The organism is Streptomyces sp. NPDC001594 (assembly GCF_042893675.1).
GTDB lineage: Bacteria > Actinomycetota > Actinomycetes > Streptomycetales > Streptomycetaceae > Streptomyces.
Map to the genome: position 1 here is coordinate 1 of NZ_JBIAVB010000032.1, position 43,323 is coordinate 43,323.

The 43,323-nt window shown below is 74.1% G+C and carries 27 protein-coding genes and 2 pseudogenes; 5 read left to right on the top strand and 24 right to left on the bottom strand.

The window, feature by feature from the left end:
- Positions 1-91: 91 nt before the first annotated feature.
- The 4 genes from ACFY0O_RS37060 to ACFY0O_RS37075 all read right to left on the bottom strand — a co-directional run bounded on the left by ACFY0O_RS37060 (position 92) and on the right by ACFY0O_RS37075 (position 5,055).
- Positions 92-478 carry a hypothetical protein gene (locus ACFY0O_RS37060; protein ID WP_358892589.1) on the bottom strand — a complete coding sequence of 129 codons (387 nt, stop codon included), beginning with the start codon at positions 476-478 and terminating at the stop codon, positions 92-94.
- 27 nt (positions 479-505) lie between these two features.
- Complete coding sequence (locus ACFY0O_RS37065) at positions 506-1,366, bottom strand: Fpg/Nei family DNA glycosylase (RefSeq protein WP_388955348.1); 861 nt, start codon at positions 1,364-1,366, stop codon at positions 506-508.
- 76 nt (positions 1,367-1,442) lie between these two features.
- Entirely contained in the window at positions 1,443-3,506 is a 2,064-nt protein-coding gene (locus ACFY0O_RS37070) for a SpoIIE family protein phosphatase (protein WP_388955403.1), read from the bottom strand.
- Between the two features lie 7 nt (positions 3,507-3,513).
- Positions 3,514-5,055 carry a DUF6777 domain-containing protein gene (locus ACFY0O_RS37075; RefSeq protein WP_388955351.1) on the bottom strand — a complete coding sequence of 514 codons (1,542 nt, stop codon included), beginning with the start codon at positions 5,053-5,055 and terminating at the stop codon, positions 3,514-3,516.
- A gap of 165 nt (positions 5,056-5,220) precedes the next feature.
- Here ACFY0O_RS37075 and ACFY0O_RS37080 point away from each other — a divergent pair, with 165 nt between their 5' ends.
- The 3 genes from ACFY0O_RS37080 (at position 5,221) to ACFY0O_RS37090 (ending at position 8,162) form a co-directional block, all read left to right on the top strand.
- Positions 5,221-6,090, top strand: a complete 870-nt coding sequence (locus ACFY0O_RS37080; protein ID WP_388955354.1) for a YndJ family protein — start codon at positions 5,221-5,223, stop codon at positions 6,088-6,090.
- An 87-nt stretch (positions 6,091-6,177) separates the two neighbouring features.
- On the top strand, positions 6,178-6,711 hold the full coding sequence (locus tag ACFY0O_RS37085; RefSeq protein WP_388955355.1) for a DUF1990 family protein: 534 nt from the start codon (positions 6,178-6,180) through the stop codon (positions 6,709-6,711).
- 11 nt (positions 6,712-6,722) lie between these two features.
- Positions 6,723-8,162, top strand: coding sequence for a lipase maturation factor family protein (locus ACFY0O_RS37090; protein WP_388955358.1), 1,440 nt, complete (start codon positions 6,723-6,725; stop codon positions 8,160-8,162).
- Here ACFY0O_RS37090 and ACFY0O_RS37095 read toward each other — a convergent pair.
- Both ACFY0O_RS37095 and ACFY0O_RS37100 read right to left on the bottom strand, forming a co-directional pair.
- Positions 8,142-9,134: an NAD-dependent epimerase/dehydratase family protein gene (locus ACFY0O_RS37095; protein WP_388955361.1), complete on the bottom strand. Its 993-nt coding sequence runs from the start codon at positions 9,132-9,134 to the stop codon at positions 8,142-8,144. The genes ACFY0O_RS37090 and ACFY0O_RS37095 overlap by 21 nt on opposite strands.
- 194 nt (positions 9,135-9,328) lie before the next feature.
- Positions 9,329-9,496 (bottom strand): hypothetical protein, encoded by a 168-nt coding sequence (locus ACFY0O_RS37100; protein ID WP_388955412.1) that lies wholly within the window; start codon positions 9,494-9,496, stop codon positions 9,329-9,331.
- Positions 9,497-9,787: 291 nt separating this feature from the next.
- Here ACFY0O_RS37100 and ACFY0O_RS37105 point away from each other — a divergent pair, with 291 nt between their 5' ends.
- Positions 9,788-10,195 (top strand): hypothetical protein, encoded by a 408-nt coding sequence (locus tag ACFY0O_RS37105; protein ID WP_388955363.1) that lies wholly within the window; start codon positions 9,788-9,790, stop codon positions 10,193-10,195.
- A 101-nt stretch (positions 10,196-10,296) separates the two neighbouring features.
- Here the strand turns inward: ACFY0O_RS37105 and ACFY0O_RS37110 are convergent, their stop codons facing one another.
- Complete coding sequence (locus ACFY0O_RS37110) at positions 10,297-11,790, bottom strand: SDR family NAD(P)-dependent oxidoreductase (RefSeq protein WP_388955365.1); 1,494 nt, start codon at positions 11,788-11,790, stop codon at positions 10,297-10,299.
- 280 nt (positions 11,791-12,070) lie between these two features.
- On the opposite strand from ACFY0O_RS37110, the pseudogene ACFY0O_RS37115 reads away from it, so the two are divergent.
- Positions 12,071-12,808: pseudogene (locus tag ACFY0O_RS37115) on the top strand (DMT family transporter); the annotation flags it as partial.
- Positions 12,809-12,928: 120 nt separating this feature from the next.
- On the opposite strand, the gene ACFY0O_RS37120 reads toward ACFY0O_RS37115, so the two are convergent.
- The 17 genes and pseudogenes from ACFY0O_RS37120 to ACFY0O_RS37200 all read right to left on the bottom strand — a co-directional run bounded on the left by ACFY0O_RS37120 (position 12,929) and on the right by ACFY0O_RS37200 (position 43,298).
- Positions 12,929-14,299 carry a transglycosylase family protein gene (locus ACFY0O_RS37120; RefSeq protein ID WP_388955367.1) on the bottom strand — a complete coding sequence of 457 codons (1,371 nt, stop codon included), beginning with the start codon at positions 14,297-14,299 and terminating at the stop codon, positions 12,929-12,931.
- Positions 14,300-14,617: 318 nt separating this feature from the next.
- Positions 14,618-15,250 carry an aspartate/glutamate racemase family protein gene (locus ACFY0O_RS37125; RefSeq protein WP_388955370.1) on the bottom strand — a complete coding sequence of 211 codons (633 nt, stop codon included), beginning with the start codon at positions 15,248-15,250 and terminating at the stop codon, positions 14,618-14,620.
- Entirely contained in the window at positions 15,247-15,588 is a 342-nt protein-coding gene (locus tag ACFY0O_RS37130) for a GNAT family N-acetyltransferase (RefSeq protein ID WP_388955372.1), read from the bottom strand. Before ACFY0O_RS37130 ends, ACFY0O_RS37125 begins: the two co-directional genes overlap by 4 nt.
- 15 nt (positions 15,589-15,603) lie before the next feature.
- Entirely contained in the window at positions 15,604-16,023 is a 420-nt protein-coding gene (panD, locus tag ACFY0O_RS37135) for an aspartate 1-decarboxylase (protein WP_358892600.1), read from the bottom strand.
- A gap of 105 nt (positions 16,024-16,128) precedes the next feature.
- Complete coding sequence (locus tag ACFY0O_RS37140; protein WP_388955375.1) at positions 16,129-16,635, bottom strand: flavin reductase family protein; 507 nt, start codon at positions 16,633-16,635, stop codon at positions 16,129-16,131.
- A 39-nt stretch (positions 16,636-16,674) separates the two neighbouring features.
- The gene (locus tag ACFY0O_RS37145; RefSeq protein ID WP_388955377.1) at positions 16,675-17,346 is read right to left on the bottom strand and encodes a 4'-phosphopantetheinyl transferase; all 672 of its coding nucleotides are present in this window, start codon (positions 17,344-17,346) and stop codon (positions 16,675-16,677) included.
- Positions 17,347-17,389: 43 nt separating this feature from the next.
- Complete coding sequence (locus ACFY0O_RS37150; protein WP_388955406.1) at positions 17,390-18,238, bottom strand: BTAD domain-containing putative transcriptional regulator; 849 nt, start codon at positions 18,236-18,238, stop codon at positions 17,390-17,392.
- A gap of 183 nt (positions 18,239-18,421) precedes the next feature.
- A complete protein-coding gene (locus ACFY0O_RS37155; protein ID WP_388955380.1) occupies positions 18,422-19,528 on the bottom strand; it encodes a serine hydrolase domain-containing protein in 1,107 nt (368 codons plus the stop codon).
- 20 nt (positions 19,529-19,548) lie between these two features.
- Positions 19,549-20,781 carry a cytochrome P450 gene (locus ACFY0O_RS37160; protein WP_388955383.1) on the bottom strand — a complete coding sequence of 411 codons (1,233 nt, stop codon included), beginning with the start codon at positions 20,779-20,781 and terminating at the stop codon, positions 19,549-19,551.
- Positions 20,778-22,001 carry a cytochrome P450 gene (locus ACFY0O_RS37165; RefSeq protein ID WP_388955386.1) on the bottom strand — a complete coding sequence of 408 codons (1,224 nt, stop codon included), beginning with the start codon at positions 21,999-22,001 and terminating at the stop codon, positions 20,778-20,780. The genes ACFY0O_RS37160 and ACFY0O_RS37165 overlap by 4 nt, the downstream gene beginning before the upstream one ends.
- 46 nt (positions 22,002-22,047) lie before the next feature.
- Positions 22,048-22,578 (bottom strand): nuclear transport factor 2 family protein, encoded by a 531-nt coding sequence (locus ACFY0O_RS37170; protein ID WP_388955389.1) that lies wholly within the window; start codon positions 22,576-22,578, stop codon positions 22,048-22,050.
- 66 nt (positions 22,579-22,644) lie between these two features.
- Positions 22,645-23,889, bottom strand: a complete 1,245-nt coding sequence (gene ccrA / locus ACFY0O_RS37175) for a crotonyl-CoA carboxylase/reductase (protein ID WP_388955392.1) — start codon at positions 23,887-23,889, stop codon at positions 22,645-22,647.
- Positions 23,890-24,020: 131 nt separating this feature from the next.
- The gene (locus ACFY0O_RS37180; RefSeq protein ID WP_388955395.1) at positions 24,021-24,764 is read right to left on the bottom strand and encodes a thioesterase II family protein; all 744 of its coding nucleotides are present in this window, start codon (positions 24,762-24,764) and stop codon (positions 24,021-24,023) included.
- A 6-nt stretch (positions 24,765-24,770) separates the two neighbouring features.
- Positions 24,771-28,787: pseudogene (locus ACFY0O_RS37185) on the bottom strand (type I polyketide synthase); the annotation flags it as partial.
- 19 nt (positions 28,788-28,806) lie between these two features.
- A complete protein-coding gene (locus ACFY0O_RS37190; RefSeq protein ID WP_388955409.1) occupies positions 28,807-32,238 on the bottom strand; it encodes a type I polyketide synthase in 3,432 nt (1,143 codons plus the stop codon).
- Positions 32,223-35,648, bottom strand: coding sequence for a type I polyketide synthase (locus ACFY0O_RS37195; protein WP_388955397.1), 3,426 nt, complete (start codon positions 35,646-35,648; stop codon positions 32,223-32,225). The genes ACFY0O_RS37190 and ACFY0O_RS37195 overlap by 16 nt, the downstream gene beginning before the upstream one ends.
- 18 nt (positions 35,649-35,666) lie before the next feature.
- Positions 35,667-43,298 (bottom strand): SDR family NAD(P)-dependent oxidoreductase, encoded by a 7,632-nt coding sequence (locus ACFY0O_RS37200; protein ID WP_388955400.1) that lies wholly within the window; start codon positions 43,296-43,298, stop codon positions 35,667-35,669.
- Positions 43,299-43,323 lie beyond the last annotated feature (25 nt).

Below are 43,323 nucleotides of genomic sequence, written 5' to 3' on the forward strand. Positions count from 1 at the left end.
CTCGTCCGACAACGTCAATTCGGCCTTCGGCCGTCCCGTCCGTACCACAGGGCAAGCTTATACATCTGAACAGAATTCCCGACTCAGAAGACTAGCGCGCGGGGTCGGCGGGGTCGGTCACCAGGCCCGTGAAATCCGCCTCGTTGCGCTCGGCCCGGGCCACGTACCAGCGGGCGATCAGCCACATGACCGGGTACGCCACCAGCCCGAGCGCCACCCACACCACCGTGCCTGCGGCCGCCCGGGGCAGCAGGAACCCCAGCGGGAGCAGCCCGAGCACCAGGACCAGCAGGGCCACCGCGCCCAGTGCCGCGCGCAGCTGGCTGCGCATCAGGGCGCGGACGTAGGTGGCGCCGAGGGTGGTCTGCTCGGAGATCTCGGAACGGGCCGGGGCGTGCGCGGGCGGCCTGCGGCGGACGGCGCGCGGGACTCCGGTGACGACCTCCCGCCGGGGCGGTGGCTGCTGCTGCTCGGCCATGGTGCCGGAGTCTACGCAGCGGGCCCGCTACTTGAGGAGGCGGGAGAGCCTGCGGTCGGCGAGCGGCTCGCCCCCCGTCTGGCAGGTGGGGCAGTACTGGAGCGAGGAGTCCGCGAACGACACCGAACGGACGGTGTCCCCGCAGACCGGGCAGGGCTCCCCGTCCCGGCCGTGCACGCGCAGCCCGCTCTTCTTCTCGGCCTTCAGCTGCCCGGCGCCCAGGCCGCGGGCCCGTTCGACGGCCTCCCGCAGGGTCTCGCGCACCGCCTCGTAGAGGTGGGTGACCTGCTCCTCGTCGAAGGAGGAGGCCAGCTTGAAGGGGGAGACGCGGGCGGCGTGCAGGATCTCGTCGCTGTAGGCGTTGCCGATGCCGGCGATCACGGACTGGTCCCGCAGGACGCCCTTGATCTGGCGCCGCTCACCGGCGAGGAGGGCGGCGAAGGCCTCCCGGTCGAAGCCGTCGGCGAGGGGGTCGGGGCCGAGGCGGGCGATCCCGGGGACCTCCTGGGGGTCGCGGACCACGTACACCGCGAGGCGTTTTTGCGTGCCGGCCTCGGTGAGGTCGAAGCCGGAGCCGTCGTCCAGGGCCAGGCGCAGGGCGAGCGGGCCCTTGCCGGGGCGCGGGGGCTGGGCGGGGAGGGAGTCCTGCCAGCGGAGCCAGCCGGCGCGGGCGAGGTGGGTGACGAGGTGGAGGGTGCCGATGGGGAGGTCGAGGAACTTGCCGTGGCGGGCCACCGGGCCGGTGGGCTGTCCCTCCAGGGCGGTGAGCGGGGGGTCGTAGGTCTTGAGCACGCTGACGGCGAGCGGGAGGACGCGGTCGACCGCCCGTCCGGTGAGGTGGTGGTCGAGGAACTCCCTGAGCGCCTCGACCTCCGGTAGCTCCGGCATCCTCCCAGGGTGCCGCCCCCGGCCGGCCGGCGCGACCCGGGCGCCGGGGGCGGGTCCTGCTGCGGGCGGGGGCCGACTACATCACGAACTCGCACCAGACGCACTTGCCGCTGCCCCTCGGCTCCACCCCCCACACGTCCGCCAGCCGGTCCACCAGCATCAGGCCGCGCCCCGACACCCCCGCCTCGCCCGCCTCCCGCCGCCGCGGAAGGGCGCTGGAGCGGTCCTCCACCTCCACCCGCAGCCGCCGCTGCGGTCCGCTCAGGACGCGGAGGGTCACGATCGCCGGGCCGTCGGTGTGCATCAGGGCGTTGACGATCAGTTCGTCCGCGACCAGTTCGATCTCGTCGGCCCGGCCGCGCGCGCCCCAGGCCCGTACCGCCGTCCCGATCATGTGGCGGGCCGCCACGAGGGCCTCGGGGTCCCCCGGGGCCACGTGCTGCCGGAGCCGGCCGCCGCCAGGGCGTGCCGTGTCGTCGCCCTCGCGGCGCAGCAGCAGGAGGGCCATGTCGTCGTTCCCGCCCCGCTCGTCGGCCACCTCGCACAGCCGGTCGGCGAGCAGCTGGAGGTCTTCCGGGCCCTCGCGGACCAGGCCGGTCAGCAGGCGGACGCCGTCGTCCAGGTCGGCTCCGGGCTGTTCCACCAGCCCGTCGGTGCACAGCAGGAGCGTTTCCCCGTGGTCCAGTTCGACCGTCGTGACCGGGTACTCCAGGCGGCCGAACTCCGCCGACAGCCCCAGCGGCATCCCGCCCTCCACCGGCAGCCGCCGGCACTCCCCGTCCCGGGTGCGCAGCAGCGGGTCGATGTGCCCGGCGCGGACCACCTGGAGCACCCCGGTGGAGAGGTCGGCCTCGGCGTAGGTGCAGGTGGCGAAGCGGTCGGTGTCGAGTTCGTGCAGGAAGACCGAGGCCCTGGCCATCACCGTGCCGGGCGAGTGCCCCTCGGCGGCGTACGCGCGCAGCACGATGCGCAGCTGTCCCATGACGGCCGCCGCGTGCGTGTCGTGGCCCTGGACGTCCCCTATGACGGCCCCGACGCGCCCGCCCGGCAGCGGGATGACGTCGTACCAGTCGCCGCCGATGTCCTGGCCCATCCGGGCGGACCGGTAGCGGACCGCGATCCGGGCGCCGGGGACGTCCGGTATCCGGCGGGGCAGCATGGCCTGCTGGAGGCCTTCGGCGAGGTCGTGCTCCTGCTCCAGGAGCATGGCCCGCTGGAGGCTCTGGGCGATGCTGCTGCCGAGGGCGACCAGCAGGTTGCGTTCCTCCTGGGTGAAGCCCTCCTTGTCCTCGTACAGCAGGCCGAGGGCGCCGATGGGGCGGGCCTGGGCGATCAGCGGCAGGTAGGCGGCGGCCGAGATCCGCATGTACGAGATCTTCGACCAGAGCGCCGGGTAGCCCGCGGCGAACTCCTCGGCGGACTCCAGGAACCGGGGCTGGAGCGAGCGGACGACCTCGCTCATCGGGTAGTCCTCGTCGATGCGCGTGTAGCGCGTGCCGGGGACGAAACTGCCCTCCGGCCCTTCCGCCACCAGGTGGATCCGGCCCGCCTCGACCAGGCCCATCACCATGCCCATCGAGCCGAGCCGCTCCAGCCCGTGGGCGTCGCCGATGACGTCGATGACGTCCTTGACGGTCCGGGCGTGGGCGAGGGCCGCGGTGGTGGATTCGACCACGGAGGTCTGGCGTCGGCGTTCCTCGTCCAGGCCGAGGCGTTCGGCGGAGTGGCTCAGCTCCTCGGTGGCGTCGCGGACGATGCCGATGATGCGGAACGGGCGGCCGTCGGGGTCGCGCATGACGCGGCCCTGGGTGTGGGTCCAGCGGAGCCGTCCGTCCCGGCAGCGGATGCGGAAGTAGGCGCCGTAGCTGTCGGAGCCGCTCTTGAGGGCGCTGGAGACCAGCGCGTCCAGCCGGGCCGCCTCGGCGGCGGGGACGCGCCCGTTGAGCGTCTCCGGCCGCCCGTCGTAGTCGTCGGGCGGCGTGTCGAAGACGTCGAGCGCCGCCGTGTCCAGGTGCATGAGCCCGGTGACCAGGTCCCAGTCGAAACTGCCCATCCGGTTCAGTGACAGGGACCGGTCCGGGTGTGCGGGCCAGTCCTCCGGCAGCGATACGGTGCTCGGCACCGATCCACCATGACACAGCGCAGGGTCAGGCGCTCTCCAGGTAGGGGGGCTGGTCGGCGCCCTGGTCGGAGCCCTGGTGCTGGTCGGGGAAGCCGAAGGGGTCGGCGGGTGCGGACGGGCCGGGGGTCGGTACGTCCTCCGGGTCGGGGGTCAGGCCCGGTTCGACCGGGACGGGGGCGACGGGGGCGGCGGGGGCGTCCGAGAAGGGGTCGGCGGGGGTGGCCGTGCCGCTCGGGACGTCGCCGGGGGGCGGGGTGGTGGGCACCTGCGGAGGGGTCTGCCGGCCGGGGGCGGTGGTGGCGGAGTCGGACGGGCAGGGGGCGGAGGGCGTGGGGCCGGTGGCGGAGGGCGGTCCGGGCACGCCCGCCGCGCCCGGGGCACCGGGTTCGGCCGGGATGGGCAGCTGCTCGTCCAGGGGCCCGGGCTGCGCGGGGGCTCCCGGCGGGCCGGACAGGTCCAGCGGCGGGGCCGTCTCGGCCAGGTGCCGGCCGTCGGCGGACGGGGCGTCGAGCGGCGGGGCGGTTTCCGGGAGGCTCTGCGGGGCGGTCGGCGGGGCGGTCTCGGGCAGGTTCTGCGGGCCGGTCGGGGGGCCGGTCGGCGGGGCGGTCTCGGGCAGGTTCTGCGGGCCCGTCGGGGGGCCGGCGGGGGGCGTTGGCTTGGCGGTCCGGGGCGGGCCGGAGGTGCCGGGCGTGGCGCAGGGGTCGGCGGGGTCGTCCGGCGGGGTCGGGGGGCTGTCGGGGATCCCCTCGGCCGGGTCGTAGGGGGGTGGAACCCTCGGCGCCTTGTCCTGGGCGCCGTCGTCCCCGGCCTTCCGCTCGATCCAGGTGTTGTCGGCGAGGTTGACGATGACCAGCCTCTTGACCGGCTGGATGGTGGGCTCGATGACGATGACCTGGTTGGGGCGGTAGCCGTTCCACTGGTCCCCCTTGAGGACCGGGTTCCCCTTGGCCGAGCGGGGGGCGGCCAGCGGGTTGCCGCAGCCGCAGCGCACCCTGGGCATGCCGTGGTCGTCGACGAGGACGGCCGTACCGGCCTGGAGCACCGCCTGGTAGCCGTCGGCTCGGCCGGCGCGGAAGCCGTGGTTGGTGATCCGGGTGTCGGCGCGCAGCACCACGGGGGTGAGGCCCCGCAGGAACTCGGGGATCTTCTCCTGTTCGATCCCGGTGGCCTGGGCGAAGGCCCGGGCCTTGGCGTCGTCGGCGGTGAGGTAGGCCGCCTGGCGTTCGACGTCGCAGCTGCCGAGCCGGTTGGTTCCGCCGTACAGGCCGGGGGTGGCGGCGCCGACCGTGCGGATGCCCTGGCCGGACTTGTTCGGCACGGGGGGCTGTGCGGGGGCCGACTCGGCCGTTGAGGTGGAGGCGGTGAAGGGGTCGGGGCCGGCGGCGCCCACCGGCTGGAGGGTGAGCTCCTGGCTCTCGCCCACGGCGCCCTTGGTCTGCTCCGGCTCCTGTGCGCCGCATCCGGCGGCGATCAGGCCGAGGAGCGCCAAGACGGCCGCGCCGGCCGGTACATGACGGCGCGGCGCCTGACGGGGTGTCGGTGCGGGCACATCGTTCACGTCGTTCACGCTGGCTCTCCCTGTTCGCCCCGGTTGCTCCCCTCTTGTCTGCCGTATCCGCCCCGGGGCCGCAACCGGAGTTCCGGCAGATGCGCACCGAGCACGCATTGAACACGTTCAAGAAAAGCCCTACAGTGGCGACGTTGCGGTTGAACGCGTTCAAGGGGGTGGGTCGTGACCGTACTCGTGAACCTGGTCGTCGCGCTGGGGATGCTCTACGCAGTCCCCGCCGGCCTGCGCCTGATCGACCCGGCCGGGCTGGGCACGGCGGCCCGGCTGTGGCCCTGGGCGGCGGTCCCCGGGGCGCTCTCGCCGTGGCTGCCGCGCGGCGCCGCGGCCACCGTACTCGCCGCCGTGTACGCGGCCGCCGCCCTGGCCCTGCTCGGCGCGGCGGGGGCCAGGCTGCGCCGCCGTCCCGGCCGGTCCGGCGGCCGCCGCCCCGACCCCTCCGAGGTGGCGGTGCTGACCGCCCTGGTCTCGCCCTCGGTCGCCGGGACCGCCCTGGTCGCCGAGCGGGCCGGCTACCGGCTCTTCGGCTTCGACCTGGACGTCCTGGCCCTGACCGTCCCGCACTTCCACTTCGCCGGGTTCACGGCCGCCCTCGTCGCCGGCCTGGTGTGCCGTTCGGCGGCCACCGGGCACCGGGCGCGCTGGGCGGCGTACAGCGTGCCGGCGGGGACCCTGCTCGTGCTCGCCGGGTACTTCGTGGACGACTGGGCCGAGCTGCTGGGCGCGGTCGTGCTGACCGGGGGCATGTGGACGGTGGCGCTGGTGACCTGGCGCGAGCTGCGGCCCGCTGCCCGCGACCGGGCGACGGGTGCGCTGCTGGCGGCGTCGGCGGTGGTCCTGGTGGCCACCATGCTGCTCGCCCTGTGGTGGGCGGCCGGGGAGGCCACCGGGATCACCCACCCGACCCTGACCTGGATGGCCGCCACCCACGGCCTCGGCAACGCGCTCGGCTTCGCCCTGTGCTCCCTGCTGGCGTGGCGGCGGCTGGCGGCCGGCCGGGCCCCCGGCAACCACCCGACACCCGTGCCCGCCTGACCCCGCCCGACCCGGCCACCCCTGGCTGACCCCGGCCGACCCCGCCCGACCACGACCCCGGCCCCACCCGCCCGAACGGAGATCCCCGTGACCCGCCTCAGCAGCACCGGCCGCAGCGTCCTCAGCTACCCCGACCGGGGCGCCACCCGCTTCCGGCCGCTCCCCGAGGGCTACCACCACCTGCACCACCGCGCCCGCATCGGGTACGGCCGGGCGGCCTTCGAGGCGGCCGGCGCGGCCGTCTCCTCCTTCCGGATGCACCGGGCGACCGGGGCGAGCGTCCGGGCCGACGGCCCGGCCGTCCCGGGGACCCGGGTGGAGATCGGCCTGGGCGTCGGCCGGCTGCGGATCACCGTGCCCTGCGAGGTGGTCTGGACCCCGGACTCCCCCGGCCGCCTGGCCGGCTTCGCCTACGGGACCCTCGCCGGGCACCCCGAGAGCGGGGAGGAGTCCTTCCTCGTGGAACTGGCCGCCGACGGCAACGTGTGGTTCGAGGTGACCGCCTTCAGCCGCCCCGCCGTCTGGTACACGCGCCTGGCGGGACCGCTCGTCCCCGTCCTCCAGCGGTCGTACGCCCGCCTCCTCGGCCGCCGCCTGCGCGCCCTGGCCGCCGCCGCCTGATACTGGAGGCGATGGACTGGTTCACCGCGCCCGGGTACTGGCTGGGCCGGCTGGTCTTCCAGCGGGCCCTGGCCGGGGTCTACCTCTTCGCCTTCACCGGGGCCGCCCTGCAGTTCCGTGCCCTGATCGGCGCGCACGGCATGCTGCCCGTCCCGCGCTACCTGCGGTACGTGCCCTTCCGGCACGCCCCGAGCCTGTTCCGACTGCGCTACTCCGACGGGCTCTTCGCCGCCTGCGCGTGGACCGGCGCCGCACTGTCGGCCGCCCTCGCCGCGGGCGCCGGGGACCTGGTGCCGCTGGGGGCGGCGATGGGGATGTGGGCGGTGCTGTGGGTGCTCTACCTGTCGATCGTCAACGTGGGCCAGACCTGGTACTCGTTCGGCTGGGAGTCGCTGCTGCTGGAGGTGGGCTTCCTCGCGGTGTTCCTGGGGAACGCCCGGGCGGGGCCGCCGGTGCTGGTGCTGTGGCTGCTGCGCTGGGTGCTGTTCCGGGTGGAGTTCGGCGCCGGGCTGATCAAGATGCGCGGGGACGCCTGCTGGCGGCAGCTGACCTGCCTCTACCACCACCACGAGACCCAGCCGATGCCGGGGCCGCTGAGCTGGTTCTTCCACCATCTGCCCAAGCCGCTGCACCGGGTGGAGTGCGCCGCCAACCACGTGACACAACTGGCCCTGCCGGTGCTGCTGTTCACCCCGCAGCCGGTGGCCTCGTACGCGGCCTGGATCATGATCGCCACCCAGCTGTGGCTGGTGCTCTCGGGGAACTTCGCCTGGCTGAACTGGCTGACGATCACGCTGGCCCTGTCGGCCGTCGACTTCAGCGGGCTCGCCGGTCCGCCGCCCCCGGCGGCCTCGCGCGGGGCGCCGCTCTGGTACGTGGTCCCGGTGTGCGCGGTGACCGTGCTGGTGCTGGTACTGAGCCGGCACCCGGTGCTCAACATGGTCTCCCGGCGCCAGGTGATGAACCGCTCCTTCGACTCCCTGCACCTGGTCAACACCTACGGTGCCTTCGGCACGGTCGGCCGGATCCGCGACGAGGTGGTGGTCGAGGGCACCTCGGACCGCACCCCCCGGGAGGACGGCGACTGGCGGGAGTACGGCTTCAAGGGCAAGCCCGGTGAACTGCGCCGGATCCCGCGCCAGTTCGCCCCGTACCATCTGCGGCTCGACTGGCTGATGTGGTTCGCGGCCCTCTCCCCCGGCTACGCGCGGGACTGGTTCGGGCCGTTCGTGGAGCGCCTGCTGGCGGGCGACCGGGACACGCTGCGGCTGCTGCGCCACAACCCCTTCCCGGACGCCCCGCCGCGTTTCGTGCGGGCCAGGCTGTACCGCTACCGGTTCACCACCTGGCGGGAGCTGCGCGAGACGGGCGCGTGGTGGCACCGCAGGCTGCTGCGGGAGTACCTGCCGCCGACCCGGCTCGCGCAGGCCTCATCCGCCGAGCCCGAGTAGTGCCGCCTCCCGCTCGGGGTCGAGGCCCTTGGCGGGCCGGTCCGGGCGCTGCGGCGGCACGCCGCCGATCGACCGGAGCCAGCTCCACGTGTCGGCCACGGTCTCTTCGACCGGGCGGCACTTCAGGCCGGCGGAGAGGGCCTTGCCGACGTCGGCGCGGAACATGTGGTCGTGCAGCTCACCCGGGGGCAGCCAGCAGGGCAGCTCGATCCAGGGCTCGACGCCCGCCTCCACGATGCGCTCCGGGTCCGTCCAGCGGAGCTCGGCCGCGCCTCCGGTGACGGCGGCGCAGGCTTCGAGGAACGAGCCCGTGGTGGCGTGTCCGGAGGGGGAGGACACGTCGTAGGGGCCGCCGAGGCCGGCCTGGGCGGCGTCCAGGGTCCAGTGCGCGAGGTCGCGGACGTCGATGTACTGCATCGGCAGGTCGCGGGGGCCGGGGGCGAGGGTGGGGCCGCCGCGCGCGGTCCGGCCCAGCCACCAGGGCAGCCGGCCGACGTTCTCGTACGGGCCGAGGATCAGCCCGGCGCGGACCAGCAGGGCCCGGTCGCCGAAGGCGTCCTGAGCGGCGAGTTCGCCGCCGCGCTTGTCCTCGGGGTAGGCGGTCGCGCCGGCGTCGGGCGAGCCCTCGACCAGGACACCGTCCTCCGTCCGGCCGGGCGGGGCCGGGTAGGCGTACACGGAGCAGGTGGAGACGTAGGTGTAGTGTCCGGCGCGGCCGGCCAGCAGACGGGCGGTGTCGCGTACGGCGGTGGGGGCCCCGCTCCAGGTGTCGACGACGAGGTCCCAGTGGCCGTCGGCGAGGGAGTCCAGGCCCCCGGGTGCGGTGCGGTCGCCGTGTAGGGCGCGGACGCCGGGCGGCGGGGCGTGGTGGCCCCGGTGGAAGGCGGTGACCTCCCAGCCCCGGTCCAGGGCGTCCTCGGTGATCGCGCGGCCGACGAACTCGGTTCCGCCCAGCATCAGCAGCTTCTTCATGCCGGTCAGCCTGCCCGGATGGGCGGGGCGGGTAAAGCCGTGATCGCTGTCGGCGATGACGCCGAGAGCTGATCGGGAACGGGAACCTCCGGCCGGGTCCGGCCGGTCGTGCCGCGCCCCCGTCACCATGGGGTGCGGGGGCGTGGGGCGCGCCGTGGGCCGGTGGCTCTGGCGGGGTCCGGCCCGGGCGCGGCCTAGTCGATGCCGGGCAGGATGTGCGGCTCGGCGAGGTCGTCCTCGTAGCCGGCCAGCCGGATGGGGGCGGATCGGGCCCAGACCTCGAGGCTGCCGAGTTCGTCGGAGCGGGTGGTCACCCGTCCGGTCAGCTCCATGGTCGGGTTGGGCTTCGTCGTCTCAGTCACCGCGCACTCCCTTGGGTCGCGTAACCCGGCAGGCTCGACCGCATGCCGGATAGGGAAATTAAAAGGTCTGCCGGACGCGGTGGCGCCTTGGTGGAGCGGATCCCGGGTGGGGATCCTTGCGCCTCAGGGTACACATATGAGCGGGGTGCCGCTCGATGGAACGGTAAAATCCACGCTGGACCGCTTGTTTTCGCCGCGAGTTCAGGAAGTCGTCCTCCGGCGTGTCCACCAGGGCTGATCTGCTCGGCGAGGGCGGCGGCGTGCGAGCGCGGACGACGGAGGGAAGCGGCGATGGCCAGGTCAGGGGTGCCCTCGATCGGCAGTGTCGACGAGCTGATGGAGCTGCTGCGCGCCCGTCAGGGCGGCCCGGACGCGCCCGGAACGGACCTGGGGCTGCGGACCGCCGCCCTGCTGCGCCGCTCGCACCCGTACGACAAGGAACTCCAGGTGGCCGGCCTGGTCCACGGCCTGGCCCACGGCCCGGCCGAGCTCGCCGGCACGGAGGCGGCCGAGGCGGTCCGCGGGCTGCTGGGCGACCGGGTGGCCCGGCTGCTGCGGGGGCCCGCGGCCGGCGGCGAGGACGCCGAGGCCCTGCACCGGGCCGCGGAGGCCGGGCGGGCGGCCGGGCTGGACGCCGGGGTCGTCGAGGACTGGCGCCCGGTCCTCGAACTCGTCGCGGCCGGGGCCTACCAACTCTGAGCCGGGGATTGACCCGAACGGATGACGGACCCGGCCCCCCGTCCCGCGCCGGGGACGGGGGGCCGGGTCCGTGGGTCGGACGGGCCGCAGGGCCGGGACGGCTACCAGTTGGCGGGCGAGTAGTCCTTGAGGAAGACGCCGTACAGGTCCTCGCCGGCCTCGCCGCGGACGACCGGGTCGTAGACCCGGGCCGCGCCGTCGACCAGGTCGAGGGGGGCGTGGAAGCCCTCCTCGGCCAGGCGCAGCTTGTCGAAGTGCGGGCGCTCGTCGGTGATCCAGCCGGTGTCGACCGAGGTCATCAGGATGCGGTCGCTCTCGAACATCTCGTGGCCGCTGGTCCGCGTCACCATGTTCATCGCGGCCTTGGCGGCGTTGGTGTTCGGGTGCCCCGCGCCCTTGTAGCCGCGACTGAACACGCCCTCCATCGCGGAGACGTTGACCACGTACGCGCGGCCGCTGGAGGCCTTGCGGGCGGCCTCGGCCATCGACGCGCGCAGCGCGCTGATCAGGATGAAGGGGGAGGTGTAGTTGCAGAGCTGGGTCTCGAGCAGCTCCACCGGGGAGATCTGGTCGATGGTCTGCACCCAGGTGTTGCTCTCCACGACGTCGGGCAGCAGGCCGCCCGCGTCGATGGCGGTGCCGGCGAGGTGGCGCTCCAGGCTGGCGTTGCCCGCGACGAGGGCGAGGTCGGCGACCTTCTGCGCCTCCAGCCCGCTCACCCCGACGGGCAGCGCCGCCAGGCCGTCGACCGCGCCCGAGTTGAAGGCGCCGATGACGTGGTGGGCGGGGAGCTCGCCGGCCGGCAGCGGGGCGCTCTCGCCCTCGACCAGCGCGGCGTAGGCGGTGGGCAGACGGCGCACGGTCTGCGTCGCGTTGTTGATCAGGATGTCGAGCGGGCCGGCCTCGGCGACCTGCTCCGCCAGGGCGACGGCCTGGGCGGGGTCGCGCAGGTCGATGCCGACGACCTCCAGGCGGTGCATCCAGTCCGCCGAGTCCTCCATCGCCTTGAAGCGGCGGATGGCGTCCTTCGGGAAGCGGGTGGTGATCGTCGTGTGGGCGCCGTCGCGCAGCAGCCGCAACGCGATGTACATGCCGATCTTGGCCCGGCCGCCGGTGAGCAGCGAGCGCTTGCCGGTGAGGTCGGCGCGGGCCTCGCGCTTGGACCGGTTCTGGGCGGCGCAGTCGGGGCAGAGCTGGTGGTAGAAGTAGTCGACCTCGACGTAGCGGGTCTTGCAGACGTAGCAGGAGCGCGGGCGCTGGAGTATTCCGGCGATCCGGCCGGCCTCGGTGACCGAGGTGGGCAGGATCCCCTCGGTCTCGTCGTCGATGCGCTCGGCGGAGCCCGTGGCGGTGGCCTCGGTGACGGCCTTGTCGTTGGCGGTCTTGGCGGCGCGGCGCTCCTGGCGGCGGCGCTGCTTGACCGTCCGGTAGATGCCGGCGGTGGCGCGTCGTACCGTGATGGCGTCGGGGTGGTCGACGTCGATCGTGTCGAGCTCGTCGAGCACGCTGAGGCAGACGGCGAGGCGCTCGGGGTCGATGCCCGGCCCGTATGCCTGGTCGTCTTCGGTGTGGGTGTCGGTATCGGTCACCGTCATGGCCGCTGCCGTTCCTTGCTCGCTCGTCCGCGTCCGCCTGCTGCGGAAGTCCCCAAAACGGAAACTGTACGGATCCGACACGCCCGGGACCAAACCCGTCCGCGGCACCCTCACCGACCGCGAGCGGGCTGTCACGGTATGGAAGGGATCAGGTCCTTCGTCCCCGCGGGCGCGGCTTGCGCGTACTCCCTCTGGTGTATGCCAGGAGGATGACTCGGACTCCGGTCAAGCGGCCCGTGGACGGATGAACCGGGGCCGCGGTTGCGGCATGGTGGGTCCCATGAGTGCCCTGGGCCTGTCGGTTCTGCTCTGCCTGGTGTCGGCCGTCGCGTACGCGGGCGGCGCGATCCTCCAGGAACACGTCGCGGCGAGCGCCGCGCGGCGCGGCGCGCCGGCCGCGCTGCGCCGCCCGGGCTGGTGGGCGGCGGTCGCCCTGAACTGCCTGGGCGCCCTGCTGCACGTGGTGGCGCTGGCGTACGGGCCGCTGAGCCTGGTCCAGCCGCTCGGTGCGCTGACCATCGTCTTCGCGCTGCCGATGGCGGCCGCGCTGGTGGGGCGGCGGGCGGGTGCGGCGGCCTGGCGCGGGGCGGTGCTCGCGACGGTGGGCCTTGCCGCGCTGCTCGCCCTGACGGGCGGGGAGGGCCGGGGGCCCCAGGCGCTGGCCGGCGGAGAGCGGGGCCTGCTGCTGGCGGTGACGGCCGTGGTGGTGTCCGTGCTGGTGCCGGCCTCGCGACGGATGCGGCGGGCGGTGCTGCGGAGCGTGCTGCTGGCGGCGGCGGCCGGGACGGCGTTCGGGATGGCCTCGGTGTTCACGAAGTCGGTGGCGGAGAGCTTCGGCCCCGGCGGGCTGTGGGGTACGTGGCCGGACCTGGCGGCGATCGCGGTGCTGGCGGCGTTCGGGCTGCTGCTGTCGCAGGCCGCCTACCGGGGTGCGGGGCTGACGGCGCCGCTGGCCACGGTGACGGTGGTGAACCCGGTGGTGGCGGCGGCCGTGGGGGTCACCCTGTTCGCGGAGGGATTCCGGTACGGGACCACCGGGGCGGTGGCCGCGCTGGCGAGCGGCGTGCTGGCGGCGGCCGGCCTGGTCCTGCTCACGGCCGTGCCGCCGCACGTGCGGGGTGCGGACCCCGGCTTCGTCTCAGATGCCGACGCCCTTGCCGCGGAGGTACTTCAGCGGGTCGATGTCGGAGCCGTAGGCGGGGCTGGTGCGCATCTCGAAGTGCAGGTGGGGTCCGGTGGTGTTGCCGGTCGAACCGGAGCGGCCGATGCGCTGGCCGCCGGAGACCTGCTGGCCGGCCTTGACGCCGAGCGCGGAGAGGTGGGCGTACTGGGAGTAGCGGCCGTCGGCGTGCTTGATGACGACCTGGTAGCCGTAGGCACCGGCCCAGCCGGCCGACTCGACGGTGCCGGGGCCGACGGCCTTGATGGTGGTGCCGGTCGGCACGGGGAAGTCGACGCCCGTGTGGTAGCCGCTCGACCAGGAGGAGCCCGCGACGTGGTAGGCGGTGCCGAGGCCGGCGTCGACGGGGGCGGTGAACCCTCCCGAGGCGGGCTTCTGCTCCGTTGAGGCGGGCTTCTCGGCGGGCTTGGCGGGGGTGGCGGGCTTGGCCGGCGGCTGCGCGGGCTTGGCGGCCTGCTCGGGCTTGGGCTTGGGCTTGCTCTCGGGCTTGGTCTCGGGCTTGTCGTCCTGCTGCTGCTTGTTCGGCTCGACGGGCTTGACCGGCTCGGCGGTGCGCGGCGGCTTCTCGGGGTTCTGCGCGGGGGGCGCGGCGGTGACCCGGAGGGTGAGCCGCTGGCCCGGGAAGATCAGGTTCGGGTTGCCGCCGACGGTCTGCCGGTTGGTCTCGTAGAGGGCCTGCCAGCCGCCCTCGACGTGCTGGCGGCCGGCGATGCTCGACAGGGAGTCCCCGGGGGCGACCACGTACGGATTCGGCAGGACGGTGGTGCCGGTCGGGCTGGGCATGCTGACCGGGGTGCCGGTGGTGGCCTTGGTCGGCTGGATCCGGTCCATGGGCGCCTGCGTCCGCGGCGTGGCGGAGGGCTTGGCCGGGGAGTTCCCGGAAGCCTTGGCCGGAGGCTGTGCGGAGGGCTTCGCGGAGGGTGTGGCGGTGGCGACGGCCGGTGCGGCGGCGCTGCGGCTGAGCCCGGCCTGGGGGCCGCAGGCGGGCCACGCCGTGGGCCCCTGCCCCCTGAGCACCTTCTCCGCGACGGCGATCTGCTGGGCCTTGGTGGCCAGGTCGGCGCGCGGGGCGTAGGCGGTGCCGCCGAATTCGCGCCAGGTGCTCTGGCTGAACTGGAGCCCGCCGTAGTAGCCGTTGCCGGTGTTGGTCTGCCAGTTGTTCGTCGACTCGCAGGCGGCGACCTTGTTCCAGGTGTCGACGGCGGCCGCCTGGGCGTCCCCGGCGCCGATGAGGGGGAGGGCGATACCGGCGCCACCTGCGGTGACGACGAGCGAGGCCCGGTTGATGCTGCTCGGCTGATACCGGCGGTGCCGGCCCCGTACGCCCATGGGAGCCCCCCTGGAAGACATCAGGAACCGCACAACCTAACGGCGCCCCGATGTCCCCACAAGGGCTACAACCAGCCGTTCAGACCCGGCAGTTGACCCGCCTCAGCTGAGCGGGCCCGGCTGCGGGATCGGCGCGGGTCCCGGCGGCGGGGGTACGGGATCGGGCTCGGGGACCGGCCCCGGTACGGGCGGCACCGGCCGCGGCACCGGCGCGGGGTCGGGCAGCGGCGGCGCCGGCGGGGGGACGGGGTCCGGCTCGGGGACCGGGGGCTGCGTCTGCTCTGCGTTTCGCACCATAGACCCCACCTTCCCCCGATCTCAGTCCGTACGCCCCCCGAACAGGGCGGCCGCCAGCCCGGGGGCCGGGCTGGACAGCACGGGCACCCGCGTCCGCACGAGGCGGGCGGCGCCGGCCATGGAGGCCTGCGCCAGGACGATGACGTCGGCGTCCCCGACGACGTCCGCCGCCCGCGCGACCAGCTCCAGGTACCCGTCGGCGTCCCCGGCCTCGAAGCGCGCCCAGGCCCCGTCCACGACCTGGCTCCGCACCTCCAGGGGACGTCCGCCGGCCTCCTCGGCCAGCAGCTCCCCCGTCGGCGCGAGGGTGGACTCCAGCGCGGCCAGCACGAGGACCCGCGGCCCCCGGCGCACGGCCTCGGCGGCCATGGGCCGGTCCACCCGCAGCACGGGCACGCCGAGCCGGGGCCCCAGCGACTCGGCGACCGCGCCCACCGTCGAACAGGTGACGAGCACGGGCGAGCGGACCCCCTCCAGCACCTCGCGCACCTGCCCCGCCACGGCCCCGGGCCCGACCTCCCGGGCCCGGTCGAGCAGCTGCGGCTCCACGAGGTGGCGCAGCGCCGCCCCGGGGTGCCGCTCGTCGCGCAGCGCGTCGAAGACGGGCACGTGCACGGGCGACGTGTGCAGCAGGGTCAGCGCCTCCCCCGTCACCAGAGGTCGGAGTCCCGGTCCAGCTGCGCGATGGCCGCGTCCACGACCCCGGCCGGCGCCGCGGGCGCCCGCTCGGGGTGCTTGGCGGCCCATCGCGCGGCGTAGGGGCAGAGCGGCACGACGGCCACCCCCTCCTCCGCGGCGATCGCGTAGAAGCGGCCCACCAGGTCCCCGGCGATCCCCCGCCCCTCGTGCCCCGGCTCGACGACCGTGTGCACGGCCACCAGCGCGTGCGGCTCCGCCTCCAGTACGAAGTAGGCGATGAAGCCCACCACCGCGTCGTCCTCGACGGCCAGCAGCCGCCCCGCCTTGCGCTCGTCCAGCAACGCGATCGCCATGGTCCCCGACTCCCCTCAGACAGCCACCGCGTGGGGGCTGCGCTCCTGGTCCGTTCCCGGCACGGGGGCGGACGGGTCCGCCCCCAGCTCGATGATCCTGTTGTCACCGTCCACGTGCACGACGCGCGGCTTCAGCGCCCGCGCCTCGGCGTCCTCGACCTGCGCGTAGCTGATCAGGATGACGAGGTCCCCGGGGTGCACGAGGTGCGCGGCGGCCCCGTTGATCCCGATGACCCCGGACCCCCGCTCCCCCTCGATCACGTACGTCTCGAGCCGCGCGCCGTTGGTGATGTCCACGATGTGGACGAGCTCCCCCGGCAGCAGGTCGGCGGCGTCGAGCAGGTCGGCGTCGATGGTCACGGAACCGACGTAGTGCAGGTCGGCCTGGGTGACGGTGGCCCGGTGGATCTTGGACTTGAACATGGTGCGAAGCATGCGGAATCTCCCGAAATGTCTGCTCCCTGCCTGCGTCCGCAGGTCAAGGGCGGTCTCGGCACACTACAACGGTTCACCCGTCCGGGGCGATGGTGCGAGGGGGGTTCAGGAGACCGGGGCCGGGGCGGGGAGGGGGGTCAGGGTGTGGAAGGCGCGGTGGTGGTAGACGAGGGGGGCGGTGGGGTGGACGCGGGTGCGGGTCACCGTGCCGATGAGGACGGTGTGGTCGCCCGCGCGGTGGCGGGCGGCCGTGTCGCATTCCAGGGTGGCCGTGGCGCCGTCGATGAGCGGGTGGCCCTGGGGGGTGGTCGTGTAGGCGCCGCGGGAGAACTTGTCGACGCCCTTGGAGGCGAACCACAGGGCGAGGTCGCGGTGTTCGGGGGGCAGTACGTGGACGACCCACGACGACGCGGCCGAGAAGGCGGGGTGGCACTGGGCGTCGGCGGAGAGGCAGACCAGGACCATCGGCGGGTCGAGCGAGACCGAGCAGAAGGAGGTGGCGGTGAAGCCCCACCGGTTCCCCTCGGCGTCCGCCGTCGTCACGATCGTCACCCCGCTCGGGAACGAGGACATGGCGTGGCGGAAGCTGTCGGTCAGCTCCTCAGTGGGCATTTCCGGTTCCCTCCAGACGTTGCTTCTTCTTGTTCCGGGTCAGCGGGGCGCGGGTACCGCGATGGCGGTCAGGACCACGTCCTCGCGTACCAGCCACCGTCCTTCGAGCAGGTCCGGGGCGGGCGGTGCGCCGGCGGGGAGGCGCGGGCGCGGGGCGAGCAGGTGCGCCGTGAACGTCCCGGCGTCGGGGTCGAAGGCGATGGAGGCGTCCTCGAACTCCAGGCGCTGGCCCGTGTAGGGGTTCCAGGCCTTGTAGACCGACTCCTTGGCGCTGAACAGCAGACGGTCCCAGCACACCTCCCCGCGCCGGGCCAGACGGGCCCGGACCAGCCGCCGCTCCCCCGGCAGGGCGATGGCGTCCAGGACCCCGTCGGGCAGCGGCCGGTGCGGTTCCGCGTCGATGCCGAGCAGGGTGATGTCCCGGCTCCGGGCCAGCGCACCGCCCCGGTAGCCGGGGCAGTGCGTGAGGCTTCCCACCACCTGGTCCGGCCAGCGGGGTGCGCCGTGCCGGCTGGGCAGCACGGGGGCGGCCCGCAGGCCGAGTTCACGCATCGCCCGCCGCGCACAGTGGCGGACGGTGGTGAACTCCCGGCGCCGCGCCTCCGCCGCCGTGCTGATCAGGGCGGCCTCCTCCGGGTACAGCGCCGCCTCCGGCGCGTCGCCGCGGCACTCCGCGACGGCGACGCAGGACGGCAGGATCCGCCGCAGCACAGACAGGCCCCTCTCTGACGGGTCGCCCGTGGTGGTGCGGGCGCTAGCAGCGGCTCGTCAGCAGCAGCCGACGTGACTGCACGGGGGCCCGCCCGGCCAGCAGGCCGGTGTCGGCCCGCAGGATCCGCAGGTGCAGATCCTGGAGCTGCGGGCCCGGATCCACGCCCAGGTGGTCGGCGAGCGACCCCCTCAGCGTGGTGTAGGCGGCGAGCGCGTCCGCCTGTCTGCCGGACCGGTAGAGGGCGAGCAGCAGCTGCCGCCAGTGCGGCTCGTGCAGGGGGTTGGCGGTGGTCAGCGAGCGCAGTTCGCCGAGCAGTTCCTGATGGTTGCCCAGTTCGAGTTCGGCGTCGATCCGGGCTTCGACGGCCTCGGCCTTCAGCACCTCCAGTTCGATGGTGCGCCGGCTCACCGTCGAGGTGGCCTCGGCGCCCGCGTAGGGATCTCCCCGCCACTCGGCGAGCGCGCTCGCGAGGTGCCGGGACGCGGTGCGCGGGTCGCCCGCGGCCAGGGCCGCCTTCCCCTCCCGGACCAGACGCTCCGCGCGCAGGGCGTCGAGGTGGTCCGGCGGGATGTCCAGGACGTATCCGGACGGGCGGGTGAGCAGCCACTGGCCTTCACGGTCACCGAGGACCCGGCGCAGCCGCAGGACGGCGACGGCCACCGCCTTGCGGTCGGTGGTGGGCCTGTTGTCGCCCCAGACCTCCTTGAGGATGCGCTCGGTCGACATCGCCTCACCCAATTGGGCGGTGAGCGCGGCGAGCAATGAGCGAACTCGAGTACCACCTACCGAAACTTCCGTTCCGGAGCGTTCTGATAAACGGACTTCAAGGGGCCCCAAAACTCCTACACAGGGTGGGGATTGCAGTTTTTCAGGTTCAGGCCATTCAGGCATCTTCAACAGCGTCCCTCCTCCGTTGCCACCCTCCTTCCGGCATGCCGAAATCAAGGTGGCGGGTGAACATGGTTACACCGGCATCCGTCGCGATCAAGCGATCGACGAGCAATGCGCGTTGTTGTGTGGTAGATCACCAGCCGCTGGTCACAGCGGCGGAGGAGGTGCGTCCGCGACGGGGGGTCAGGCGGCTCCGCAGGTTTCGAGCACCAGGTCGCTGACCTCCCTGAGCCGCTCGATGCCGGCCCCGAACTCGGGCTGGACATTTGACAGATACGCGCACACCAACTTGCGTTCGGGGTCGGCCCACACCACGCTGGACGTCGTGCCCGCATGGCCGAAGGTGTCCGTGCCGCCCGCCCTGCCCATCACCAGGGCGAGGTCCCGCGGGTCCTGCCCGGGGCCGCCCAGCATGAAGCCGTGCGACCAGCGGACGGGGCGCTTGAGGGAGGCGTCGGTCCCGCCGTCATTGGAGGGTTTCCTGGCCTCCGCGACGGTTTCGGGCCGGAGTACCCGGACACCGTCGAGGGTGCCGTCACACAAAAGCATCTGGTAAAAGCGGGCCAATTGCGTCGCGGTGCCGGAAAGGCCCGCGGACGGAATGACGGACTGCCGGTATCCGCGCCGGTTGCTCATCCACTGGTTGGGCCACTCGGAGGGGTGGTCGGCCTTTGCCGGCACATGCCGGTGCCAGGCGTCGTCGGGCAACCCCATGTGCAAATCGTCAAGCCCCAGGGGGACGAAGAACTCGTTGGTGACGAAATCGCGGAACGACTGTCCGGTGACGCGCTGCACGAGTTCGCCGAGAATGAATCCGTAACTCATGAAGTGGTAGGCGGCGACCTTCCCGCCGGGCCACTTGGGCCGGGACTGTTCGAGGTCGCGCACCGATCGCTCCCAGTCGCGGGCGGTCCGCATCGTGCGCACCATGCCCCGGCCGACCGGCACGCCGGCCCGGTGCTGCAGGACGTGGCGGACGGTCACGGTGCCCTTGCCGTGCTGGGCGAACCGCGGCCAGTAGGCGGCCACCGGCTGGTCCAGCTCGATCAGGCCCCGCTCGGCCAGTGCGTGCACGGCGAGGGCCGCGAAGGGCTTGGTGGCCGCGTACGCGAGGAAGAGGGAGTCCGGGGAGCAGCCGAACGCGCGGTCGAGGACCACGGCGCCGTCCCGCAGGACGCACAGTTGGGCCGCGCCTCCCCTGGACCGCACCACGTCGGTCAGCCGCCGCAGGGCGGCGGGTTCCGCCTCCGCGGCCTCCGCGGTGTGTTCCCGTTCGTTCATGGTGCTCATCGCGCGCGCTCCGTCCGCCTTCACCACATGACCGGCATGGTGTGCATGCCCCGGACCATCAGGCCCGCCTTCCACGACAGGTTCTCCTCCGGCACCGCCAGCCGCAGCCCGGGATACCGGCGCAGCAGGGTCGTCAGGGCGATCTGCAGCTCCACCCGCGCCAGTTGGGCGCCCATGCAGTGGTGCGGTCCCGCCCCGAAGCCCAGGTGCGGGTTCGGCTGGCGGGTCAGGTCCAGCTCGTCCGGTCCGGTGAACAGGGCCGGGTCCCGGTTGGCCGCGCCCATCGACGGGACGACCGTCTCGCCGGCCCTGACGGTGATTCCCCCGAGTTCGACGTCCTCGGTGGCCGTCCGGGGGAAGCCGTCGACCGTGCCGATGGGGACGAAGCGCAGCAGTTCCTCGACGGCCACGGGGATCAGGCCGTGGTCGGCCCGGAGCCGCTCCAGCAGGTGCGGGTTGCGCAGCAGGACGTAGAGGAAGTTGGGGATCTGGCTGGCGGAGGTCTCGTACCCGGCGATCAGGATGGCCTCGGCCAGCCGGACCAGTTCGCCCTCGGTCAGCCGGTCCTCCTCGTCCCGCGCGGTGACCAGCGCGCCGATCAGGTCGTCGGTGGGCCGCACCCGGCGCTGCGCGACGAGCCCGCCGAGGTAGTCGTGCATCCGCATCATGTGGTCGCGGACCTCGACGGGGGTGTGCGCGGTGGTCGTGAGCAGGGCGTCCGACCAGGTGCAGAACCGCTTCCGGTCCTCGGGCGGCACGCCGAGCAGCTCGCAGATCACGGCCACGGCGAAGGGCAGGGCGAAGTCCTCGACCAGGTCGGCGGGCGGCCCCAGCTCCTCCATGGCGTCGAGCAGCGTGTCGGCGGTGCGCTGGATGCGGGGCCGCAGCTCCTCCACCCGGCGGGGGGTGAAGACCTTGCCGACCAGGCGGCGCAGCCGCGCGTGGTCGGGGCCCTCGACGCTCAGGACGGCGTCGGGCGGCGGCTGGTGCGGCAGGAACCGGGGGGCGCCGGGGACGACGGCGAGGGCCCGGGAGAACCTGCGGTCGGCGAAGACCTTGCGCACGTCCTCGTAGGCGGTGGCCAGCCAGGCCTCGCCGCCGTAGGGCAGGGTGACGCGCTGCAGCGGCCGCTCCCGCCGCAGCGGCTCCCAGTACGGGTCCGGCTCCAGCCGGTCGGGGGCGTGGAACGGGTACGCGGGAGCCTCGCCGGCCGCGAAGGGGCACCCGGGCGCACCGGTCCGCGGGCCGGTCACGAGGCGTCGCCCCAGGTCACCGGGAGGTTGTAGACCCCGTACACGATCTGGTCGTCGCGCCAGCGGATGTCCTCGGGCGGCGCCGCCATGCGCAGCGTGGGGAAGCGCCGGACGAGGCCGCGCCATGCCGAGCGCATCTCCACCCGGGCCAGTTCCATGCCCAGGCAGAGGTGGATGCCGTGGCCGAAGGCGAGGTGCGGGTTGTGCTCGCGCGTGATGTCGAGGCGGTCCGGGTCGGGGAAGACCTCGGGGTCGCGGTTGGCCGCGGGCAGCGAGGCCAGCAGCGCTTCGCCGGCCTTCACGGGGTGGCCGCCGACCTCCATGTCCGCCATGACGCCGCGCGGGAGGCCCTGCTGGACGATGGTCTGGTGGCGCAGCAGTTCCTCGACGGCCTGGTCGACGAGGCCGACGTCCTCGCGGAGCAGGGCCCACTGGTCCGGGTTCTGCAGGAGGGTGTAGGTGCCGATTCCCAGCATGTTGGCGGAGGTCTCGTGCCCGGCGATGAGCATGAGCACGCCGATGCCGGCGACTTCGAGGTCGGTCAGGGCGGGGACCGCGTCCGGGTCCTGGATGAGGTGGCTGAGGAGATCGTCGCCGGGGGTCTCGCGCTTGGCGGCGCACAGGTCCATCATGAACTGGTTCATCTTGGCGCCGAGGGCGCCCAGTTCCTCGGGGGTGGCCTCCAGGTCCTGGAGCCGCAGGACCATGTCCATGAACTCCTCGCGGTCCTCGTAGCGGATCCCCATCAGCTCGCAGATGACCAGCAGCGGGATCGGGAGCGCGAAGGACTGGACCAGGTCGACGGGGCCGCCTTGGGCCTCCATGGCGTCGAGCGCGTCGCTGACGATCTCCTCGATGCGCGGTTCGAGCTTGCGGATCGCCCGCATGGTGAACCACTTGGTCAGCAGGCGGCGGTAGCGGGTGTGGTTCGGCGGGTCCATGAAGATGAGGAAGCCGGGCAGGTACTCGGCTCCGCGCATCTCCGGGGCGAGGTTGCGCCAGGGCTGGGGCGCGTTGGCCGGGTGCGAGCTGACGCGGGGGGCGGCGAGCGCGGCGCGGACGTCCGCGTGGCGGGTCAGCAGCCATCCCTCGGAGTCGTCGGCGAAGCGCATCCTGCTGACGGGCTCGGTGCGCCGGAGCTCCTCGAGTTCGGGGGGCGGCGAGAAGGGGCAGGTGCGCTGCCGGGGCAGCGTGGCCGGCTGCTGCTCGGTGTCGGACACGTGGGTACTCCTCGGGGTGTGGTGCCGTGGGGGCGGGACGGGCGGCTCAGAGGGTGGGGGCGTCCGGGCCGTTGAGCGGCAGTACCTGGTAGCTGGCGTCGGTGCGGTCGCGCAGGGAGGGGTTGAAGCCGGCCTGGGCCTCGGCCGGGTCGAGCGGGACCTCCTGGACGAGGTTCCATTCGTTCAGCACGAGGCGGCGGGCGATCTTCCAGGCGCCGTCGCGGCGTTCGAAGCGGTCGACGTAGCGGCCCGCGTACTGCTCCACCCGCTTGACGCCGTCGCGCTCGAGGTAGTGGTAGGCGGTGCAGTACGTCTCCACGCCCGCCGTGTCGCCGTCGATCTCGATCGTGCTGCCGTGCAGGGTGTGCAGGGTGCCGGTGTAGGCCTGGCGCAGGATCGGGAGGATCTGGTCGACGAAGGCGTGGGCGTTGCCGCGGATGACGCCGCGGTCGTCGTGCGCGTCCTCGTGGTAGGCGGACTTGAGCAGTTCCGCGTCGAGCCGGTCGAGGCCGCGGCAGTAGCGCTGCAGCACGATGCGGATCTCGCGTTCGCTCCACAGGACGTCGAGCTGGTCCATCGGGATGTCTCCTCGGTGCGTGGCTTCGGGGTGGCTTCGGGGTGCGGCTTCGGGGTGCGGCTCGGGTCAGGAAAGGGTGGTCAGGCCCGTCCGCGGGGCGTTGACCAGTACGGCCTGGTTGCCCTGGGGGTGCTGGTTGTCGTACATGAGCTGGTGCGCCTTGCCGATGTCGTCGAACCCGCCGGTCCAGGAGAGGCAGGGGTCCACCTGGCCGGTGGAGACGAGGTGGATGACGTCCCGGCATTCGCGGAGGTTGGCGAAGTGCGAGCCCTGCAGGCGCTTCTGGCGCATCCACAGGAAGCGCAGGTCGACGTCGGCGTTGTAGCCGGTGGTGCCGCCGCAGATGACGACCATGCCGGCGTTGTCGCACAGGTACATGGAGGTCGGGATGGTGTCCTGGCCGCTGTGCTCCAGGACGACGCGCGGGGCCCGGCGTTCGCCGAGCGCATCCCAGAAGGCCCGGCCGAAGGCGCGGACGCCCTCGGTCCAGCGCCCCATCGCCTCCCGGTCGCCGATGTCGGGCAGCCGCCCCCAGTGGTCGAAGTCGCGGCGGTTGATCGTGCCCTGGGCCCCGAGTTCGACGCAGTGGCGGGCGCGGTCCTCGTCGGAGACCACGGCGACGGGGACGCCGCCGCGGACGCGGGTGATCTGGATGGCCATGGAGCCCAGTCCGCCGGCTCCGCCCCAGATGAGGACCGGGTCGCCCGGCCGTACGTCGTTGGGGGCCCAGCCGCACAGCTGGCGGTAGGCGGTCGCGCCGGTGAGCAGGAAGCAGGCCGCCTCCTCCCAGGTCAGGCCGGGGGGCTTGGGGTGGCACTGGTAGTCGTCCACGAGGGCGAACTGGGCGAAGGAGCCGTAGTTGCCCTCGTACCCCCACACCGACTGCGAGGCGGAGGTCATGGGGTCGGCGCCCATGCGGATGTCGGGGGCCGTCTCCGTCCACTGGCAGCCGGAGAGGATCACCTCGTCTCCGACCGTGACCTGGGTGACGCCCTCGCCCACCGCCCAGACCACTCCGGACCCCTCGGACCCGCCGATGTGGAAGTCGTCGCGGTCGCCGCGCCGGAGCCGTTCGGAGATCACGTCCACCGGCCGTCCGAGGGCGGACCAGACGTTGTTGTAGTTGATGCCGGCGGCCATGACGTAGACCAGTACCTGGCCCCGTCCCACCTCGGGCACGTCCACGACCTCGCTGAGGAAGGCCTGGTGCGGCGCACCGTAGCGTTCCCGCCGGATCACCGAGGCGTACATCTGCTCGGGAACGGTGCCGAGCGGGGGTATGTCACCCAGTTCGAAAAGAGAATGTCGCACGCAGAACCCCGTCTGGATACAAACTGGTGCCGGGACAGAACAGATTGGGAGGAAATGGTGCGCGGCGGTGCCGCCGCACATCCGGAACGTGGCGGGCGGGACGGAGAAGGAATCGATCCGTCAGCCGGCGCTCACGTGGAGAGTGAATAACTCAGCCTATCGTACACAAGTTCACCGACTTTCTGGAACTGATTCGACAGATAGAAGTGCCCGCCCTGAAATACCTTCAGACGGAAATCCGCGGAGGTGTGGTCGCGCCACTTCTCGACCTCCTCGACCGCGGCCATGGCGTCCGCGTCGCCCACCAGGGCGGTCACGGGGCACGGCAGCAGGGGGCCGGGCGTGTGGCGGTAGGTGCGGACCGCGCGGTAGTCGCTGCGGATGGCCGGCGCGACCATCCGCAGCACCTCCTCGTCGTCCAGGAGCCCGATGCTGGTGCCGCCGAGGTCGTCCAGGGCCGCGATCATGGCCCGGTCGTCCAGTTCGTCCAGCGGCATCTCCACCCGCTGTGCCGGGTTCCCGCGTCCGGACACGAACAGGTGGGCGGGCGGCGTGCCCCCGTCACGGGAGAGCAGCCGCGCCAGCTCGTAGGCGAGCACGGCCCCCATGCTGTGGCCGAACAGGGCCAACGGCCGGTCCCGCCAGGGCTCCAGCGCCCCGGCGATCCCGTCGCGCAGTTCCCCGATCGACCCCAGCAGGGGCTCGCTCCGCCGGTCCTGCCGCCCCGGGTACTGGACGGAGAGGACCTCCACCTCCGGTGCCAGCGTGCGCGACAGCGCGAAGTAGGCGCTGGCGGAGCCCCCGGCGTGCGGCAGGCACAGGAGCCGCATCCGGGCCTGGGGCGCCGGGTGGAACTGCCGTATCCACGTCGTCATCGCCGATCAGCCCCGTCCGCCGTCGAGGCCCGCGAGCCAGGCGTCCACGGCTCCGGCCGTCTGCGTGGCGTACTGGTCCATCATCGTGAAGTGATCGCCTTCCGTGTCGAGAACGGTGCTGTCGAAGTTCCGGGCGGGGCGCCATTCCTCGCCGTCGCGGACCTCTCCCAGCGGGGTGCCGGCCCGCAGCAGGAGGGTCGGGACCCCCGTCTCCTCGGGCGTCCAGTCGGTGAAGAACTGGAAGTACTTGCCCATGGCCGTCAGCCGGACGTCGGTCATCTCGCCGAAGTCCTCCTCCCGGTCCAGCACGCCCTGGGCGAGTTCTCGCTCCATCCGGTGCAGGGCCGGATCGGCCAGCAGATAGGTGTCGAGCAGGACCACGGCCTGCGGACGCGGCCCGGTGCGGGCCAGAGCGGCGGCCAGGCTGTGGGCGAACCAGCCGCCGGAGGAGTGGCCCAGGAGCACGAACGGCCTGCCGTCCGCCTGTCGGCGGACCCCCTCGGCGAGGAACTCCCGCATCACCCCGAAGTCGGCCGGCAGGAGCTCGCCCGGCGAGAACCCGGGCGCGAGCAGGGCCGAGACGCCCCGGGTGCCGCGGAAGGCGGCGGCGAGGCGGGCGTACTGCTGCGCCCCGTACAGCGGGACGGGCGCCGGGCAGCAGATCAGGCCGGCCCGGTCGGTGGCCGCCGCCAGCTCCACCGTGACGGGCCGCCCGCCGGCCGCGTCCACCGTGTGGAAGACCGGACGCAGGCGGGAGGCGACCTTGGTGAGTTCCAGGGCGTCCTCGGGCCGGTCCAGGGCGTTCGCGTTGCGGTACAGCGCCTCCAGGGAGTACGGGGAGGGCGCGGCGGCGGCCGGGCCGCCGGAGCCGGCCGCGGCGAGGCGTTCGCCGAGGAACGCGGCCAGCGCGGTGGGCGTGGGGTGGTCGAAGATCAGGCCGGCGGGCAGGGTCAGCGCCAGGTCGGCGGCGAGCGCCGTGCGCAGCTCGATGCCCATCAGGGAGTCGAAGCCGAGCTCCAGGAACGGGCGGTGGGCTTCGATCTCCGTGCCGCCGCCCATCACGGCGGCCGCCTGGTCGAGGACCAGGGCCAGCAGGAGGGCCCCGCGTTCCTCCTCGGGCGCGGCGGCCAGCCGTGGCCGCAGGCCCTCTGCGGCGGAGGCGGCCCCGGCCGGCGGCTCGGCGGCGGACGGCCGCGCGTCCCGCGCCGCACCGGCCCCGGCCATGCCCGCCAGCCAGTAGCGGCGGCGCTGGAAGGCGTACGTGGGCAGGTCCACGCGGGTCCGGCCGACGGGCAGCAGCCGGTCCCAGGCCGGTGAGGCGCCCGCCGTGTGGGCCTGGGCGACGGCCGTGAGGAGGGCCTCCGGTTCGGGGACCCGGCGGCGCAGCGCCGGTACGAAGGTCTCGGGTGCGGCGTCGGGCAGGCAGTCGCGGGCGGCGGCCGTCAGCACTCCCCCGGGGCCCACTTCCAGGAAGACGGCCGCGCCCCGGTCGCGCAGCGTGCGGACGGCGTCGTGGAAGCGGACGGTGCCGCGGACGTGGCGCACCCAGTAGTCGGGGCGCAGGACCTCGTCGGTGACCTGCCGTCCGGTGAGGGTGGAGACCAGGGGGAGGGCGGGTGCCCGGTAGGAGACGCTCCGGGCGACGTCCGCGAAGGCCTCGGTCATCGCGTCCATGTGGGCGGAGTGGAAGGCGTGGCTCACCCGCAGCCGCCTGGTCTCGCGGCCGCGCCCGGCCCAGCCGCGGGCCAGCTCGGTGACGGCCGCCTCGTCCCCGGACAGGACGACCGCCCGCGGGCCGTTGACGGCGGCGACGTCCACTCCGGGCGGGCCCCCGGCGAGCTGGGCGCGGACCTCTTCCTCGGTCGCCTGGACGGCGACCATGGCTCCGCCCGCCGGGAGGGCCTGGATCAGCCGGCCGCGGGCGGCGACCAGGGCGCAGGCGTCGGCGAGGGACCAGACCCCGGCCGCGTGGGCGGCGGCCAGCTCGCCGATGGAGTGCCCCGCCAGCAGGTCGGGCCGCAGGCCCCAGTGTTCGAGCAGCCGCAGGGTCGCGGTCTCGACGGCGAAGAGGGCGGGCTGGGTGTAGGCCGTGGTGTCTATGAGGGCGGCCTCGGGCGTGCCTTCGGCGGCGAACAGCACCTCGCGCAGGGGCCGGTCGAGGTGCTTGTCGAGGTGGGCGCACACCTCGTCGAGCGCCTCGGCGAACACGGGGCTGTACGCGGCCAGTTCGCGGCCCATGCCGGGGCGCTGGCTGCCCTGGCCGGTGAACAGGAACGCCGTCTTGCCCCCGGGGGGCGCGGTCCGGCCGGTGACGACGCCGGGCGCGCGGGTGCCGGCCGCGACGGCCGCCAGGCCGGCCAGCAGCTCCTCGCGCCCGCGGCCGACGACGACGGCCCGGTGCTCGAAGGCGGCCCTGGTGGTGGCGAGGGAGGCGGCGACGTCCGCCGGGGCGAGGTGCGGGCGCGCGGCCAGGTGCTCGGCCAGGCGCCCGGCCTGGGCGCGTACGGCGTCCTCGGTGCGCCCGGAGACGACCCACGGCAGCGGCCCGGCGGGGGCCTCGGCCCGCGCGTCCGCGGCCGGCGTCACTGCGGCAGGCGTCACTGCGGCCGGCGTCTGTGCGGCAGGTGCCTCTTCGGCCGGCGGGGCCTCCAGGATGACGTGCGCGTTGGTGCCGCTGACGCCGAACGACGAGACCGCCGCGCGGCGCGGCTCCCCGGTCTCCGGCCACGGCCGGGCTTCGGTCAGCAGGCGCACGTCGGCCGAGGCCCAGTCGACGCGCGGGGTGGGTTCCGTCAGGTGCAGGGTGCGGGGCAGCGTCCCGTGCCGCATGGCCTGGACCATCTTGATGACGCCGCCCGCGCCGGCCGCGGACTGGGTGTGGCCCAGGTTCGACTTCAGCGACCCCAGCCACAGCGGCCTGTCCTGCGCGCGGGCCCGCCCGTAGGTGTCGAGCAGTGCCTGTGCCTCGATCGGGTCGCCGAGCGGGGTGCCGGTGCCGTGCGCCTCCACCGCGTCGACGCGGTCGGCGGTGAGCCGCGCGTTGGCGAGCGCCTGCCGGATGACCCGGCGCTGCGCGGGCCCGTTGGGGGCGGTGAGCCCGGCGCTCGCGCCGTCCTGGTTGACCGCGCTGCCCCGGATGACGGCGTGCACCGGGTACCCCCGGCGCCGTGCCTCGGAGAGCCGGGCCAGGAGCAGCACGGCCGCGCCCTCGGACCAGGTGGTGCCGTCGGCGGTCGCCGAGAAGGACTTGCAGCGGCCGTCGGGCGCGAGGCCCTGCTGGCGGCTGAACTCGATGAACGCGGTCGGCGTGGCCATCACCGTCGCACCGCCCGCCAGGGCCAGGGAGCACTCCCGCTGCCGCAGGGCCTGTGCGGCCAGGTGCAGGGCCACCAGGGAGGAGGAGCAGGCGGTGTCGACGGATACGGCCGGTCCCTCGAAGCCGAAGGTGTAGGCGACGCGACCGGAGAGGATGCTGGCGGAGTTGCCGGTGCCGATGAACCCTTCGGCGCTCTCCCGCGCGTCGAGCACGTTGAGCAGGTAGTCGTTGCTGTTGGAGCCGACGTACACCCCGACGTCCTCGCCGCGCAGGGTGGTGGCGTCGAGGCCCGCGTGTTCGAAGGCCTCCCAGGCGACCTCCATGACCAGCCGCTGCTGCGGGTCCATGGCCAGCGCCTCGCGCGGGGAGATGCCGAAGAAGGCGGCGTCGAAGCCGGCCGCGTCCTTGAGGAAGCCGCCGCTGCGGGAGTACGTCCTGCCGGGAGTGCCCGGCTCGGGGTCGTATACGGCGTCCACGTCCCATCCCCGGTCCCCGGGGAAGTCCCCGACCGCGTCGCGGCCCTCGGCCACCAGCTCCCACAGGGCGTCGGGCGAGGTGACGTCCGCTTCGCCGCCGGGGAACCTGCACGCCATGCCGACGATCGCCACCGGCTCGTGGGCGGCGTCCTCGGCCTCCTCCAGCTGCCTGCGGGTGCGCCGGAGGTCGGCCGTGACGAGTCTCAGGTACTCGCGGAGCTTCTTCTCGTTGTTCGTGTCGTCCACGTGCTCAGCCACGGCGGAGTTCCTTCTCGATCAGCTCGAACATCTCGTCGTCGGTGGCCGCGTCCAGCGCGTCCCGGTCCCCGCCGCGCGGGCCGTCGGCCGGGGCGTGGACCGCGAGCAGGCCCTTGAGCCGCTCGGTGGCGAGGGTGCGCTGCCGGTCGCCTGCGGGCAGCCGCGCCAGGTCGGCCTCAAGGCGGTCCAGCTGCTCCGGCAGCGACAGCTGCGGCCCCGGTCCGCCGGTGTCCGTGAGGAGGGTCAGCAGGTGGTCGGCGACGGCCAGGGGGGTGGGGTGGTCGAAGAGCAGCGTCATCGGCAGCTCCTGGCCCGTCCCGGCGGCCAGGCGGGCGTGGAGCTTGACGGTCATCAGGGAGTCGAAGCCGTGGTCGAGGAAGCCCCGTTCCGGTTCCACCGCATCCGGCGCCTCGTGCCCCATGACGGTGGCCGCCTCGGTGCGCACCAGGCGCAGCAGCGCTTCGTGGCGCTCGCCCTCGGGCAGCGCCCGCCAGGCCGCGACGCGGGCGGCGGCCTCGTCGGCGGGGACGGCCGCCGGGTCGGTCTCCGCTTGGGGTGCGGGGCGGGCGGGGGCGGCGCCCCATCCGGTGGGTCCCTGCGGCCAGTAGTGCTGCTTCTGGAAGGCGTAGGTGGGCAGGTCGGCCGCGACGGGCCCGTCGCCGAACCACGCCCGCCAGTCCACGGGCACGCCACGGGTGTGGAGCGCGCCGAGCGCGCCCAGCAGCGCGGGGACCTCGGCGTGGTCGGCGTGTGCCGTGGACACCAGCAGGGGCGCGCTCCTGCCGGGCTCGGAGGTCAGGCAGTTGCGTCCCATGGTGGCGAGCACGGTGTCGGGTCCGACCTCGACGAAGGCGCCGGCCCCGTACTTCTGCAGGCGCCGGATCTGGTCGTGGAAGCGCACGGCGCGGCGGACGTGGGCCACCCAGTACTCGGGCCTGCGGGCCTCGTCCGCGCTCAGGAGGTCACCGGTGACGTCCGAGACGATGGGGAGGGCGGGGGCCGCGTACGACAGGCCCGCCGCGACGCGCGCGAACTCCCGCGTCATGGCGTCCATGTGCGGCGAGTGGAAGGCGTGGCTCACCTTCAGCCGGTTGGTCTTGCGTCCCCGGGCCGCCCAGTGCTGCGCCAGTTCCGCCACGGCGTCCTCGTCCCCGGACAGGACCACGGAGGCCGGGCCGTTGAGCGCGGCGATGTCCACCGCGCCCTCGCGGCCGGAGAGGCCCGGGCGGACCTCCTCCTCCGTGGCCTGGACGGCCACCATGGCGCCGCCGGCCGGGAGGGCGTTCATCAGCCGCCCCCGCGCGGCGACCAGGACGGCCGCCTGCGGGACGGAGAGCACCCCGGCCACGCAGGCCGCGGACAGCTCACCCAGGGAGTGGCCGGCCAGGACGTCGGGGCGGACGCCCCAGCTCTCCAGCAGGCGGTACAGCGCGAGTTCGAAGGCGAAGATCGCCGGCTGGGCGTAGTCGGTCCGGTCGAGGAGCCGACCGCGGGGGTCGTCGCCCGGTGCGAACATCACGTCCAGCAGCGGAGTCCCGAGGTGGGTGTCGAACTGCGCCGCCACCTCTTCCAGCGCCTGGGCGAAGACGGGGAACGCGGCGTGCAGGTCGCGTCCCATGCCGGCCCGCTGGCTGCCCTGCCCGGTGAAGAGGAACGCGATCTTCCCCTTGGCCGGCTTCCCCGGCGCGACACCGGTGCGGACGTGCTCCGGGGTCCGGCCGTCGGCCAGCGCGTCGAGGGCGGTGAGGAAGGTCGCGGTGTCCTCGCCCAGGACGACGGCCCGGTGCTCGAACGCCGAACGCGTCAACGCCAGCCCCCGACCCACCGCCCGCACGTCCACCAGGTCACGACCCGCCACGTACGCACGCAGCCGCCCTGCCTGCGCCGCCAAAGCCTCCGGCGTACGACCCGACACCACCCACGGCACCACACCGCCACCGGACGCCGCCGCCCCGGCCGCCTCGGCCTCCTCCGGCGCCACGGCCGGGGCCTGTTCAAGGATGACGTGGGCGTTCGTACCGCTGATCCCGAACGAGGACACCCCCACCCGGCGCGGACGATCCACCTCCGGCCACGGCCGCGCCTCGTCCAACAGCCGCACCCCACCCGACGACCAGTCCACCAACGGCGTCGGCTCATCGGCGTGCAGCGTCCGCGGCAGCACACCGTGCCGCATCGCCATCACCATCTTGATGACTCCGCCGGCTCCGGCGGCCGTCTGCGTGTGGCCCAGGTTGGACTTCAGCGAACCGAGCCACAGCGGCCGGTCCCGCGGCCGGTCCTTGCCGTAGGTGGCGAGCAGGGCCTGGGCCTCGATGGGGTCGCCGAGGCGGGTGCCCGTGCCGTGCGCCTCGACGGCGTCGACGTCGGCCGCCGACAGCCCGGCGTTGGCCAGCGCCTGGCGGATCACCCGCTCCTGCGCCGGACCGCTCGGCGCCGTCAGACCGTTGCTCGCCCCGTCCTGGTTGACGGCGCTGCCCCGGATCACGGCCAGGACCGGGTGCCCGTTGCGCCGCGCGTCCGACAACCGCTCCAACACCAGCACACCGGCCCCCTCGGACCAGCCCGTCCCGTCCGCACCCGCCCCGAACGCCTTGCACCGCCCGTCCGCCGACAGGCCGCCCTGACGGCTGAACTCCACGAACATCACGTCGGCCGCCATGACCGTCGCGGCCCCGGCCAGGGCGAGGGAGCTCTCGCCGCGCCGCAGCGACTCGGCCGCCAGGTGCATCGCCACCAGCGACGAGGAGCACGCCGTGTCCAGGGTCAGGGCGGGGCCCGTGAGGCCGAGCACGTAGGCGACCCGGCCGGAGGCGACGCTCACGCAGTTGCCCGGCAGCATGAACCCGTCGACGGCCGCGCCGGTCTGCTGGAGCCGGGCGAGGTACTCCTGGTAGCTGGTGCTCAGGAAGGCCCCGGTGTCGGTGCCCTTGAGGGCGAGCGGGTCGATGCCCGCCCGTTCGAGCGCCTCCCAGGAGGTTTCGAGGAGCAACCGCTGCTGCGGGTCCATCGCGAGGGCCTCGCGCGGCGAGATCCCGAAGAAGCCGGGGTCGAACTCGGCCGCGTCGTGCAGGAAGCCGCCCTCGGGCGCGCAGGACGGACCGTCGGGGGAGCCGAGGTCCCAGCCGCGGTCCTGCGGGAACGGCCCGACCGCGTCCTCGCCGGCCGCCAGCAGGTCCCACAGCCGCTCCGGGGTGTCGGCGCCGCCGGGGAAGCGGCAGGCCATTCCCACGATCGCGATGGTTTCCTCGCGCCGCGCCGCCTCGGCCTCGGCCTCCGCCTCGCGCAGTCGCCGCTGCGTCGCCTCGAGTTCGGCGGAAACCCGCTTGAGGTAATACCGGAGCTTTTCTTCGTCAGCCATTTCGGCCCCTCCACACGTGGATTTCGGAATGTGATGCGGTGACCGCTCTACGAAATTCCGAATTTCTTGCCGATCAGGTCGAACATCTCCTCGTCCGTGGCCGCCTGCATTTCCTCGCTCACGGCGGCGTCGCCGACTTCGGCCTCCTCGGCGGCGTCCTCGGCAGCGGACCGGGCGGCCTCCCACGCGGTGACGAGGGCCTGGAGGCGGGCGCCGATCTCCTCGCCCCGGTCGGCCTGCGGCTCGGCCAGCGCCGCCTCCAGCGCGTCGAGCCGGGCCAGCACGTCGGAGCGGGCGGCCCCGGCGAGTGCGGCGGTGGCGTCCGCCACCGCCGACGCCAGGTGGCCGACCAGGTCCTGGGGCGTGGGGTGGTCGAAGACCAGGGTGACCGGCAGGGTCAGGCCGAGCGCGGCGCCGAGCCGGTTGCGCAGCTCGACGGCCGTGAGCGAGTCGAAGCCGAGGTCCTGGAAGGGACGCCACATCTCGGTCTCCTCGGCCGAGCCGTGCCCGAGCACCGCGGCCGCCTGTTCGCACACCAGCTCCACCAGGTACGCGTCGCGCTCCTCCTCGGGCAGTGCGGCCAGACGCCTCAGCGCGTCGCCGCCGCCGGACTCGTCGGCCGGTGCGGCGTTCCCCGTCTCCCGGCCGTCCGCGACGGCCGGCTCGTCCGCGCTCCCCCGGGCGTCCTGCCGCTCCCGCGCGGCTGCCAGCTGGGCGTCCGGCCAGAACCGCCGGCGCTGGAAGGCGTAGGTGGGCAGGTCCGTGCGGCGGGCCCCCGACAGGTGCGGCAGGCGGGCGAGGTCCAGCGGGAGTCCGCGCACGTAGGCCTCGGCGAGCGAGGTGAGGAATCGTTCCTCCCCTCCCTCGTCGCGGCGCAGCGTGCCCACCACGGCCGCCGTCACGCCCGCCTTCTCCAGCGTCTCCTGGAGTCCGACGGTCAGTACGGGGTGCGGGCTGACCTCGATGAAGAACCGGTGCTCGTCCTCCAGCAGTTCGCGTACGGCGCCGTCGAGGAGCACCGGCTCGCGCAGGTTGCGGTACCAGTAGCCGGCGTCCAGTGCGGCCGTGTCGGTGACCTCGCCGAGGACCGTCGAGTAGAAGGGGACGCTCGACGGGCGCGGCGCCACCGCCGTCAGGCCGTCGAGGAACTCCTCGCGCAGCGCGTCGACCTGGGTGGAGTGGCCGGCCGCGGTCGCCCCGGGCACCTTGCGCGCCCGCACCCGGTCGGCCATGCACAGCGCCACCAGCTCGTCCACGGCGTCCGGGTCCCCGGACACCACGACCGAGGTGGGACCGTTCACGGCGGCGATCGAGAGCCGTTCGCCGTACGGTGCGATGCGGCGGGCCACCTCCTCGGCGGAGAGCAGGAACGACGCCATGGCGCCCTTGCCCGTCAGCCGGTTCAGCAGGACGCTGCGCAGGGTGACGATCCGTGCCGCATCCTTCAGGGACAGGGCTCCGGCGACGCAGGCGGCGGCGATCTCCCCCTGCGAGTGGCCGACGACGGCGTCGGGCTCGACGCCCTGCGCCCGCCACACCTCGGCGAGCGCCACCATGACGGCGAACATCACGGGCTGGACCACGTCGAGCCGGTCCAGGGACGGCGCGCCCGGCTCGCGGCGCAGTACGGCCGTCAGCGACCAGTCCACGTGGGCGGAGAGGGCCTCGTCGCACTCCTCGATCCGCTCGCGGAAGGCGGCCGAGGTCTCCAGGAGCCGGTCCGCCATGCCGGGCCAGTGCGAGCCCTGGCCGGGGAAGACGAACACGGTCTTGCCCGAGGCGTTGCCGGTGCCCTGGACGACGCGGGCGTCCTCGCGCCCGGCGGCCAGTGCGTCGAGTCCGGCTTCCAGGGCGGTCCGGTCCGCGCCGACCACGACGGCCCGGTGCTCGAAGGCCGTACGGCCGGCGAGGGAGACGGCCAGGTCGGCGGCCGAGGGCCGCGCATCGCTCCGTACGTGGGCGGCGAGCCGCTGCGCCTGGGCGCGCAGGGCCTGCTCGCTGCGTCCGGAGACCGTCCACAGGAAGGGGCCGGCGGTCGGCTGCGGCTGCGGCGCGGGCTCCTCGTCGGCGGCCGCCGGGCTCAGGGCCGGGGCCTGTTCGAGGATGACGTGCGTGTTGGTGCCGCTGATCCCGAACGAGGAGACGCCCGCGCGGCGCGGCCGCCCGTTCTCCGGCCAGGCGACGGGCTCGGTGGCCAGGCGCACGGCGCCCGACTCCCAGTCCACGTGCGGGGTGGGCTCGTCCACGTGCAGGGTCCGCGGCACCACTCCGTGCCGCATCGCCAGGACCATCTTGATCACTCCGGCGAGGCCGGCCGCGGCCTGGGTGTGACCGATGTTGGACTTCACCGACCCCAGCCACAGGGGCCGTTCGGGGCTGCGGTCCTTGCCGTAGGTGGCGAGCAGCGCCTCGGCTTCGATCGGGTCGCCGAGTTCGGTGCCGGTGCCGTGCGCCTCCAGCACGTCGACCTGGTCCGGGGCCACCCGGGCGTTGGCGAGCGCCCGCAGGATGACCCGCTGCTGGGCTCGGCCGTTGGGCGCGGTCAGGCTGCTGCTGGCACCGTCCTGGTTGACGGCGGAGCCGCGGATCAGGCCCTGGACGGGGTGGCCGTTGCGCCGGGCGTCCGACAGCCGCTCCAGCAGGAGCATGCCGACGCCCTCCGAGAATCCGGTGCCGTCCGCCGAGGTCGCGAACGACTTGCAGCGCCCGTCCTTGGCGAGGACCCGCTGGCCGCTGTACTCGACGAAGCCCATCGGCGTGGACATCACGGTCACCCCGCCGGCCAGGGCCAGGGAGCATTCGGACCGGCGCAGGGACTGGGCCGCCATGTGCAGGGCGACCAGCGAGGAGGAGCAGGCCGTGTCGACGGTCACCGCGGGGCCCTCGAAGCCGAAGGTGTAGGCGAGGCGGCCGGAGAGCACGGCGGCCGCGTTGCCGGTGCCGACGTGCCCCTCGAAGGCGCCGGGAGAGCTCAGGAGGAGGGAGGAGTAGTCCTGGATGTTGGTGCCGGAGAAGACTCCGACCTCGCTGCCGCGCAGGGCGCCGGGGTCGATGCCGGCCCGTTCGAAGGCCTCCCAGCCGGTCTCCAGCAGCAGCCGCTGCTGGGGGTCCATGGCGGTGGCCTCGCGCGGGCTCACGCCGAAGAACGCGGCGTCGAAGTCGGCCGCGCGGTCGACGAAGCCGCCCTCCCGCACGTACAGGGTGCCCTTGCGCCGCTGTTCGGGGTCGTACAGCCCGTCCAGGTCCCAGCCGCGGTCGTCGGGGAACGCGCCGATCGCGTCACCGTCGTCGCTCACCAACCGCCACAGGTCCTCCGGAGAGACGACCTCGCCGGGAAAGCGGCAGGCCATGCCGATGATGGCGATCGGCTCGTTCAGCGAGTCCACGAGCTGCTGGTGCTGCAGCTTCAGCCGCTCGGTCTCCTTGATCGACGCGCGCAGGGCGTGCACAACTCGATCGTCGGTGGTGTCCATCTGCTAACTCCCGGGTTGTCAGGCGTCGGTGTCGATCGCCATGCGAACGAGGCTTTCCAGATCCATGGCGTCGATGGACTCTGGTGTCAGGGCGTGTGCGTCGGCGCCGCCGGGCGCGGCCGGGCCGTCCTGGGCTCCGGCCGCCCCCGCGGGTGCGGCGCCGCCGCCGAGCGCGGCGCCGTCGAATCCGGTGAGGCGCAGCAGGTCGTCCAGGACGCCGGCCTCCTGGAGACGGGCGAGCGGGAGGGCGGCGAGGGCGGCCTGGAACTCCGCCTCGGTGCCGGTCCGGGCCGGGCCGGCGGCGGTCTCGACGGCGAGCCTGCTCCGCAGGTGCCGCGCCACGGCCCGGGGGTTGGGGTGGTCGAACAGGGTGACCGCGGAGAAGCGCAGGCCGGTGGCCTGGCTGAGGCGGTTGCGGAGTTCGACCACGGCCACGGAGCTGAAGCCGGACTCCAGGAAGCCGCGGTCCGGGGAGACCGCCTCCGGGTCGGCGTGGCCGAGGACGGTGGCGACATGGCCGCGGACCAGGGCGAGCAGGGTGCGGACCTGTTCGGCTTCCGGCAGTCCGGACAGGCGCGCCGCGAGCTGCTCCGCCGCGTTCGCCGGGGCCTCCTCCGGCCGGGCGGCCGGGTCGAGCCGGCGGCGGACGGGCCGGACGAGCCGGCGCAGCACGGGCGGCGGCGGGGTGCCGGCCCCGGCGAGCGCGGCCAGGTCGAGCCGGGCGGGCACGCACAGGGGCAGGTCGTGCGTCACGACGGCGTCGAAGAGGGTGAGCCCCTCCTCGGCGGTCATCGCGACGGCGCCCTCGCGGCGGATCCGGGCCAGGTCGGCCTCGGTGACCTGGCCGCCCATGCCCCGGTCCTCCTCCCACAGGCCCCAGGCCGCGGAGACGGCGGGCAGGCCCTGTGCCCGGCGCTCGTGCGCCAGGGCGTCCAGGAAGGCGTTGGCGGCGGAGTAGCTCGCCCGGCCGGGCGCTCCGAAGACGCCGGCGACCGAGGAGAACAGGACGAACGCCGACAGGTCGAGGCCGGCCGTCAGCTCGTGGAGGTGCAGGGCGGCGTCCGCCTTGGGGCGGAACACCCCGGCCAGCCGCCGCGCGTCCAGCGATTCGAGCACACCGTCGTCGACCAGGCCCGCGCAGTGGACGACGCCGGTGAGCGGGCGGTCCTCGGGGACGGAGGCCAGCAGGCGGGCGAGGGCGTCGCGGTCGCCCACGTCGCACGCCTCCACGCGCACCCGGGCCCCCGACTCCCCGAGCCGCGCGACCAGTTCGTCCACGCCGTCGGCCCGGGGGCCGCGCCGGGACACCAGCAGCAGGTCCCGTACGCCGTACGCGGACGCCAGGTGCCGGGCGACCAGCGCGCCCAGACCGCCGGTGCCGCCGGTCACCAGGACCGTGCCGCTGCCGTCGAAGGCCGGCCGGGCGGTGCTGTCCGCGGGTGCGGCCGTACGCGTCAGGCGCGGCACGAACGCCGTGCCGCCGCGGACGGCCACCTGTGCCTCGGCCGTGCCCAGCGCGGTGCGCAGCGCGTCGTCTTCGGCGGGCCCGGACAGGCCGGGCTCCACGTCGACGAGCACCAGCCGGTCGGGGTGCTCCAGCTGGGCCGAGCGCACCAGGCCCCATACGGGCGCCGCGGGCAGATCCGCGACGCCGTCCTCCGCGCCGACGCCGACGGCGCCGCGGGTCAGCACCACCAGCTTCGAGTCCGCGAACCGTTCGTCGGCCAGGAACCCGGTCACGGCGCGCAGCGCCTGCGCCGTCATCTCCGTCATCGCCGCCGGGCCGGGTGCCGCGCCGCCGTCGTGCGACCACACCACCAGCGGGGGAGCGGTCCCGCAGCCGTCCGTCGCGTTCCACGAGCCCCAGGCCGCCGGCGGCTCCGCCGCGGCGGCCGCCGGGGCCGGGGCCCAGTCCACGGCGAACAGCGCCTCGCGCACCACGCTTTCGGTGGAGGTGAGTTCCCCGCTCCGGTACGGCCGGGTCACGAGCCGCTCCACGGTGAGCACCGGCTCCCCCGCCGCGTCGTGCACCCGCAGGGACACGCCGTCGGCGGACGGCAGCACGCTCACCCGCAGGTCGGTCCCGCCTACGGCGGAGAGCTCGACGCCGGACCATTCCGACGCCATCGGGGCTCCGGCGGCGTCCACATGCGCATCCGCGTCCGCGTCCGCGTTCGGGAAGGCGACGCGTGACACGGCGTCCAGCAGGGCCGGGTGGACGCCGTAGGCCGCGGCCCCGTCGTCCACCGACTCCGGCAGCACGACCTCGGCGAAGGTCTCCGCTCCTCGTCGCCAGGCGGCCCGGATCCCCCGGAACGCCGGGCCGAGACCGGTGCCGTCCCGCGCCGTCCGCTCGTACAGGTCCGCCACCGGCAGGGGGGAGGCACCGGCGGGCGGCCAGACGTCCCGCCGGCCCTGCGCCGCGGCGCCGCCGGGCGTCAGCGAGCCGGACGCGTGGAGCGACCAGTCGGAGTCGTCCGTGGCACCTTCGGGCCTGGCGAACAGCTCGACGCTGCTGCGGCCCTCCTCGTCCGCCTCGGACACGAGCATCCGGATCGAGACGGCTTCGTCGGACAGCACCAGCGGGTGGTGATAGGTGAGCTCGTCGAGTCGGGGCCGGTCCACGTGATCGCCCGCCTGGAGGGCGAGTTCGACGAGTACGGAGCCGGGCAGGACCACCCGGCCGAACAGCGTGTGGTCCGCCAGCCAGGGCTGTTCGGCCAGGGAGAGCCGTCCGGTCCACAGGGCGCCCCGGCCCTGGGGCAGGGACACCACCGCGCCCAGCAGCGGGTGGCCGGCGGCGACGAGGCCGAGGCCCGTGGCGTCACCGGGGCGTGCGGGCACGTCGAGCCAGAAGCGGCGGCGCTGGAAGGCGTACGTCGGCAGGTCGCGGGCGACCGGCCCGGCGCCCAGCACCGCAGCCCAGTCGACCTCGACGCCATGGCTGTACGCCTGCGCGAGGGCGTTCGACAGGGCTCGCGGCTCCGGTACGTCGTCGCCCCGCAGCCCGGCGAGGAAGACGGGCGGGTGTTCCTCCTCCTGCGTCAGGCAGTCGGGACCGAGAGCGGAGAGCACCCCGTCGGGACCCAGTTCCAGATAGGCCGTGACACCCTCGGCCTCCAGGGAGCGCACCCCGTCCATGAAGCGGACGGGCTGCCGCACGTGCCGCACCCAGTACTCCGCCGAGCAGACCTCGCCGCCCTCGGACAGCGCGCCGGTCACGTTCGACACGACGGGCACGTCGGGAGCCCGGTACTCCACCGTCTCCGCGACCGCGCGGAACTCCTCCAGCATCCCGTCCATGTGGTGCGAGTGGAACGCGTGGCTGACCGTCAGCCGCTTGACCCGCCGGCCCTGCCCCTTCCACCCGGCGGCGAACTCCTCCACGGCATCCACATCACCGGAAACCACCACCGACAGCGCACTGTTGACCGCCGCAACCTCCAGCCGGCCACCGAAACGGGCAAGCGCGGCCCGCACCTCGGCCTCACTACCCTCGACCGCGGCCATCCCACCATCCGCACGCAACGCCTGCATCAGCCGGCCCCGCGCGGCCACCAACCGCACCGCATCCGCCAGAGACATCACCCCGGCCACATGAGCCGCAGCGATCTCCCCCACCGAATGCCCGACCAAGAAGTCCGGCCGCACACCCCACGAGGACACCAACCGGAACAACGCCACCTCAACGGCGAAGATCCCCGCCTGCGCGAACACCGTCCGATCCAACAACCCTTCAACCGCGTCACCCTGACCGAACATCAGGTCACGCAGCGCGGTCCCCTCCCCGAACTCACCGTCGAACAGACCGGTGATCTCGTCCAACGCCTCCGCGAACACCGGGAACGCCTCATACAGCCCCCGGCCCATCCCGACCCGCTGACTGCCCTGACCCGTGAACATCACCGCGGTACGCGCCGGCCCGTCCGCCACCCCACGCACCAACCCGGGAGCTTCCTCGCCCCGGGCCAGCGCGTCGAGGGCGGTGAGGAAGGTCGCGGTGTCCTCGCCCAACACGACGGCCCGGTGCTCGAACGCCGAACGCGTCAACGCCAGCCCCCGACCCACCGCCCGCACGTCCACCAGGTCACGCCCCGCCACGTACGCACGCAGCCGCCCGGCCTGCGCCGCCAAAGCCTCCGGCGTACGACCCGACACCACCCACGGCACCACACCACCACCGGACGCCGCCACCTCGGCCTCCTCCGCCACCACGGCCGGAACCTGCTCCAGGATGACGTGGGCGTTCGTACCGCTGATCCCGAACGAGGACACCCCCACCCGGCGCGGACGATCCACCTCCGGCCACGGCCGCGCCTCGTCCAACAGCCGCACCCCACCCGAGGACCAGTCCACCAACGGCGTCGGCTCGTCGACGTGCAGGGTCCGCGGCAACACACCGTGCCGCATCGCCATCACCATCTTCACCACACCACCGACACCGGCCGCGGCCTGCGCATGCCCGATGTTCGACTTCAACGACCCCAACCACAGGGGCTGTTCAGCCGTACGCTCCTGCCCGTACGTGGCGAGCAGCGCCTGGGCCTCGATCGGGTCCCCCAGCCTGGTACCCGTGCCGTGCGCCTCCACCGCGTCCACGTCGGCCGCCGACAGCCCCGCGTTCGCCAGCGCCTGCCGGATCACCCGCTCCTGCGCCGGACCACTCGGAGCCGTCAGACCGTTGCTCGCCCCGTCCTGGTTGACCGCACTGCCCCGAATCACCGCCAGCACCTGATGCCCGTTGCGCCGCGCATCGGACAACCGCTCCAACACCAGCACACCGGCCCCCTCGGACCAGCCCGTCCCGTCCGCACCCGCCCCGAACGCCTTGCACCGCCCGTCCACCGACAGACCACCCTGACGGCTGAACTCCGCGAACGCGCCGGGCGTGGCCATCACGGTCACGCCACCCGCCAGGGCGAGGGAGCTCTCGCCGCGCCGCAGCGACTCGGCCGCCAGGTGCATCGCCACCAGCGACGACGAGCACGCCGTGTCCAGCGTCACCGCAGGGCCCGAAAGCCCGAGCGAGTAGGACAGTCGGCCGGAGGCCACACTGCCGGCGGAGCCGAATCCGAGGAAGCCTTCGAGCCCCTCGGGGACGGCCGGGAGCCGCGCCGCGTAGTCGTGGTACATGACGCCGGTGAACACGCCGGTGTCGGTGCCCAGGAGGGACTTCGGGTCGATCCCCGCGTATTCGACCGCCTCCCAGGAGGTTTCAAGGAGCAGCCGCTGCTGCGGGTCCATCGCGAGGGCCTCGCGCGGCGAGATGCCGAAGAAGTCCGGGTCGAACTCGGCCGCGTCGTAGAGGAATCCGCCTGCTGCGGCGTACGGCGTCCCCGAGTCCTGCGTCTCCTGGGCGAACACCTCCCGCGTGTTCCAGCCCCGGTCCTCGGGGAAAGGGCCTATCGCGTCCCGGCGGTCGAGGACCAGCTGCCACAGGTCGTCCGGGGTCGTCACACCGCCCGGGTAGCGGCAGGCCATGCCCACGATGGCGACCGGCTCGTCCGTCATGGCCGCCGACGCCACCGCGGTGGCGAGGGCCGGACGTTCCTCGGGTCGGCCCGCGAGTTCCACGGTCAGGTATTCGGCGATCCGGCGCGGGGTGGGGTGGTCGAAGACGAGGGAGGCAGGGAGCCTGAGGCCGGACGCCGCGTTGAGGCGGTTGCGCAGTTCGACGGACATCAGCGAGTCGAAGCCGAGGTCCTTGAACGGGGTCTCGGAGTCGACCAGTTGGCCCGGCCCGTAGCCCAGTACCCCGCCGGCGAAGCCCCGGATCACGTCCAGGATCACGCGTCGCCGCTCTGCTTCGGGCAGGCCCGCGACGCGGGCGGCGAGCCCGGTCGTCCCCGCGTCCCCCGGCTCCTCGGCCCGGGCGCGCCGTACGGCACCCGGCGCCAATGAGCGCAGCACCGACGGCACGCCGGCCGCATCGCGCCTCTGCAGGCCCACCAGGTCCAGGCGGGCGGGCACGTACAGGGCACGCTCGTGTGCCGCGACCGCGTCGAACAGGGCGAGCCCTTCCTCGGCCGGCATCGGCACGGCGCCCATGCGCCGGATCCTGGCCCGGTCGACCTCGCTCACCTGGCCGCCCATGCCCCGGTCCTCCTCCCACAGCCCCCAGGCCGCGGAGACCGCGGGCAGGCCCTGTGCGTGGCGCTCGTGCGCCAGGGCGTCCAGGAAGGTGTTGGCGGCGGCGTAGCTCGCCTGGCCCGCACTGCCCACCACTCCGGCGAAGGAGGAGAACAGGACGAACGCCGAGAGGTCCAGGTCCCGGGTCAGCTCGTGGAGATGACGGGCCGCTTCGGCCTTTGGCCGGAGGACACCGGCCAGCCCCGCGGGGGTCACCGTGTCGATGATCCCGTCGTCGACGACACCCGCGCAGTGGACGACGCCGGTGAGCGGGCGGTCGTCCGGCACCGAGGCGAGCAGGGCGGCGAGGGCGTCACGATCAGCGACGTCACACGCCTCCACCCTCACCCGGCCACCCAGCCCCGTCAGCTCGGCCACCAGCGCGTCCACGCCCTCCGCCCCAAGACCACGCCGGGACACCAGCAGCAGATCCCGCACCCCGTACTCCGCCACCAGATGCCGTGCCACCAGCGCACCCAGCCCACCGGTACCACCGGTCACCAGCACGGTCCCACCCGGCCCGAACGACACCCGGGCCCCGCTCTCCGGCGCCGCCGTCACCCGCGCCAGCCGCGGCACCAGCACCCGCCCGCCCCGCACCGCAACCTGCGACTCACCCGAACCCAACGCGGCACGCAACGCGGCCTCTTCGGCCTCCGCCGACAGCCCCCGCTCCACATCCACCAGCACCAGCCGGCCCGGATGCTCCACCTGAGCGGACCGCACCAAACCCCACACCGGAGCCGCCGCCAGATCCGCCACACCCTCGCCCGGCCCCGCGGCCACCGCACCACGCGTCAACACCACCAGACACGCACCCGCGAACCGCTCACCCGCAAGGAACCCCTGCACGGTCCGCAGTGCCCGCGCCGTGGTCTCCGACAGGTTCTCGGACGCTTCGCCGCCGTGCTCCCACACCAGCGCCGGAGGGACCGGGGCGGCTTCGTCGACGGAGCCCCACGCGCCCCACTGCACCGGCGCCTCCGCCGACACCGACGCGGCTGCGGAGATCCACTCCACGCCGAACAACGCGTCCCGCAGTCCGGCGTCGGCGGCCCGCAGCTGCTCCCGCGCCACCGGCCGCGTCACCAGCCGCTCCACCGACAACACCGCTGCACCCGCCGCGTCCGTGACGGTAAGGGACACGCCGTCCTCACCCGACGGCGCCATGGCGACCCGCAGGACCGATCCGCCCACGGACGCACCCGACCGCTCGACACCCGTCCACACGAACGGCAGCCGCACCTCATCGGCCGACGGGTCGACGGCCATGTGCAGGGCGGAATCCAGAAGCGCGGGATGCATCCGGAAGCGGTCCGAGTCCGCCGCGCTCACCGCTTCGGGGAGGGCGACTTCCGCGAACACCTCCGCACCACACCGCCAAGCCGACCGCACCCCCCGGAACACCGGCCCATACCCGTAACCCAACCCGTCCAGCCGGTCATACAGGTCACCCACATCAACCGGCACAGCACCCGTCGGCGGCCACACCCCCGAACCAGCCCCGACCGGCTCGCCCACAGCGGCCAGCGTCCCGGTGGCGTGC

Excerpts from the sequence above, each read along its gene's own strand:
- ACFY0O_RS37105 (WP_388955363.1), top strand. The coding sequence starts at position 9,788 with ATGGCCAGGTCAGGGGTGCCCTCGATCGGCAGTGTCGACGAGCTGATG.
- ACFY0O_RS37195 (WP_388955397.1), bottom strand. The coding sequence starts at position 35,648 with ATGGACACCACCGACGATCGAGTTGTGCACGCCCTGCGCGCGTCGATC.
- ACFY0O_RS37095 (WP_388955361.1), bottom strand. The coding sequence starts at position 9,134 with ATGAAGAAGCTGCTGATGCTGGGCGGAACCGAGTTCGTCGGCCGCGCG.
- ACFY0O_RS37060 (WP_358892589.1), bottom strand. The coding sequence starts at position 478 with ATGGCCGAGCAGCAGCAGCCACCGCCCCGGCGGGAGGTCGTCACCGGA.
- ACFY0O_RS37170 (WP_388955389.1), bottom strand. The coding sequence starts at position 22,578 with ATGGACCAGCTCGACGTCCTGTGGAGCGAACGCGAGATCCGCATCGTG.
- ACFY0O_RS37110 (WP_388955365.1), bottom strand. The coding sequence starts at position 11,790 with ATGACGGTGACCGATACCGACACCCACACCGAAGACGACCAGGCATAC.
- panD (WP_358892600.1), bottom strand. The coding sequence starts at position 16,023 with ATGCTTCGCACCATGTTCAAGTCCAAGATCCACCGGGCCACCGTCACC.
- ACFY0O_RS37065 (WP_388955348.1), bottom strand. The coding sequence starts at position 1,366 with ATGCCGGAGCTACCGGAGGTCGAGGCGCTCAGGGAGTTCCTCGACCAC.
- ACFY0O_RS37120 (WP_388955367.1), bottom strand. The coding sequence starts at position 14,299 with ATGGGCGTACGGGGCCGGCACCGCCGGTATCAGCCGAGCAGCATCAAC.
- ACFY0O_RS37090 (WP_388955358.1), top strand. The coding sequence starts at position 6,723 with ATGGACTGGTTCACCGCGCCCGGGTACTGGCTGGGCCGGCTGGTCTTC.
- ACFY0O_RS37130 (WP_388955372.1), bottom strand. The coding sequence starts at position 15,588 with ATGGCGATCGCGTTGCTGGACGAGCGCAAGGCGGGGCGGCTGCTGGCC.
- ACFY0O_RS37155 (WP_388955380.1), bottom strand. The coding sequence starts at position 19,528 with ATGAGCACCATGAACGAACGGGAACACACCGCGGAGGCCGCGGAGGCG.
- ACFY0O_RS37150 (WP_388955406.1), bottom strand. The coding sequence starts at position 18,238 with ATGCCTGAATGGCCTGAACCTGAAAAACTGCAATCCCCACCCTGTGTA.
- ACFY0O_RS37140 (WP_388955375.1), bottom strand. The coding sequence starts at position 16,635 with ATGCCCACTGAGGAGCTGACCGACAGCTTCCGCCACGCCATGTCCTCG.
- ACFY0O_RS37180 (WP_388955395.1), bottom strand. The coding sequence starts at position 24,764 with ATGACGACGTGGATACGGCAGTTCCACCCGGCGCCCCAGGCCCGGATG.